Below are 55,404 nucleotides of genomic sequence, written 5' to 3' on the forward strand. Positions count from 1 at the left end.
GCCAGGAGGTCACGGACGGATGGCTCACGTGAACGACGGCCCGCACGGCCGGCGGCCCCCGTGAGCGACGGCGACCCCGTGCCCCCGGGTCCGCCGGCCGGATCCGGGGGCGCGGGGTCGCCGCCCGGTCAGCGGACGACGTCGAAGACGTTCTTCTGCACGCCGTTGGCGTAGGCCTCGTGCTCGACCAGCGTCAGCTTCTGGGCGTCCTTGTCGGACGTGCTGAACAGGCGCTTGCCCGCGCCGAGCAGGAGCGGGAAGACGAGCAGGTGGTAGCGGTCGATGAGGCCGGCGTCCGACAGGGCCTGGTTCAGGGCGGCGCTGCCGTGCACGATGATCGGGCCGCCCTCGGTCTCCTTCAGCGCGGCGACGTCGTCGAGGGAGCGCAGGACGGTGGTCTCGCCCCAGTTCGACACCAGGTCGTCCTCGGTGAGGGTGGTGGAGACGACGTACTTCGGCATCTCCTTGTAGTCGGCGAAGTCCGCCATGTCCGGCCAGACCGGGCTGAACGCCTCGTAGCTGGTCCGGCCCATCAGCATGGCGGTGGCCTCCTGCTGCTCGCGCCCCTTGATGTCGAAGGCCTCGGGGAGGAACTCGACGTTCTTGAAGGTCCAGCCGGAGTTCCGGTAGCCGGGCTCGCCGCCCGGGGCCTCGACGACGCCGTCGAGGGAGACGAAGGCGGTGCTGATCAGCGTGCGCATGGGAGTTCCTCGGTTGTCTCGTGTGTCTGGTGCGTCTCGTGCGTCTCGTGTCCGGTCTTCCGGCGCCCGAAGGTCCGGAGGGCGCGCCACGGGGCGCGCTCGCGGCCGTGGCGCACCGGTCATGATCTCCGACTGCGGATCACCGTGAAACTCATCGGTCGCCGACCGCCCTGTTCCTGAGGCGAATCCGTGGCCGTTTCCCGCAAGTGCGGTGAAGAAACCGGGTGATCCGGCCGTATGTTCCCGCGTTCGCCGGGCACCAGGAGCGGCGGAGGTTGATAACTATGGTTCCCCTGCTTCTCGTTCTCCTGCTGGCCCTGATCCTCTTCGGCGCGGGCTTCGCGCTGAAGGCACTGTGGTGGATCGCCGTCATCGTGCTGGTCGTCTGGCTGCTCGGCTTCGTCATGCGCAGCGCGGACACCGGCGGCCGCAAGGGCCGCTGGTACCGCTGGTGACCCGCTAGAGAACAGCCGACCCCGTGGGCCCCGGGAACACCCGGGGCCCACAGCCATGTCTCCCCCCGGGAACCGCCGCCGAAAAGATCCCTCACCGGACAAATGACATAAGAAGCCCACGGCCGGGCACCAGTCCCCCCAGCCGGGGTCCGGTGCAGCAGTGGAACCTGCGCCTCCAACCACCGGACCCCGGCCCCGGGCGCGCCCGCGCACCGACGGGCCCGGGCGCACGGCGCACCCCCATCCCCGGCCGGCGGCCGCGGCGACGCCCCGCCCCGCGCGTGACAGGTCATCAACAAACGAAGCTCCCGAAATGTGTCAGACGGGGCAGAGGGGCCACTCGTGTCAGGACCGGACGGTTGCGTGCGATGTCCGACGTACCGCCTCCCGTACACGCAGCACATCCGATGAGGAGAAGCCGCCGATGAGTGAGTCCGTACAGACAGGAACGGGGACGACCCGGGAAAAGGCCAAGGCGGAGACCTCGGCGACGGCCGGTCAGGCCAAGCAGGCCGCGAGCCAGGTCGCGGGTACCGCGGCGGAACAGGTGCAGAACGTCGTGGGAGAGGCGCGGCAGCAGGCGGGCACGGTCCTGGACGAGCTCCGCCACCGCGCGATGAACGAGGCCGAGGGGCAGGCCAAGCGGGCCGCGGACACGCTGCGCCAGTGGGCGGGCGACCTCTCCGGCCTGGCCGAGAACGCCCAGGGCGACTCCCCCGCCCGCAGCCTCGCCGCCCAGGCCGCCGGCAGGGGGCACCGGGCGGCCGACTACCTGGACGAGCGGGGCGTGGACGGCCTCGTCTCCGACCTCCAGGGTTTCGCCCGCCGACGGCCGGGCGCCTTCCTCGGGGGCGCCCTGCTGGCCGGACTGGCGGTCGGGCGCCTGGCCCGCGTGGCGGGAGCCGCCCGGTCCGACGGGAACGGGTCGCAGCCGCCCTCCGGAGCACCTGACCAGGGCACACTGAGCGCCCCCGTCTCCCCCGCACTGCCCACCGGTTCCCCGACGGGCGCCGCCCACGGCACCCCCGGCCACGGCACCCCCGGCCACGTACCGCCCGCTCCTCCGGTGCCCCCGGTGCCGCCGACGCCGCCGGTCACCGGTACGCCGCCGGGCGGCACCCCGGGTCGTCCGTACCCGGAGGTGTGAGATGGCTTCGCTCTCCCCCACTCCCGGCCCGGTCGAGCCGCAGGAGCAGGACCGGTCCGTGGGCCAACTGCTGTCCGAGGTGACAGGGGACCTCCAGACGCTCTTCCGTCAGGAGGTCGAGCTGGCCAAGACGGAGATCAGGGAGGAAGCGACCAAGGCGGGCAAGGCCGCCGGAATGTTCGGCGGTGCCGGTTTCGCCGGTTACATGGTCCTGTTGTTCCTGTCGCTGGCCGCCGTGCTCGGCCTGGCCAACGTGATGGACGGGGGCTGGGCCGCCCTGATCGTCACCGCCGTGTGGGCCGTCGTCGCGGCCGTGCTGTACCAGAAGGGCCGCGAACGGATGCGCACCGTCTCCCCGAAGCCCGAGCAAACCGTCGAGACCATGAAGGAGAACGCGGAATGGGCACGTCATCCGACCACATGAGGGCCGAGATCGAGGCCACCCGCGGCCGGCTGTCCGCGGACGTGGACCAGCTCGCCGATCGCACGAGCCCCCGACGGGTGGTACGCCGTCGCAAGGAGCGGATGCGCGGCGCCGTGTCGGGCATCCGCGAGCGGGTCATGGGCACGGCCTCGGACACCGCACACGGTGTGACCGACGCCGCGCACTCCACGGCCACCTCCCTCCAGGAAGGCACCGGACGCGCGGCCGACTCGGTGCGGGAATCCGCCGACCAGGCGGGCCAGGCCGTACGGCAGGCGCCCGAACTGGCCCGCCGTCAGACGCGCGGCAACCCCCTGGCGGCCGGTCTGGTCGCCTTCGGCGTCGGGGTACTGGCGTCCTCCCTGCTGTCCGCCTCCGAGGCCGAGCAGCGGAAGGCGTCCGACCTCATGGAGAGCGAGGCGCTGGAGCCGGTCAAGCAGGCCGCCGCCGAGTCCGCGCAGCACCTCGGGGAAGAAGCCAAGGAAGTGACGCGGAACGCGGCCGCCGAGGTGAAGGACAGCGCCGCGCAAGCCGCCCGCACCACCCAGGACGAGGCGCGCGACCGGGCGGGCCAGGTCACGGAACAGGCGCGCGACTCCGGGAGGCACCTCGCGGACGAGGCCAAGCGGAGTGGACCCGGGTCCGGCTGAGACCCGCCGCGCCGCCGCGCCCGCGGCCGGAACAGGCCGTACGACGCCGGAGCGACGCCGGCCTCCGCGCGAGAGCACCCCGCGTGGCGGCCGGCGGCCGGCGTTCGCCGCCGCGCGGGACGCGCCGGCCGGAAGCGCCTCGTCCCCCGAGGTGCGAAGCCTCCCGTTTCGGGCAATCGCCCTGTGGGACCCAGAAGACCCCGCGGGACCCAGAAGACACGGCCGCCCACGCGAGGAGCGAGGACCTGATGGACCGCGAGGAGATCGAGGCACGACTGCTGGACGGCCTGACGGTCGACGACCGCCGCCCGGAACAGCCGATCCTGCTCGACGAAGCCCGTGAACCGATCACCACCTGGCGGGAGAACTACCCCTACGACCGGAAAGTGACGCGCAAGGACTACGAGCGGCGCAAGCGGGTCCTGCAGATCGAACTGCTCAAGCTGCAGCACTGGATCAAGGACACCGGCGGCCGTCTGGTCGTGGTGTTCGAGGGCCGGGACGCCGCGGGCAAGGGCGGCACGATCCAGCGCTTCGCCGAGCGCCTGAATCCGCGCGGCGCCGACATCGTGGCACTGGAGAAGCCCACGGAGCGCGAGAGGGGGCAGTGGTACTTCCAGCGCTACGTCAGCCGTCTCCCCGGACCGGGGGAGATCGTCTTCTTCGACCGTTCCTGGTACAACCGGGCGGGAGTCGAGCGCGTCATGGGCTTCTGCACGCAGCGGGAGTACGAGCTCTTCCTCGAGCAGTGCCCGCCGTTCGAGAAGATGCTGGTGGACGACGGCATCATCCTGGTGAAGTTCTGGTTCTCCGTCTCGCAGGCGGAGCAGCGGACGCGCTTCGCGATCCGCCAGGTCGATCCGGTCCGCCAGTGGAAACTGTCGCCGACCGACGTCAAGTCGCTCGATCTCTGGGACGACTACACCACGGCCAAGGTGGAGATGTTCCGGGCCACCGACACCGAACACGCCCCCTGGACCGTCGTGAAGAGCAACGACAAGCGGCGTGCCCGCCTCGAAGCCATGCGCAGCCTGCTCCACCGGATCGACTACGCGGCCAAGGACCCCGAGGCGGTCGGCAAGCCCGACCCGTTCGTCGTGGGGGCCGCCGCCACCCTCCTCGAACCCGGTGAGGAGGACACGGTCCTCTCGCCGACCCCGCTGACCGCCCGGACCGAGGGGCCCGGGAACCACCCCGGCACGGAGACCACCGCGCTCCGATGAGGGAGGCCCGGCACGGCGGTCCGGCGGACGGCGTCCACCGGGAGACCGGCGCCGGCGGCGGCCGGTTCCGTACCCTGGTGCGCATGCGCACGCGCCCCACCCTCAGCTGGACGCCCACCGAGGACCTGCCGCCCGGCACCACGGACCCGGAGCCGGTCGTCGAGGCGCTGGACGCCGGCGGTGTGCTGGTCCTCAGCGGGGCGGGCATCTCCACGGAGTCGGGCATCCCCGACTACCGGGGCGCGGGCGGAATCCTGAACCGGCACACCCCGATGACCTACCAGGAGTTCACCGCCGACGCCCGGGCGCGGCGCCGGTACTGGGCGCGCAGCCACCTCGGCTGGCGCACCTTCGGCCGTGCCCGCCCGAACGCCGGGCACCGGGCCGTGGCCGCGTTCGGCCGGCACGGACTGCTCTCGGGTGTGATCACCCAGAACGTCGACGGCCTGCACCAGGCCGCCGGCAGCGGGGACGTCGTGGAACTGCACGGGAGTCTGGCGCGGGTCGTCTGCCTGTCCTGCGGTGCCCTCAGCGCGCGCCGGGAACTCGCCCGGCGGCTGACGGAGGCCAACGCGGGCTTCGCGCCGGTGGCCGCGGGAGTCAACCCGGACGGCGACGCCGACCTCACCGACGAGCAGGTCGGCGACTTCCGCGCGCTGCCCTGCGCGGACTGCGGCGGCATCCTCAAACCGGACGTGGTGTTCTTCGGTGAATCCGTGCCGCCGCGACGGGTGGAGGAGTGCCGTGAACTGGTCCGCGGAGCGAGGTCACTGCTGGTCCTGGGCTCCTCGCTGACGGTCATGTCCGGGCTGCGCTTCGTCCGCCAGGCGGCCGAGGCGGGGAAACCCGTCCACATCGTCAACCTCGACCCGACCCGGGGCGACCGGCACGCGGCGGCCCGGGTGGCGCTCCCGCTGGGAACGGCCCTCACCACCGTGACCGGCCGCCTGGGCATCCCCGTGGAGGACTAGGGTCTGTCCGGCGGACCGTGCGGGGGACGCGGAGTCCGGTCCGGGAAGTTCCTGCGGGTGCGGGGTGCGAGACACCCCTGGGAGACGCCGTACCGGCGTGCGACACTTCCTGCCATGTTCGGCGTCAACGACCTCCCCACCTATCTGGCAGGGCTCGCCCTGATCATCCTGCTGCCCGGCCCCAACTCGCTGTACGTCCTCTCCGTGGCCGCCCGGCGCGGGGTGCGGGCCGGTTACACCGCCGCGGCCGGCGTGTGGTGCGGCGACGCCGTGCTGATGACGCTCTCCGCCGCCGGCGTCGCCTCCCTGCTCCAGGGCAACGCCGTGCTCTTCGGCATCGTGAAGTACGCGGGCGCCGGCTACCTGACCTGGCTGGCCGTCGGAATGCTCCGGGCCGCGTGGGGGATGTGGCGCGGCCGGCGGGAGGAGGCCGCGGCCGGCCCCCGGACCACCGCCGTCGCCGACGAGCGTCCCTTCCGGCGGGCCCTGGTCATCAGCCTCTTCAACCCCAAGGCCATCCTGTTCTTCGTCGCGTTCTTCGTGCAGTTCGTCGACCCGGGCTACGCCTACCCGGCGCTGTCGTTCGTCGTGCTCGGCGTGCTCGCGCAGCTGGCCAGCGTCCTGTACCTGAGCGCGCTGATCTTCAGCGGGACGCGCCTGGCGGCGGCGTTCCGGCGGCGCAGGCGGCTGGCGGCGGGCGCCACGTCGGCCGCGGGGGCGCTGTTCCTCGGGTTCGCCGCCAAACTGTCGCTGGCCGGCGGCTGAGCCGGGGCGCGTCGTGGCCACGGCCGCGTGGTCACGACGCCGGTTCCGCGGGCGCCGTCGTCCGGCCGTCGCCGGCCGGACCGGCCAGGGCCCGGGCGGCCCGGTCGCGGTGTGCGCGGAAACGGCGCAGGTACGACCGTGCCATGGGGCCCGGCGGGACCCCGCGGGCGAAGGCCCGCATGTTGCGTTCGCCCGTGTTGTAGCCCAGGGCGAGGAGTTCGTCGCGGGTGTAACGGCGCACGTGCCGCTCCGGAAGGGCGTGGTCGAGGTCCTTCAGGTGCAGGGCCGCCGCCCGGACGGCGAACGCGGGATCGTCGCGGAGGTCCCGCCAGCGCTCGGACAGGCCGTGCGTCCGCCGCACCCGTTCGAACGTCGCGCGGTGCATGTTGGCCAGGCCGAAGGACGCCCCCGGCTTCCACCACTGCCACAGCCGTTCCAGCAGCGGATGGTGCGGTTTGTACGCCTCGTTGTGCAGGACGGTCATGACCAGGAGGGGCGACACGCCGGCTTCCGCGGCGCAGCGCACCACCTGCGGGGCGTAGTCGGCCGGATCGTACGCCCCGGGCCGCAACGGCGGCTTCCGCACGCCGCCGGGGCCCGCCGACCCGCCCTCTCGCCCGGACACCGTCGCCCGCTCCGCCATGCTCGGCCCCGCCTCTCCCCTGCCGCCCGCCCCACCCGTACGGCAGGACGGTTTCCGTGAGGTGCGCGTGCCCCGGCGCCCCGGCCTCAATCCGGCCCGGGGCCACTGGAGTGCCGCGCCGCCGACAGGGCATCCGGTTGTTCGGGCCGTAGCGGCGGCCCTCTACGTTCGCCTTCACGGTCCAGTGGGAGATTCGGCGTGATACTCGACGACATACCGGCGCCTCGTGCTCATGACGCCGCACCCGACCCGCAGGCGCGCAAGCAGCGCCTGCGCCGTCGCCTGGAGCGGCTGATCGGCGTGGCCGCCACCGAAGGCAACGCCCTGGTGCCCCTGCGCAACGGCGACGAGATCTTCCCCGCGATGCTCGGGGCGATCCGTTCGGCCGAGCACACCATCGACATGATGACCTTCGTGTACTGGCGCGGCCAGATCGCCCACGACTTCGCCGCCGCCCTGGCCGACCGCGCCCGTGAGGGGGTGCGGGTGCGACTGCTGCTCGACGGCTTCGGCGCCAAGGAGATCGAGGGCCGGCTGCTGAACCTGATGAGCGAGGCGGGCGTCCAGGTGGCCTGGTTCCGCAAGCCCGCGTGGCTGTCACCGTTCAAGCAGAACCACCGTTGCCACCGCAAGGCCCTCATCGTCGACGAGCACACCGCCTTCACCGGCGGCGTCGGCATCGCGGAGGAGTGGAGCGGTGACGCCCGCCATCCCGGCGAGTGGCGGGACACCCACGTCCAGGTGCGCGGTCCGGCCGTGGACGGCATCGCGGCCGCGTTCGCGCAGAACTGGGCCGAGTGCCACGACGAACTCTTCGACGACCGCGACCGCTTCACGGCACACCCGCAGGCCGGCTCGTCGGTGGTGCAGGTGGTGCGCGGCTCCGCGAGCATCGGCTGGCAGGACATGCAGACCCTCATCCGGGTCATGCTCACCTCCGCCGAGGAACGCTTCCGGCTGGCCACCGCCTACTTCGCCCCGGACACCTACTTCATCGACCTGCTGTGCGAGACCGCGCGGCGCGGCGTGCACGTCGAGATCCTGCTCCCCGGGCCGCACACCGACCAGCGAGCCTGCCAGCTCGCGGGTCAGCACCACTACACGCGGCTGCTGGAGGCCGGCGTGCACGTCCGCCAGTACCAGCCGACCATGATGCACGCCAAGATCATCACCGTGGACTCGGTGGCCTCCCTCATCGGGTCCACGAACTTCAACCGCCGCTCCATGGACCACGACGAGGAGGTGATGCTCGCCGTCCTGGACGAGGAGTTCACCGCCGCGCTCGACCGCGACTACGACGCGGACCTGCGCGACAGCGTGGAGGTGGACCTCCGCCGGTGGAGACGGCGGGCCGTGCTGCAACGCGTCAAGGAATCCGCGGTCCTGCCGATCCGGCGCTTCCTGTGAGCGTCCCTGGAGAGTGCCCCCGCAGCCGGAGAGCGCGGGGGCACTCTCCCCTTCACGGGGGTGCCGGGTGAACCGGGAGGGGATGAGGGGCGGCGCCGAAGCACGGCGGCAGGCGGCAGGCGGCAGGCGGCAGGCGGCAGGCGGCAGGCGGCAGGAACAGCGGAAACGGGACCCGGATGCCGGGTCCCGTTTCGACTGCTGTGCCCGTGGCCGGGCTTGTGGGGTGGTTCGGGTGGTTCAGCCGGTGGTGAGCATGCCTTCGCGCAGGCGGGTCAGGAGGCGGGAGATCAGGCGGGAGACGTGCATCTGGGAGACGCCGAGGCGTTCGCCTATCTGGGCCTGGGTGAGTTCCTCCACGAACCGCCAGTGGATGATCCGCCGGTCGCGCTCGTCGAGCGCGGCCACCATCGGCGCCAGCGCGTGGAAGTCCTCGACCAGACCGAGCGCGGCGTCCTCGTTGCCGATGAAGTCCGCCAGCGCCGCCTCACCGTCCTCGCTGCCGCTGATCGCCGCGTCCAGCGACGCCGAGGTGTACCCGTTGGACGCCAGCCGCGCCTCGACCACCTCGTCCTCCGGCAGGCACATCAGCTCCGACAGCTCCCTGGTCGTCGGCGTGCGCCCCAGCCGGCTGCGCAGCTCCTCGTTGGCCCGCGCCAGCTGCACCCGCGCCTCCTGCAGCCGCCGCGGCACGTGCACCGCCCAGGAGGTGTCCCGGAAGAACCGCTTGATCTCCCCCACGATGTAGGGCACCGCGAAGGAGGTGAACTCCACCTCGCGCGACAGCTCGAACCGGTCGATCGCCTTGATCAGCCCGATCATGCCGACCTGGACGATGTCCTCCATCTCCTCCGGCCCACGACTGCGGAACCGGCCCGCCGCATAGCGCACCAGCGACATGTTCATCTCGATCAGCGTGTTGCGCGCGTACTGGTACTCCGGCGTGCCCTCCTCCAGCACCGCCAGCCGCCCGAAGAACACCTTCGACAGCTCCCGCGCGTCCCGCGGCGCGACCTTGGAGGGATCGGCGATCTCCGGAACGTCCACCGTCCCAGCGGCCTGCACGGTCGTCGTCATCATGTGCCCCTCCCAGTCCATCCACCGCCGGATCCCCGGCCGTCGTCGCCGGCCCGTCGTGCCCGCAAAACCCCGCCTACCCCCGACCCCCACCACCATTCCTCCGAATTTCCACGGACCGCGACCGGGACGCCCGGACCGGACGCGACGGACCGGCCGGGCGCGACGGACCGGCCGGGCCGCTGCGCGTCGGGCGCCCGGCGGTTAGGGTCGTGGCCGGTCATGGTCGTCGAGGAGGGGGATCTCAGGATGAACGGAACGGTCACGGCGGTCAGCAGCAACGGCGCGTACGCGTTCACCAAGCCGAACAGGGACAGCATCACCCTGCTCGCCGGGCTCGGCGTGGAGGGTGACGTGCACGCCGGCGTGACCGTCAGGCACCGGTCGCGGGTCGCGCAGGACCCCACGCAGCCGAACCTGCGCCAGGTCCACCTCCTCCACGAGGAGCTCTTCGCCGAGGTCGGTGCGGCCGGTTTCACGGTGACGCCCGGTGACCTCGGCGAGAACATCACCACCCGCGGCCTCGATCTGCTCGGTCTGCCGGTGGGCACGCTGCTGCGCATCGGCGAGGCGGTGCTGGAGGTGACCGGCCTGCGCAATCCCTGCCGGCAGATCGACGGTTTCGAGGAGGGGCTGCTCAAGCAGGTCGTCGGCCGCGACGAGACCGGGGCCGTCGTGCGCAGGGCCGGCATCATGAGCGTCGTGAGGGAGGGCGGCGTGGTGCGGCCGGGCGACGTGATCACGGCGGAACTTCCCACCGGACCGCACCGGCCCCTGGACCGGGTCTGACCGGGCGCCTCCACGACATCCACGACATCCGCGGCATCCGCGGCCCCTGTCCGGCCGGACGCGTGGGAGCGGTGGGAGCGGCGGATGCGCGGGGGCGGCGGGCGAGTGGCGGACCGATCGCCGCCCGGTTCGTCCCGATAAGATCGAATTCATGATCAGACCAGTACGGTCCCGGCGCCGCCACCGTGCTCCCCGCGGCGGGCAGCGGCAGGCCGTACTGCTGTCACCGGTCCTCGTCACCGTCCTCATCACCGCCCTGGCCTTCTCCACCCCCCGGGAGATCGCCTTCAGCCGTCTCCTGCCCGCGGCGCCGGCCCTCGCGGCCGCGGTGTGGCCGGTCCTCCCGACGGTCCTGCTGGGGGCGGCATGCCTTCTGATCATGATCGGTCTCAGCTTCGTCCACTCCGATCTGGGGACGCCGTACACGGTCGCCGCGATCGCCGCCGTCACCCTCGCCGCCGCCTACGCGAGCCATCTGCGGCTCCAGCGGGAGGAGGCGCTCTTCCAGGTCCGGCTCGTCGCCGACGCGGCGCAGAAGGTGCTGCTGCGCCCGCTGCCGCGCCTCCTCCACGACATCGAGATCGAGTCGCTGTACCGGGCGGCCCAGGAGCAGGCCCGGATCGGGGGCGACTTCTACGAGGTCGCCGACACCCCGTACGGGGTCCGCCTGCTCATCGGCGACGTGCGGGGCAAGGGCCTGTCGGCGGTGGGGGCGGCCGCGGCGGTGATCAACTGCTTCCGGGAGAACGCGCACGACCAGCCCGACCTGAGGAGCCTCGCCCGCCGCATGCAGCTCACCATGACCCGCTACAGCGCCGCGTTCCCCGTCGACGACGAGCCGGAGCACTTCGCCACCGCCCTGATGGCCGAGATCCCCGGCGGCGGCGGGCAGGTCAGGATCCTCAACTGCGGGCATCCGCCGCCGGTGTTCGTACGCGGCGAGCGGGTCGACGTCCTCGAGCCCACCCTTCCCTCCACGCCCCTCAACCTCTCGGCGCTCCTCGGGGACCACTATCACGTCGACACCGTGCCCTTCTCCCCCGGCGACCGGATGCTGCTCTACACCGACGGCGTCACGGAAACCCGTGACCGCGCGGGCGTGTTCTTCCCGCTGCCGGACTGGGTGCGCCGGCACGAGGCGGCCCGGCCCCGCGAGCTGCTGGACGAACTGCACGCGGACCTGCTCCGCCACGGCGGCGGACTCGACGACGACGTCGCGGCCCTCGCCGTCCGCCGCCGCCCGCACGCCCCGACCGCCGCACGCTGACGCTCGGAGCCGGCTCCGCCCACGCGGCCGACTCGGCGTACGTCATGACCTGCTTCACCGAGTCGACCACCCTGGGCGAGGGCACCGACTGCGGCCTCCATCCCGCCGTCGGCACGGACGCCCTGAACTGGACACCGCTCGACCAGAACAACCCGGTGGCCACGCCCACCGAGGGCGCGCTCGGTCTGCGCGACCCGTTCGTCCTGCGCAAGCAGGACGCCACCTTCCACCGCACGGCGGGGCCGGCGGACGCGGGTTGGACGTCCTTCCGGTCGCACGACCACCCGACCCGCTACCTCCGCCACGCGAACCACGTGCTGCGCATCGGCGTGCCCGCCACGGCCACGGACCGGCAGGACGCGACCTTCCGGGTCGGTCACCGAGCCGCGGGGCACCCGCGAACGCCCGCCCCCGGCCGGTGCCGGGGACGGGCGTGTCGAGCACGGTCCGCTTCACGGGCGGCCGTCGACGGCCGGGGCCGTGGGCGCGCGACGCGTCAGGACGCGACGAAGCGGGCGATCTGGCCGAGCACGACCGTGTCCGCGAGGAACCCGATGTGGGTCTGGCAGAGCACGTTGTTGTTGGTCGCGCCGTCCAGCCGGGTGCTGGTGTACGGCAGGATGATGCCGTCGCACGCCGAGTACCACGTGGCGTACCGGGTGGCGCCGGGCGTCTCGTCGCCCGAGCTGATCTGGGAGATGAACGAGGAGCCCGGGTACATCTGCTGGCACGTCGTGTAGATCAGGCAGGCGCCGGCGAACGTGGTGCCGTGGTTGGCGCCGGCGATCGAGGCGAGGTGGCTGACGCTGGTGTTGCCGCCCAGCACCTTCAGGTAGTACTGGCTGACCAGGCCGCCCATCGAGTGGTTGACGATCGCGACCTTGCTCGCTCCGGTTCGCGCCTTCACGTTGTTCACGAAGGTGGCGAGGCCCTGGGCGTTGGTGATGTTGTTGCCGTAGGAGTTGTACTCGTAGGCGAAGAGGTCGGAGCTGTCCCAGCCGTTGAGCCGGAAGACGCTCATGGCGGCGACCCAGTTGGACGCGTCGCCGGTGTAGCCGTGCACGAAGACGACGGGCGTGCCGGTCGAGAGCGTTCCGGCGGCCGCGTCCGACGAGCGCGCCGTGGTGACGGTGCGGGTCGCTGCGGTCGCGGAGTCGGCCGCGCCGGCCGTCGACGCCGAGGAGAACAGGGTGAGGGCGGCCGTGGCGGCGGCGAGGACGCCGAGAAGCCGGCGTGGGGAACGAGGACGCATGGGGATCTCCTGACACGGGCGTGGGGGGCGGGTGCCTGACCCGACCAGAGTCGTGGGGCGGGGCGCGGGCGCCATCGGCTGAATCACCAGTGGTCCGGTGAGCGCCGTCGGGGTCGCCGACCGGCTCCCGGCCGTCGTCTCCCCCACCGCCGGAGGGCCGCGGGGCGTGGGTACGGCCGCGGGGCGTGGGTATCGTGACGCGCGTCCCGGCCGCACGGCCGTCCCGCCGCCGACGTCAGGATCCACGTGACCGAGACCCGCGCACCCGCACCGCCCCGCCCCCTGCTGCTGGCCGACGGCCGGGACGCCGCGTCGGCCTGGACCCTCGATCCCGGGATGCGGCACCTCAACCACGGCTCGTTCGGGGCGGTCCCCCGCGTGGCGCAGGAGCGGCAGAGCGCGCTGCGGGACGAGATGGAGCGGGCCCCGGTCGTCTGGTTCCCGCGGCTGCCCGGCCGGATCGCCGCCGCCCGGACGGCGCTCGCCGGCCACCTGCGGGTGTCGGCGCGGGACCTGGCGATCGTGCCCAACGCGAGCGCCGGCGCGAGCGTCGTGTACGCCGCCCTCACCGCGCGGCCCGGCGGCGACGTCGTGGTCACCGACCACGGTTACGGCGCCGTCACCATGGGCGCCGCGCGGCTCGCCCGGCGCTGGGGCGGACGGGTGCGCACCGCGCGCGTACCGCTCGACGCCGACGCCCGGCAGGCGTGCGCGGCGGTGCTGTCGGAGGTGGACGAGCGGGTCGCGCTCATCGTCCTGGACCAGATCACCTCGGCCACGGCGCGGCTGCTGCCGGCCGGCCGGGTCGGCGAGGAGGCGGCCCGGCGCGGTGTCCCGCTGCTCGTGGACGGCGCGCACGCCCCCGGTCTCCTCGCCGCGCCCCTGGAGGGTCTGGTCTGCGACGCCTGGGTCGGCAACCTCCACAAGTGGGGGTGCGCGCCACGGGGCACCGCCGCTCTCGTGGCCCGCGGTCCGCTGCGGGAGGAACTGCGTCCGCTGATCGACTCCTGGGGCGCCGCCGAACCCTTCCCGGACCGTTTCGACCAGCAGGGCACGCTCGACGCGACCGGCTGCCTCGCGGCTCCGGCGGCACTGGACTTCGTCGACGGCACCTGGGGCTGGGACGCCGCCCGCGCGTACATGGACGAACTGGCGGAGTACGGAGCCCGGGTGGTGGCGGACGCGTTCGGGGCGTCGGGCGGCCCGGCGGGACCGGTCGACGTCGGGATGCCCGTGCCGGGGATGCGCCTGGTGCGGTTGCCGGAGGGGCTGGGGACCAGCCGGACCGAGGCCGACGCCCTGCGCGACCGGGCGGCCGTGGAGCTGGGTGTCGAGGCCGCCTTCACCAGTTTCGGGGGAACCGGTTACCTGCGCCTGTCCGCCCACGTCTACAACACGCCCGGCGACTACGAGTACTTCGCCGACGCGTGTGTGCCCCTCGTCGAGAAGTGGGCGCGGGAGGCCCGCGGCCGGCGCTGACTCCCGTCGCCGCGGACGGCAGGGATCGCGCCGGCGGCAGGGCGGGGGCAGGTCGGGGGCGGCCGCGTCGCCCGCTCGGGGTCTGCCCGGTCCGCTCCGGCGTGCCGGCGTCCTCGGCCGGCTACCGCGGTCCGCCGTCGTCGGCCGCGCGCCGGGCGGCTTCCCGCGGCTCCGCGTCGCGGGCGTCCGGGGGCGCGGCCGCGGCGGCGCGTTCCGCCCGGACGACGTCGTCGGAGTCCGGGGAGTACACGGCGTCCGCGGCGGCGGTGGCGAGCAGCCGGCCGATGCGCTCCCACTCCGCCAGCTCCGCCCGGCCGCGCTCGTCGTCGGCCGGCGGCTCGTGCCCGGCGTCCCGGCGCGCGAGGAACCGGGCGTCCTCGAGGGCCTGCGCGACGTCCACCGCGGTCATCCCCTCCGCGCGCCGGCGTACCGAGCGCCGGCCGATGCGGGTCTGGTCGGCCATCTCGCGGAACGCGGCCGCGCGGGCGGCGAGGGAGCGGCGGGGAGCGGTCATCGGGGCCTCGTCTTCGTGGAGTGGGGGGAGAGAGCGGCCACCGGCGGACCGCGGTGCGACGGTCCGCCGGACACCGCTGCGGTGGATCCGTATTGTCGCGCGGCCGGATCCGGAACTCCACCGGCCGGACGAACGGGCCGGTGACGCCCCGTCCTTCCCCTTCCGGCGGGGGGGGGGGGGGGGGGGCGCCCCCCCCCCCCCCCGGGCCGGCCCGGGGGGGGGGGGCGGGGGGGGGGGGGGGGGGTTGCGGGGGGGGGGGGGGGGGGCCGGGGGGCGCCGGGGGGGGGGGGGGGGGGGGGGGGGGGGGGGGGGGCCGGGGGGGGGGGGGGGGGGGGGGGCCCCCGCCCGGGGGGCCCGGGGGGGGGGGGGGGGGGGCGGGGGCCCCCCGCCCCCCCCCCCCCACCGCTCCGAGAGCCGGCCTTCCGTCAGTTCAGGTGCTGGATGCGGACGTTGCGGAAGCGGACCTTGTTGCCGTGGTCCTGCAACCGGATCGCCCCCGCCGCGGCGGTCTCCGGCCGGCCCGAGGCGGTGGGGCCGTCGAGGGTGATGTCGTCGTGGACCTTCGTGCCGTTCCACACGACCGTCACCCGCGCGTCGGCGGTCTTGCGGCCCTCGGCGTCGTAGCGGGCGGCACGGAAGACGACGTCGTACGTCTGCCAGGTCTGCGGTGCGGTCGCCGCGTTGGCGTCGGGCGGCTTCCTCAGGTAGATCGCCCCGGCCTCGTCGGTGCCCGGGGAGGTGTCGCCGAAGGAGTCGAGGATCTGCAGTTCGTAGCGGTCCTGGAGGAAGACGCCGCTGTTGCCGCGGTCCTGGCCGGTCACGTCCGGGGGCAGGAGCGGGACGCGGAACTCCAGGTGCAGGGCGAAGTCCTGGTAGGCGTCCTTGGTGCGGAGGTCGCCGCAGCACACCTCCATCGACGCCTCCTCGGCGAGCGGCCAGGCGGTCGGCCGCCCGTCCGTGTGCTGCCACCGGTCCTGCGAGGCGGCGGTGCCGTCGAAGAGGGTGACGGCGGCGCCCTGGGGGTGCACGGTGACGAGGTCGAGGTTGACGTGTCCGGTGTCGCCGGGATCGTACCGGTAGGAGACGGTGTTGGGTCCGGCTCTCAGGGTCAGGCGTTCGGTGCGGGTGGACCAGGTGTCCCAGTCGCCGGTGGAGGGGAGCGGCGTCTGCCGCACCTTCTTCCCGTTGACGTACAGCGAGAGGGACTTGGTGCCCTGGAACGGGTTCGGGCCGTTGGAGTAGCGCAGGTTCACGTCGTGGACGCCGGCCTCGGGGACCGTGACGTCGAAGGTCGTGGCCCCCTCGCCCTCGGTGGCGTAGCGGTCGACGAAGCCGCTGCCGGAGTAGCCGGCGTGGTCGGTGTTGATGCCCGCCCTGCCGGTGAGCCGGGCCTCCTCGGCCTCGTAGAGGGTGGCGGGCGGCGGCTGCTCGCCGGGCATCGCGTTGAGCGTGTACCAGGCCTCGGTGCTCCACAGCGTCTCGCCGGAGGCGGAGGCGAAGGGGCGCGGGGAGCGCACGTGCACCACGTGGCCGGGCTTGAGGCCGTCCAGCAGCAGCCGGACGGTGCGGCCGTCGCGCGAGAGCGTCGCCGAGCGTACGGGGAGCCGCCGTTCGGCGATCTTCGGTCCGCCGTAGTCGGCGGTCGGCGTGTAGCGCCACTGTTCGGCCCGGTAGTGGCCGGCGAGGTTCTCGGCGGTCCCGGCGGACAGCGGCTGGGTGTACGTCAGGTCGAAGCCGCCCGGTACGGCCCGCATGGTGCGGATGTCGAAGGTGTTGCCGCCGTTGGGGGTGAGTTTCTGCAGGCCGAACCTGAGCTTGCCCTCCTGGCCCCAGTTGCCGTCGGCGCCCAGGCCGCCGGCGTAGACCGCCCCGTCGGGGCCCGTGGTGATGCGGTTGACGCCGGCCTCCAGGCCCTGCGTGTAGCGGAAGACGGCGCCCTGGTAGGCGCCCTTGACCTTCTCCAGGTAGGCGCGCTGGAGGCCTCCGTAGGTGACGTCGCCGATGAGCATCTGCCCGGCGAACGGGCCCTTCGTCAGGTGGAGAGGGGTGGAAGGGGAGTTGGCGATCTCGTTCTGCGGCAGCCACAGCACCGGCCGGGTGACGGGAGAGTCCTCGAAGGGGCCGGGGGGCTCGGTGTGGTGGTTGAAGAAGCGGTCCTGCCCGATCTGGACCAGCTTCGACGAGGGCAGCCATCCGCCCTGGTTGTCGGTGGCGAACAGACCGCCTTCCGGGCCCCATCCGATCCCGTTGGGGGTGCGCAGACCGCCCGCGACGGGCCTGATCCGGCCCGTCCTGGCGTTCACCTCGTACGTGGTTCCGCGGCCGGGCGCCGGCTGCGGTGTGGTGGTCGCGCCGCCGAGGTCGATGGCGACGGAGAGGTTCACGTAGAAGTGGCCGTCGCGGTACGGCAGGCCGAACGCGAACTCGTGGAAGTTGCCCCCGTACGGCCAGGTGGCGACCGTGCGGTACTCGTCGGTCACCTCGTCGCCGTCCAGGTCGACCAGCCGGGTCAGTTCGTGCTTCTGCGAGACGTACAGCGCGCCTTCGGCGTACTTGACGCCCATGGGCTCGCGCAGCCCGCTCGCCGCCTTCTTCACGGTGACCTTGTCGCGGCTGGTCGCGCCGGTGACGTGGTCGAGCAGGTACACCTCTCCGGCGGCGTTGCCGCTGCCGCCCCACGTGCTGAGGGCGAGGCGCCCGTCGGGCAGCCAGTCCATGCCGCTGACCTGCGGTTCGAAGCCCTCGGGGCGCAGGTCGGTGAGCGTGAGGTCCGGCCGTACGGAGGTGAGCGGCAGGCCGTCGCCCGGGGAGTCGCCGCTCGCCTCGCACTCCTTGCGTCCCGGTGCCGTCACGCGGACGACACCGGCGTCGGTGCTCAGTGCCTCGGGCGGGACGACGGTGAAGTCGTCGGCACCCGGCGGTTTCCAGGCGAGCCGCAGCTCCTGCCCGCCGTCACGTTCGAAGTGGTCGATCCGCAGGGGGTGCGGCCCGGCGGTGAGGTGGACGGTGCCGTCCTCGGGTTCGGCGCCGTGGAGTCCGTCGTGGTCGATGACGGTGGCGTCGTCGAGGGCCAGCCGTGAGCCGTCGTCGCTGGTGAGCCGGAAGACGTACGACCCCTCGCGCGGGGCGACCAGGTAGCCGGTGGCCTCCGTGACGAAGTGGTCGTCGAACCCTCCGAAGTCGGCGGCCGTGGACCAGTCGACCGTCGGCATGAGCTTGTCGTGGTTGGGGGTCTGGCCCGGTTTGAGGGTGCAGATCCTGTCCAGCGGGGTCTGCACGTCGTACACGCGGAGCGTGACTCCGGGCTCCTGTCGCGGGATGTCGGCGGGTGCGGCGGTGGCACTCGGGGTGCCCAGGGCGCCGCCGGCGAGGACGACCGGTGCCAGCAGCGGAATGAGGTGTCTTCGGGCCCGGGGGAACAGGCGTTGGCGCATTGGTCCTCCTGAACTGGGGACCGGACCGTGCCGGATGTCGCTCCGGTCTACCGCGGTGGGGGGTGCGGGTTCCGCAAGGACTGCGGGTTGCGCCGCAAAGCTAGGGGACTTCCGCTCACCGTGTCCATACTTTGTCATCGATGCGGTCAAAGTCCTGCGCGCCGGCGGCCCCGCGCCGGGCGGCTCGCCCGGAGGGCGGCCGGACGGGCGCGGCTCCACGGGTGTGGAGCCGCTCAACCCGCCTTGCGGGAAAGCCGGTCGGGCGTTCCCCGGGTCGGACGCCGGGCGTCCGCGTCACCCGCTCCGGTGGCGGGCCGGCTCCCGGGGGTCGTGGACGGAGAAGACCTCGACCCGGTCACCGTGGTCGCGGACCGGTTCGCGCGGCCGGGCCCGGGTTCCGAGCCGCAGGTCCCGGTGCGCCTGCGAGCCCGTCCGGACGGGGTCCAGCAGGGGGTGGGGCTCCTTCAGGGCCTCGAGCTCCCGGTGGCGGGAGGAGGTGTCGCCGCGGTGCAGGAGCCACCGGTCGCCGCACCGGGCCCTGAGCCGAGTACGTCCGGCACGGCCCGTACGCCCCGTACGCCCCGTGCGCCCCGTGCGCCCCGTACGAGGATCAGGGCCCGGCACTCCCCCGGCCTTCGGCCCGGGTTCCCGGAACACGCACCCGACGCCGCGGGGCCCGCCCTCCGGGCGGACGGCGGGAAGGCGACGACGAGGCCCGGTCAGCGGGCTCTTCCGGCGTCCGGCTCCGGGGCCGCCCGGTCCTACCGGTCGGCGTCGCGGCTGACCGACACCCGTCCTCCGGTGCTCGTCTCGGGCTTCAGCTCGACCTGCACCTGATGGGTCGTCTGACGGTCCACCGATCCCCCGAGTTCGGCTGTCACCACGCCGATGCGCACTCCGCCCCGGCCCGTTCCCGAGTGGTGGACCTGCACGGTGAACGTCAGGCTCACCTTCTCCACGGTGAAGCCCAGGGCCCGGCCCTGCGCCTCGTCGCGGGCCCGCTCCAGTTCGCCCCGGATCTGGCGGATCACCTCGGTCAACCCCACGAACCCCGGCCCGTCCGTCAACTCGCCACCCCCATCAGCTCGTTGATCCCACGTCGCCCCAGTATGCGACAGGACCGAGCGCTCGTATAGTCGTGGTATGGCGGCCGACGGGGGTGTCGATGATGGTTCGTCACTCGAGACGCCCAGCTGGGCGGTGCGCATCCGGCGGGCGGACCGGAGCATCGCGGGCGCCGGCATCCTGCTGAGCCCGGACCGGGTCCTCACCTGTGCGCACGTGGTCGAGGACCGGAGTGCGCGCTACACCGCGGAGTTCGTCGGAGCGGCGCCCGGCCGCGCCGTGCCCTCGGTGACGGCGTGGGTCGACGGGGACGCGTACGTGCCGAACACCCGCGACGCCGACGGGGATCCCAGCGGCGACGTGGCGCTGCTGCGGCTCGAGCGTCCGAGGCCCGCCGGTGAGGCGACCCTGCTGTACCGGCTCTCCGCGCCCGGCCGCGCGGTGCAGATGTACGGCTTCCCCCACGACCACAACGGCGGCATCTGGTTCCGGGCCGGCATCGTCGGCGGTTGCGGCCGCGACGGGCAGGTCCAGCTGAGCCCGAGGAGCCCCGGCGAGTTCGCCAGCCCGGGGTGCAGCGGCTCGGGCGTGATGGACACCGCGACGGGAAAGGTCATCGGGATGCTCCTCAGCGGGATCGGCGACCGGCACGGGAACCTGTTCTCCTTCATGAGCCCGGCCGAGACCATCGTGCGGCACCTGCCCCGGACCGGCCGGTGGACCCGGGGGAGGACGGCCGTCGACGACCGGCTCAGGTCCACGCGCGAGGACGCCGCGGAGGCCCTGCTCGACGAGCCGTTCGCCCAGCGCCTCGCCGACTGGCTCCAGAACGACGGACGGCAGGTGAAGATCAGCCTGGTGCCGGCCGACGACGCGGTGCGGGCCGCGACCCTGCGCCGCGCCATCACCCTGGCCGACCGGGAGCTGCGCACCGCGGCCTCCGTGAACCGGGCCTCCCTCGACCCGCCCGGCACCGTCCCGTCGGCCGGCGGTCACGACCTGGCGGTGGACGCGGCGGGGCTCACCTCGGCCCGGATCGGAGAGCGGATCGCCGAGCGCATGGGGCTCTGGCAGCATCCGGCCGACCCGGTGGCCGAGCGCATCAGGGCCGCGGACGTCACCCTCACCCTGGTCGTCGTCGGAGTCGACGAGGCCGCCGACCCGCCGGCCCTGCTGGACCTCCTCGGGACGCTGCGGGCCAAGGGCAGCCGCCTGCTGCTGGTCTTCCGCACCGCCGGCGCGACCTACCACCGGGCCCGGCACGACCTCGTCGTCACCCCGGAACGGGAACGCCGCGCACGCCTCGTCGAGCGGCTGGAGGAGATCACCGGCCCCCTGGCGCGGACCCTGAGCCGGCGCACGGCGGCCGTACGCGGCGACGGCGTCCGGCCCGCCGACACCGACCTGGTGAGGGCCCATGCCGCGCTGGCGGCGCTCCGGCGCGCGCGGGACGGCGACACCGGGCCGCACCAGGACCTGGCCCGGTACGAGCGGCTAGCCGACCGGGTGGCCGCGCGGATGACCACGGCCATCGGCACCCTCGACCGGCTCCGCGAGCGGCGGGCGGAACTGGACGGCAGGCTGCGCGGCTACCACGTCCTGCACCTGGACTCCGTGCGGGGCGAGGAGGAGGACCTGGCGCTGGACGCCCTCCGGGTCCGCGCGCACGAGCTGTTGCAGGCCAGGCCGTGCGACGTGCGGGCCGCCGAGGCCGCCGTGGAGGCCTACACCCGCCGCGTCGACCGCGGAGCCCCCCGCGGACCGGACCGCGGACAGGACCGCGGGCAGGACCGCGAGCAGGAACAGGAACAGGGACAAGGAGGTGCCTCCGCGTCATGACATCCCCACCGGCGCCGTGCCCGAGACCCGACTGCGCGGGCGGCGTCATCATGGTGACCGGGTTCTGCGACACCTGTCACCGCCGTCCGCCCGGCAGGGCCGGGACGGCTCCGGCGCGGCCCGCCGCCGCCCCCGGGGCGCCCGCGCGCCCGGCCGCCGATCCGGCCACCGATCCGGCCGCCGACGCGCTCGACAACGACGGCCTGCTGATCCTGCCGTACGTCCCCTCCCCGGACCCGTCCGAGGCGGCGCCCGCCACCGCCAGCCCGCCCACCGGGGGCCGGCGCTGCGGCGTCGACAACTGCGCCGGCACCATCGGCGTCGCCTACGCCGGCGGCCCCGCCCTCACCCACGGCTACTGCCCCCAGTGCGGGCGGGAGTACTCCTTCGAACCGCGGCTGAGGCCCGGCGACCGGGTGGGCGGCCACTACCGGGTGCTCGGCTACCTCGACGTGGGCGGCATCGGCTGGGTCCACCTGGCGGAGGACACCAGGGTGCCGGACCTGCACGTCGTCCTCAAGGGGCTGATCAACACCGGCGACGCCGTCGCCCGGCGGTCGGCCGTCGAGGAGCGCCGCTCGCTCACCACGCTCCACCACCGCGACATCGTGCGCATCGTGACGTACGTGCAGCACCAGGAGCCCGGCGAGCGGGAACCCACCGGTTACCTCGTGATGGAGTACGTCGGCGGCCGCTCGCTCGACTGGATCCGGCGCGCCCCCGAGGAGGAGCTGACCCGCCTGTTCGGCGGCTCCTTCGGGATCGGCCACGTCATCACCTACGGCTGCAAGATCCTCGGCGCCCTGGAGTACTTGCACGCCCGGGGGCTGCTGTACTGCGACATGAAGCCCGACAACGTCATCCACTACGGGCGCGACATCAAGGTCATCGACCTCGGCGCCATCCGGCGGACCGACGACCGCACCTCCAGCCTCGTCTACACGTCGGGGTACGCGCCGGCGAAGCCGGAACGCGACGCGCGGGGCTTCCACATCGACACCGACCTGTACACCGTCGGCAGGACGCTGGAGACCCTCGCCGCCCGCGCCGAGCCGGCCGCCGGGCTGGCCGCCCGCTCGTTCGACGCGCTGATCAGACGCGCCACCCACCCCGAGTGGGCGGCCCGCTTCGGCTCCGCCGCCGAGATGTCCCGCCAGCTGTGGGAGGTGCTGCGCGAGCACCGGGCGCTCAGCGGGCACGAGCCCTACCCGGAACGCTCCACCCGCTTCGCGCCGACCGCGGCGGTCTTCGGCACGGCGCTCGGCACGGTCCCCGCGCCGGCCCACTGGACCGGCGGCCCCGGTCCCGGGGTGCCGGAACTGCCGGTCGGCGCGCCGGATCCCGCGGACACCGCGCGGGCCCTGCCCGTGCCGGTCCCCGACCCGCACGACCCCGCCGCCGTGCTGCTCGGCGGTCTGGTGTCCGGCAGCCCGGAGCGCATCGCGGAACGGGCCGAACGGGACCCGGCGCTCGACACGGTGGAGACCTCGCTGTGGCTGTGCCGGGCCCATCTCGACGCCGGGGACACCGAGCGGGCGGACCACTGGCTCGACCGGGCCGGGCGGCAGAGCGGTGCCTACGACTGGCGGATCTACTGGCACCGGGGCCTGTCGTGGCTGACGAGCGGTCAGGTCCAGCGGGCGGAAGGCGAGTTCGCGGCGGTCTACGCCGCGCTGCCGGGCGAGTCGGCGCCGAAACTGGCCCTCGGCTTCTGCGCGGAGCACCTCGCGGCCGCGGAACGTCAGACCGAGGCCTACTACGAGGCCGTGTGGCGGCGGGACCGCACGCAGGGCAGCGCGGCGTTCGGGCTCGCCCGGCTCCATCTGCGCCGCGGGGACCGGGCCCGGGCCGTCGCGGTCCTCGACGAGGTGCCGACCACCTCACGGCACTACGACGCCGCGCGCGTCGCCGCGGTCCGGGTGCTCACCGGCCGGCTGGACGCCTCCGGGCCCACGGCGGAGCAGCTGGCCGACGCGGACCGGCGGCTGGCCCTGCTCGAGGAGCACCTGTCCGGCAGCGGGACGTGGGACCGGCTGCTCGCCGAGGTCCGCGGCAACGCCTTCGCCTGCCGTCCGCCCGACGGCTGGGGGCCCCGCTTCCCGGCCGGTGACCGGTTCGGTCCGGTGGACACGCCGCGGGCCCTGAGCGCGCTGCTCTCGCGCTCGCTGAAGAGGCTCGCGGACCGGGCGGGTGACGCCGCCGAGCGCGGCGACCTGCTCGACCGGGCGTACGCGGTCCTGCCGCGCGCCGCCGGCCTGCGGGAACTGCTGCACGGATGGCGGCGGACGCCGTGAGGGGGCGAGGGCGTGGGGCGGGAGCGGCGCCGGCCCCCCGCAGGTCCGGGGGCACCCCCTCCGGAAGAGGGACTTCCACGACGCGCACCGGAACCGCGGGCGGCACGCCGACGGGTCCGGACCGGGCCGACGGCCCGCCGACGAGGGCGAGGAGCACCGACACCGTGGACACAGGGGCGGCATCAGCGAACAGGGACCCGGCCGGCACGGCCGCGCCGGGCCCGGGGACGGCGGGGGGCGCCTCGGCCGCCCTCGAGATCAGCCAGTGGAAGTACCTGTCCGGCCGGGCGCGCGAGCCGCAGATGCACGCCATCGTGACCGTCCGGGCGGACGGCACCGGCGCCGGCACCGGTGGCGCCACGGGTCCCGTACTGGCGCAGGTGCTGGCCGTCGACTGCTCCAGTTCGATGGCCTATCCGCAGGAGAAGCTGCGCGCGGCCCACCAGGCCGCCGTGGCGGCGCTGCGGCTGCTCCCCGACGGCACGCCCTTCGCCGTGGTCCGGGGCACCGAGTCGGCGAGCATGGTGTACCCGACGACGGAGACGACGGTCCGGGCGGACGCCCGGCACCGTGCGGAGGCGGAGCGGGCCGTGCACCGCCTGGTCGCGGGCGGCGGCACCTGCATCGGCAGCTGGCTCGACCTGTCGCGCCGGCTGCTGACGGAGGCGGACGCGCCCATCGGACACGTCCTGCTGCTGACCGACGGCAGGAACCAGCACGACGACCTGATGCCGCTGGCGGACGTCCTGGAGGCCTGCGCGGGACGCTTCGTGTGCGACGCCTGGGGCATCGGCGACGGCTGGGACGGCCGGGAGCTGCTGCGCGTCACCGGCCGCCTGCACGGCCGGGCCTCCTCCGTGCAGGACGAGGCGGAGCTCGCGCACGAGTACGAGCGGCTGATGCACCGGCTGCTCGCCAAGAGCCTTCCCGAGCTGGTGGTCTCGGTGACCCCCATGGCCGGGGCCCGGGTGCGCTACCTCAAGCAGGTCTTCCCCACCGAGGGGGAACTCGATCCCGTCGGCACGGACGGCGACGGGACGCGGCGGTTCGTCACGCGGGCGTGGGGCGACGAGACCCGCCGCTACCAGCTGTGCCTGTCCGCCGACCCCACCGGGCGGCCCCGCGGGGAGGACCTCCAGCTCGCGGTGGTGGCCATCGACGTTCCCGGTGGTGACGGGGTGGAGCTGACGCCGCCCCGGCCCTGCCTGGTGCACTGGACCGACGACGTGGCGCTGTCCGGGCACAGCGACGTCCACGTCGAGCACTTCGAGCAGCACCGGCTGCTCGGCGAGGCCGTCGCGGCCGCCACCGACGCCCATCGCGACGGTGAGCGGGAGGCGGCACGGCACCACCTGGGCAGGGCCGTGCGGCTCGCCCACGCCATCGGCGCCGACCAGGCGCTCGCCCGGCTGGAACGGCTCGTGGAGATCGACGACCCCGCGGCGGGGCGGGTCCGGCTGCGGCCCGGCGTGGCGGCCGTCGACTTCGAGCATCTGATCACCGCCAGCAGTCACAGCACGTACGGTCCCGCGTCGGGCACCGCCGACCCGGTGGCCGCCGGCGGGCCGGGCGCGGCGATGCTGCGGTGCCCGGCCTGCGAGGGGGCGGTGCCCGCGGCGGCACGCTTCTGCCCGCTGTGCGGGCACGGGCTCCGGGGGCGGCCGTGAGCACCACCGGGCGGGACCTGACCCGCAGGCTGCGGCTGCTCCTGGTCCTCGGGGCCGTCACCACGCTCGCCCTGTTCGCCGCCTACCGGGGCGTGCACGACGACACGGTGCCGCTGGCGTCGTCGAGCGCTCCGGGGATCCTGGCCGTGGACACCGCGAAGACCGCCCTGCAACGGGCGCAGGCGGCCGTCGACGGGCGCCGGGCGGCGGGTGACACGACCGGTGAGTTCCACACGCAGATGTCGGTCGCCCTGCAGGGCATCGCCGTCGCGGCCTCGGAGGACGTCACCGGCCCGGCGGACCGGCACACCCTGCAGACCGTCACCGGGCTGATCACCGTCTACTCGGCCTGGGTGGAGCGGGCCGGCAAGGAGACGGACCCGTCGCTGCGCGAGGCCTACCTGCACTACGCCGGACAGGGCAGCGACGACATCGTCGACCGCCTCGACGAGCTGCGCGCCGCGCAGGTGCGGGTCGCCCGCGAACAGGCCTCCTTCCCCTGGCCGTTGCGGCTGGGCTGGGGGGCGGTCCTGGTGCTGTGCCTCGCCCTGTGCGCGGCCCTGGTGGAGGCGCAGCGGTTCGCGCGGCTCCGCTTCCGCAGCGCGGTGCACCCGCCCCTGCTCGCCGCCACGGTGCTGTGCGCGGGCGGGGTGACGGTCCTCGGCTGGTGCACCGTACGGGCGCACGCGGCGATGCGCGACTCCCTCGCGGAGCTGCGCACGACCCGGTCCGCGGACGAGATCCCCGAGGCGGGCGCGGACGTGGGGCGGTACCTGGCGGACGCGGGTCTGTGGGCCTCCCTGTCCGTGTGGATCCTGGTGGGAGGAGCGTTGCTGATGGCGCTGACCTGGGTGGGGCTGTGGCCGCGCGTCGCCGAGTACCGGTTCAGGGTGCCGCGATGAGACGCCCTCGGCCCCGCACGCTCGGCGTCGTCTGCGTCTGCCTGGCCCTGCTCGCGGCCGGGGTGGTCACGGGGGTGCGGTGGGCGCGCGGCTGGACGGGCTCGGTGACCGTGCTGGCCAACTGGAGCGGCGCCGAGAAGGACCAGTTCGAGCAGGCCATGCGGCGCTTCGAGGACGAGTACCGCATCGACGTCGTCTACCAGGGCAGCTCCGCGCTGAGCCAGGTGCTGGCCGCCGACCTGGCGGCCGGGACCCAGCCGGACGTGGCCGTGCTGCCCGGCCCGGGCGAGCTGATGGCCTACGCGGCCGAGGGCCGGCTGGAGCCGCTGGACGGGCTGTTCGAGGCCGGCGCCTACGACCGGGTGTGGATGCCGAAGGTGGCGGGCGAGGACGGCCGGGAACGCACCTACTGGCTGCCGGTCAAGACCGGCCTCAAGAGCATGGTCTGGCACGCGGGCGGCCTGTCGGCGGACCGGATCGCCCGGACCGCCGCCGAGCCCGGCGGCTGGTGCCTGGCCATGGGGTCCGGCGCGACCTCCGGCTGGCCGGGCACCGACTGGGTGGAGGACGTCCTGCTCCAGCAGGCCGGCCCGCGGGTCTACGAGCAGTGGGCGACGGGCCGCATCGCGTGGACGGACCCCCGGGTGCGCAGGGCCTGGCGGACGTGGGGCGACATGGTGGGCGCCGGCGACCGGGCCCGCGTCGGCCACATGCTCCAGGACGACTTCGGCCAGGACTGCCCGCGACAGCGCCTGGAGCACCAGGGGTCGTTCCGGGACACCCACTGGAAGCGGGTCGCGGGCGACTTCGTCCACTCCTCCGAGGTGATCCCCGGTGCGGGAGGCGGTTCCGGCCGGTGGGAGGTCTCCGGCGACCTCGCGGCCCTGCTGAACGCGACCGACGAGGCCCGGCAGCTCATCCGCTTCCTGGCCGACCCCGGGACCGCGCTGCCGGACTTCTCGGCCAACCGGAAGGCCGCGGCACCGGACGGTCACCGCGATCCCCTGAAGCGGAAGGTCGGCGCGATCCTGCGCGGCTCCGAGCACCGTCTGTGCTGGGACGCCTCCGACACCATGCCCCCCGCCCTGCGCGACGCCTTCCACCAGGCGGTCCTGCGTTTCCTCGTCGCGCCCGGCCTGCTGGACGCACGACTACGGGACCTGCAGGCCCTGAACGGCGGACCGCGCCCGACACTGCCGGTGTGCGGCACCGGCCCGGCGACGAACTGACGGCGCTGTGGCACGATTTCCCCTCAGCCGCACCGTTCTGGGGGGACATCATGCGCATGCGCGTCTCGGTCGTCGTCGTCGCGGGGCTCCTCGCCCTCACGGCCTGCTCGTCCGGCAAGGAGGACGGCGCGTCCGCGAGCGACTCCGGTCCGGCCGACGCCGAGCGGACCGTGGCCGTCCCCGAGGAGCACGAGGGGGACGACCTGGAGGCCGCCGCGGCCGTCTACACCTCGGCCTACTTCGCGGGCGACGCCGGCACGGCGTACGGCATGCTCTCCGCGCGCTGCCGCGAGAAGACCGGCGCGGACGCGTACGCCGCCCTCGTGAAGCGGGCCAACGCCGACCACGGGCCGGACCACCCGGCGACCGACGTGCGGGCCGAGGTGTCCGGCAAGGCCGGCCGCGTCAGCTACCGGGTCCGGGGCCTGCCCGAGTTCGACCGGCGGGCGCAGCCGTGGGCGCTGGAGGACGGCGGCTGGAAGTACGACGCCTGCTGAGCTCCTCCCGCGCCGCCTTCCCGTCGCGCGTCACCCGGCCCCGGCCCCCGTCCCCGTCGCCGGGCGACCGGGCCGGCCGGTCGGGAACCGGGCTCCCGCCGCCGTGCGACCGGGCGGCGCCGCACGCGTGCGCCACGGCCCCGGGGAGGAGGGCGGGTCCGCCTCCGGGCCCGGGGCCCGGAGGCGTCGTGGCGCGGGGGCGTCGTGGCGCGGGGGCGTCGTGGCGCGGCGCCTGCCGGACGGCGGCTCAGGCGCCGGGGAGCACGCCGGTGCGGGCCACTGCGGAGTACCAGCGGGCACTGGCCTTCGGGATGCGGGTGCCGGTCGGGTAGTCGACGTAGACGGCGCCGAAGCGCTTGCTGTAGCCGTACCCCCACTCGAAGTTGTCGAGCAGCGACCAGAGGAAGTAGCCGCGCACGTCCGCGCCGTCCGCGATGGCCTGGTGGACGGCGGCGAGGTGGCCGCGCAGGTAGGAGATGCGGGCGGGGTCGTTGACGTTGCCGGAGGGGTCGGCGTAGTCGTCGAACGCGGCGCCGTTCTCGGTGATGACCAGCGGCAGTCCGGGGAAGTCCGACGCCAGCCGGCCCAGCAGTTCGTGCAGTCCGCTCGGGTCGACGGCCCAGCCCATGGCGGTGGTCTCGCCCGGGGGCTGGTGGAAGGCGACGTCGTCGGCACCCGGCCAGGGGCTGTGGGCGCTCCTGCCGTGCCCGTCCGAGGTGTGGGTGCCGCTGCCGTCCGCCCGGGAGACCACGGTGGGCGTGTAGTAGTTGACGCCGAGGAAGTCCAGCGGCTGGTGGATCTCCCGCAGGTCGCCGTCGTGGACGAAGGACCAGTCGGTCAGCGGCGCGGTGTCCTTGAGGAGGTCCTCCGGGTAGGCGCCCCGCAGCATCGGTCCGGTGAAGACCCGGTTGGCCAGCGCGTCGATGCGGCGGACGGCGTCGGCGTCGGCGGCGTCGCCGGTGAGCGGGCGCAGGTGGTGGAGGTTGAGCGTGACCGAGCACCGGGCGTCGGCGGGGATCCGGTCGCGCAGTGCCCGGACGGCCAGGCCGTGGGCCAGGTTGAGGTGGTGGGCGGCGCGCAGCGCGTCGACCGGGTCGGTGCGGCCGGGGGCGTGCACGCCGGAGCCGTAGCCGAGGAAGGCGCTGCACCAGGGCTCGTTGAGGGTGGTCCAGGTCTTCACCCGGTCCCCGAGGGCGTCGGCGGCCAGGGCCGCGTACTCGGCGAACCGCTCGGCGGTGGCGCGCTCCGGCCAGCCGCCGGCGTCCTCCAGCTCCTGCGGCAGGTCCCAGTGGTAGAGGGTGGCGACGGGCTGGATGCCTTTGTCCAGCAGCTCGTCGACGAGGCGCCGGTAGAAGTCCAGGCCCTTCTGCGCGGCGGGGCCGCGGCCGGTGGGCTGGATCCGGGGCCAGGCGAGGGAGAAGCGGTAGGCGCCGATGCCGAGGTCGGCCATCAGGGCGACGTCCTCGCGCCAGCGGTGGTAGTGGTCGGTGGCGATGTCACCGGTGTCGCCGTTGCGGACCCGGCCCGGGGTGCGGGCGTAGGTGTCCCAGATGGACGGCGTGCGGCCGTCCTCGGCGGCGGCACCCTCGATCTGGTAGGAGGCGGTCGCCGAGCCCCAGAGGAAACCCTCGGGGAACGTGCGGGGGGCCTCCGGGCCGGGAGCGGTGTGCTGGTGTGCTGCGGTGACCACGTGGGTCCTTTCCGGGTGGATGGGTGAGGGGCGGTGGGAGCCCGGTACGGGACGAGGTCCGCGGCCGGCCGCCGGCGGGAGCCGGGGGCCGGGCGGGGAACGGCCGCCGGGCGGGACCGGGAACCGGGGCCGGGCGAAGGCCGGCCGCCGGACGGGACCGGTGGCCGGCCGCCGGGCCGGGTGCGGGTCAGCCCTTGACGGCGCCCGCCATGATGCCGCTGACGATCTGACGTCCGAAGACGACGAACATCGCCAGCAGCGGCAGCGTGCCGAGGAGCGCGCCCGCCATGATCAGGGACTGGTCCCGGATGTATCCGGCGCTGAGCTGGGTGAGGGCGACCGGGACCGTCGGGTTGGTCATGTCGAGCACCACGAAGGGCCAGAAGAAGTCGTTCCAGGCGTGCACGAACGTGATCATGAACAGGACGGCCATCGCGGGGCGCGCCACGGGCAGCACGATGCTCCAGAAGATCCGCAGGGAGTGCGCGCCGTCCACGCGGGCGGCCTCGACCAGCTCGTCCGGCAGCGCCTCCGACAGGTACTGCCGCATGAAGAAGACGCCGACCGCGCTCACCAGGGTGGGGAAGATGACGGCGGGCAGCTCCTGCGACCAGCCCAGCTCGGACATCATCATGAACAGCGGGACGACGCCGAGTTGCGGCGGCACCATCATGGTGCCGATCACCAGCATGAGGAGCACGTTGCGGCCCTTGAACCGCAGCTTGGCGAAGGCGAAGCCGGCCAGGGTCGCGAACAGGACCGTGGACAGGGCGATGACGCCGGCCACGATCAGGCTGTTGATCATGGCCTTGCCCATCGCCGCCTCGTCCCAGGCGCGGGCGAGGTTGCTGAAGAGGTTCGGGCCGGGGAGGAACGGCGGCGGCGTCTGGCTGACGCGGGTGTTGTCGGTGGAGGCGGCCACCATGGTCCAGTACAGCGGGAAGATCGACACGACGGCCGTGATCGCGAGCAGGACGTAGGCGAGCGGGCCCGCGTGGTGCTGGCGGCCGGCGCGCTGGCCGAACAGCCGCCGGCCGCCGCGGGCGGCGGGCTCCTTCGAGGCGGTCCGGGCCGGAGCGTCCGCCCGGACCGGGAGGCTTTCTGTGGTCATGGGGACTCCTGGTCAGGACGTGCGGGAGCGCAGGCGCTTGATCAGGCGCTGCGTGACGAAGGCGAGGACGAGCAGCAGGAACATCGCCCAGGCGACGGTCGCCGAGCGGCCCATCTGGTAGTTCTTCCAGCCCTCCTCGTACAGCAGCAGCCCCAGCGTCTGGTACTGGTTGTCCGCGCCGCCCGTCACGCCGTTGGGTCCCTGGCCGAAGATCAGCGGTTCGCCGAACAGCTGCGTCGCGCCGATGGTGGACAGCACGATGGTGAAGACGATGGTGGAGCGGATCCCGGGCACGGTGACGTTCGTGAACTGCTTCCAGCGGGAGGCGCCGTCGATGGCGGCGGCCTCGTAGCGGTCGGCCGGGATGGCCTGCATGGCGGCCAGGTACAGCAGCGCGTTGTACCCGGTCCAGCGCCAGATGACGATGGTGGAGATCGCGGCCTGGGCGGGCCACTTGTCGGCCTCCCAGTCGACCGGGTCCAGGCCGACCAGGCCGAGCGACCAGTTGATCATGCCGAAGTCGCGTTCGAACAGCATGGTGAACACGAGGGCGGCGGCGCCGACCGAGGTGGCGTAGGGGACGAGCGAGGCGATGCGGAAGAAGAGCGAGCCGCGCATCCGGTAGTTGAGCAGGTGGGCCAGGCCGAGCGCCATCAGCAGCTGCGGCACCGTGGAGATGACGCCGATGGTGATGGTGTTCGCCGTCGCGTTCCAGAACCGGGAGTCGTTCCAGAGGTCGACGTAGTTGTCGAACGCCACCCACTCCATGACGTCGAGGGTGGCCAGTTCCACCCGGTGCAGGGAGATCCAGGACGTGTAGACGAGGGGGTAGAAGCTGAACGCGGCGAACACGACGAAGAACGGGGCGACGAACGCGTACGGCGCGCCCTTGACGTCCAGCCGGTGCAGCAGCGCGCCGCGCCGGCTGGCGCCGGCCGGTTCGGGCGCCGGTCCCCGGCGCCCCTCGCCGGCCCGGTCCTTGGTGGTGGAGGTGGCCACCGGAGTTCCTTTCTGAGAGCGGAGGGGTGAGCCGGCCGCCCGGGCCCGCCGCCGAGGGGCGGGCGGGCCCGGGTGGCCGGAGGGGCGACGGGTCAGCCGACCGCCTTCTCGATGCGCTCCGCGGTGGTCTTCCAGGCCTCGTCACGCGAGGTGCCCTGCTGCTCGATCAGGGTCAGGCCCTGCGAGAAGGTGTCCTTGATCGTGCCGTCCTTGCGGCCGAGGACCTGCTTGTCCGGGATCTCGCGGGCGGCCTCGCCGAAGATCCGGCCGATGGGGGCGCCGCTGAAGTACTCGGAGGTGACGTTCTGCACGGCGGGCATCTCCAGCGCCTTCTGCGAGGACGGGACGCTGCCCTGCTTCTGGAAGATGTGCGCCTGCTGTTCGGGCGCGGTCAGCCAGGCGACGAGCTTCTTGGCCTCCTCCTTCACCGGGCTCTGCTCGACCACCCCGAGGAAGGAGCCGCCCCAGTTGGCGCCCTTGGGCGCCTTGGCGACGTCCCACTTGCCCTTGTTGGCGGCGCCGGCCTTCTCGCCGATGTGGCCGAGCATCCAGGCCGGGCAGACGGTCGTGGCGAAGGTGCCGTTGGCCAGGCCGGGGTCCCAACCGGGCTGGAACTGGCGGAGCTTGGCGGTCAGGCCGGCCTCCGCGGCGTCGGCGGCGAGGTTCCAGGCCTCCTTGACGGCGGGGTTCTCGTCGTAGATCAGGTCGCCCTTGGCGTTGTAGTACTGCTCGGGGTAGCCGTAGACCATGGCGTTGAACAGGCCGCTCGCCGCGTCCAGGTACGCCACTTTGCCGCCCTTGAAGTCCTTCTTGAAGGTGCGTCCGACCTCGACGTACTTCTTCCAGTCGCCCTGCCAGAGCTTGGCGACCTCCTCGCGGTCGGTGGGCAGGCCGGCCTTCTCGAAGTAGTCCTTGCGGTAGCAGACGGCCATGGGGCCGATGTCGGTGCCCAGTCCGAGCACCTTGCCGTCCGCGGTGGTGATCTGGGACTGCTTCCACGGCAGGAAGTGGTCGGTGCCGGTCGTGCCGGAGAAGTCCGCGAACTTGTCGGCCTGGGTGTCGACGATCTCCTTGGCCCGGCCGATCTCGATGCCCTGGATGTCCTTCAGGCCCTTGCCCCCGGCCAGACGGGTCTGCAGGGCGGTGTAGTACGTCTGCTCGTCACCGGCCACCTCGGCCTTGATGTCGACGTTCGGGTTCTCCTTCTCGTACTGCTCGAGCAGGCCCGTCTCCTTGAAGCCCATCACGCCGTACATGCCCATGGTGATGGTGACCTTGCCGTCCTTCTTGCCACCACCCGTCGCCGAGTCGTCACCGCCTCCACAGCCGACGACGAGCGCGAGCGCGCCGGCGGCCGCGACGACCGCGGCCGCCCGCGTGCGCGGGGTCCTGTGAGTGCTCATGAATGTCCTCCTAGCGACGGCGCTGACGCACCGGAGTGGCGGGTTGTGGGTGGGGGCAGGGCGGCACGACACGTGGTGGGAACGTGCCCACCAGAGGGTGGGCACGTTCCCACCGGCGGATGGAAGACTCGTGGCAGCGAACGGTTATGTCAATGACTTGAAAACAATTCGTTGCCGAACCGGACGCCCGGCGTTCGCTTCACGACTCCTCGGGGGGTCCTTCCGCCACCGTGGCGTCTGCCACAATTGCCGCTGGTCACGTCCGCGGTACCGCCGCGGCAGCCCCGCCCGGAGGAGCAGATGACAGGGAACCGCCAGCCCACGATCAAAACGGTCGCCGCCCGCGCCGGGGTGGGGCGGACCACGGTCTCCCGCGTCATCAACGGCTCGGAGCTCGTCAGCGCGGACGCCCGGGAGCGGGTCCTGGCGGCGATCAAGGAGCTGAACTACATCCCCAACTCCGTGGCCCGGGGCCTGGTGACCAGCCGTACCGACTCGGTGGCGCTGGTGATACCGGAGTCCGAGAGCCGGCTCGGGTCGGAGCCGTTCTTCGCCGCCCTGATCCGGGGCGTGAGCGCGGCGCTCGCCGAGACCCGCACCCAGCTTCAGCTCACGCTCGTCCGCGACCAGTTGGAGCGGGACCAGCTCACCGCGTCGGTGGCGACCCGCCGGGTCGACGGCGTGCTGCTGGTCTCGGTCCACGCGCACGACCGGCTCCCCGGCATCCTGGAGGAGATGGGGCTGCCCACCGTGCTGGCGGGCCGCAGGGACGAGCGGGAGCGGCTCAGCTACGTCGACTCCGACAACGCCGGAGGCGCCGCCGCGGCCGTCGGGCACCTGCTGGACCGGGGCCGCCGCCGCATCGCCACCATCACCGGGACGCTCGACATGGACGTCGGCCGCAGCCGGCTCGCCGGCTGGCGCGACGCCCACCGCGAGGCGGGCGTGCGGGCCGACGAATCCCTGGTCGAGTGCGGCGACTTCACCGAGGAGGGCGGGCGCCGGGCGATGCGTTCGCTTCTTGAACGGGCGCCGGATCTGGACGCCGTCTTCGCCGCCTCGGACCTCATGGCCGTCGGCGCCATGGCCGAACTGCGCCGGCGCGGACGGCAGGTGCCGGGCGACGTCGCCGTCGTCGGGTTCGAGGACTCCGTGCTCGCCCGCCACACCGCCCCGCCGCTGACCACGGTGCGTCAGCCGGTGGAGGAACTGGGCCGGACGATGGCCCGGATCCTGACCGACATCACCCGGCACGGCGCCGGGCGGCAGCAGTTGACGCTGCCGACCGAGCTGGTGGTGCGCGAGTCGTCGTGAGGGGCGTCACCCTCCGCCGGGCGTGCGGCGGGGTCCGCCGGGCCACCTCGCGCCACGGCGGAAGACCTCACGGTGCGGGCCGGGACGGGCGTCGGTGAAGAAAGTGAGGGGGGTGCCCGGAAGCGCGGTGAAGAAACCGGGTGACCCGGCCGTATGTTCCCGCGTTCGCCGGGCACCAGGAGCGGCGGAGGTTGATAACTATGGTTCCCCTGCTTCTCGTTCTCCTGCTGGCCCTGATCCTCTTCGGCGCGGGCTTCGCGCTGAAGGCACTGTGGTGGATCGCCGTCATCGTGCTGGTCGTCTGGCTGCTCGGCTTCGTCATGCGCAGCGCGGACACCGGCGGCCGCAAGGGCCGCTGGTACCGCTGGTGACCCGCTGGTGCTGACCCGCCGCGCGGCAGCCGGCCCGTGGGCTCCGGGACCACCCGGGGCCCACGGTCCTGCTCCGGACGGGAGCCGTCGTCACACCGGTCCGCGGGTGGCGACGCCCCTGCCGGCCGCGTCGGTGGTGTCGGCCGTGGCGGTTGCGTCGGCCGTGGCGGTGGGGTCGCCGGCGTCGGACAGGGCGATGCGGGCCGTGATCCGCTTGCCGACCGGCTCCTGGTGGACCGAGAGGTCCTCGGTGACCGCCTTGACGATCTCCAGGCCGTGCTGGCCGATCCTCGCCGGGTCCGTGGCCCGCGCGGCGGGGACCGTGGGATCGCTGTCCCACACGGCCACCTCCACGCTCCCTGCGATGATCCGCAGTTCCATCAGGACGGGGCCGGGGGCGTACTTGCGGGCATTGGTGACCAGTTCGCTGACCACCAACTGGGTCAGGTCCGTCGCGCGGGCGGACACGGCCAGCCGATGCACGTCGCGGGCCCGTTCGAGGAAGGCGGTGGCGTGGTGGCGGGCCTCGGCGATGCAGCCGTCGTCCCCTCCCAGGGCGAAGCCGGCCCGCAACAAGGGGTCGCCGGGCGCCCTGCGCTCGCCGTCCTCGGCCTCGAATCCCACCAGCATCGCCTCACTCCCCGTCCACCCGAGCGTGGATGTCCCACCAGGTGACTACGTCTGCCCCCGATGCGCCGTCCGGAACAGCCGATCGCGTGCACCCGGCCCGGGCGGTGAGGCAGAATCGTCCACGCGTGGTCCTGACCCGGAGCAAGCGTAAACGCAGTCGAGGAGACGGTGACCGACATCCCGAAAGCAGAACGGCCGGACGGGCTCGTCGTCGAGCAGAGCGTGGTCGACGGTGTACGCGTCGTGGTCGTGCGCGGCGAGATCGACCACGACGTCAAGCACGTGCTGAGCGAAGCCCTGCTGCCGCGGCGCGGGGCGGTGCCGCCGTCCCGGGTCGTGGTGGACCTCAGCGGCGTCACCTTCATGGACTCCAGCGGCATCAACGCCCTCGTCGTCGCCCACCGGGCCGTCCGTGCCGGCGCGGGGTGGCTGCGCATCGCCGGTGCGCAGGCGCCGGTCCTGCACGTCCTGCACATCGTGGGGATCGACGAGGTCATCCCCTGCCACGCCACCGTCGAGCAGGCCCTGAGCAGCCCCTGATCCGCCCGGTCCGGTCCGCCGACGGACAGCGGTCGGCGGGCCGGACCGGGACGGGTACGTCGGAGCGGACCGGGACGGGTACGCCGGCGGCGGCCGGGACCGTTCGGACGGGTCCGGCTCTCCCCCCCCCGTAGGTCCCGTCTGCTTCAGCCGCCCCCGTCGCTGACGTCCAGGTGGGCGTAGCGGGAGGGCGGGCCGAGCTCCGCGGCCGGCTCCTCCCCCTCGGCGTCGGCGATGTCGGCCACGACCACGGACGCGCCTTCGGCGGCGAACAGCCGTGCCGTCGCGGCACCGATGCCCGCGGCTCCCCCGGTGACGATCGCCACCCGCTCGTCAGCGCTCCCGTCATGGCCTCCTGAAGCGATTCGGGCCGGGCGGAGATTCCTCGACGCCGCGCCGGGATGCCGCGGCCCGTGGTGACCGCGCGGCGCGGGTCCGGCCCGCGGAACGCGTCCGGCGCCGGTCCCCTCGGGCACAGGTCGCCCGGGGCCGCCCGACGCCTGCCGGTTCTCCTGCCGTCCGGTGCGACCACGCGGATCTCCCGGCGCACACCGGGGAGACGCGTGGCCCGCCGGCCGCCCCGTCACTGGCTTGCCTGGTGACGATTGAAGGTGAGACCATGGGCTCACTGCCCGCTCCGCCGAAGTTCGTCGACGTACGGGTTACCGGTCCGACCGCACGTGAGCGCCCGCTCGCGAACGAGGAAAGGGAGATCCCGTGATGAGTGACGACCAGCAGAAGGCCTGGCTGGCCGGCGGTTGCTTCTGGGGCATGCAGGACCTGATCCGGAAGCTCCCCGGCGTGGTGAGCACGCGGGTCGGCTACAGCGGCGGCGGCACACCGAACCCGACCTACCGGGATCACGGCAGTCACGCCGAGTCGATCGAGATCGTCTTCGATCCCGCCGCCACCGACTACCGCACCATCCTCGAGTACTTCTTCCAGATCCACGACCCGACCACGAAGAACCGGCAGGGCAACGACATCGGCGCCAGCTACCGCTCCGCCGTCTTCTACCTGGACGACGAGCAGCGGCGCATCGCCGAGGAGACGATCGCCGACGTCGACATGTCGGGCCTGTGGCCGGGGCCGGTCGTGACCGAGGTGGTCCCGGCCGACGAGTTCTGGGAAGCCGAACCCGAGCACCAGGACTACCTGGAGCGCTACCCGGAGGGCTACACCTGCCACTTCCCCCGCCCGAACTGGCGCCTTCCCCGGCGCGACGCGGTCTGAACCCGCTCCGTCAGCCGACCGAGGCCGCCCCACGAGGTGGGGCGGCCTCGTAAGTCCGCGGGGACGGAGCGCGTCGCCGCACGAGCCCCACGTGAGCGCCGACGGGCCGCGGAGGCACGCGCGGTGAAGGGCCCGGAGGGAAGACGGTACGGGCCGCGGAGAGACGCACGGTGCGGGCCGCGACCGTGCTTCCGGTCACATCGCCGCGCACCCGTGCGACGGTGACGCCCGCGCCGGGTACCCCGGGTTCATGACGGAAGTGGTACTGGCGGGTCTGTGGGGGCTGGTGGCGGGTTCGGCGTTGCTGCTCGGGGCGGTGGTGGGGTTCGGCCTGCGGGTACCGCAGAAGGTGATCGCCACGGTCATGGCGTTCGGCGCGGGAGTACTGCTGTCGGCCGTCAGTTCCGAACTGCTCTCGGAGGCGTACGGCGAGGCGGGACTCACCCCTGTCGCGGTCGGGACCCTGGCGGGCGCCGCCGCCTACACCGCGGGCAACGTGTGGCTGGCCGGCCGGGGTGCCCGGCACCGCAAGCGCTCCGGCCACCTGCGGGCGCAGGCCCAGCCCACGGAGGCCCAGCAGAGCGGTTCGGGGCTGGCACTCGCCCTCGGCGCGCTGCTCGACGGCGTCCCGGAGTCCGCGGTCATCGGTGTGGGCCTGCTCGACGGCGGGACGGTCAGTCTGGTGACCGTCGCCGCGGTCTTCATCAGCAACGTCCCCGAGGGACTGTCCAGTTCGGCGGGCATGAAGAAGGCCGGGCGCGGCAGGGCCTACGTCTTCGGGGTGTGGGGCGCGATCGCGGCCGCGAGCACCGTCTCCTCCGTCCTCGGCTACACGGTGGTCGGCCGCTTCTCCCCGACGGTGATCGCCGTGGTGACGGCGGTGGCCGCCGGAGCGATCCTCGCGATGGTCGCCGACACGATGATCCCCGAGGCGTTCGAGGACGCCCACCTGGCCATCGGGCTGATCACCGTGAGCGGCTTCCTCGTCTCCTTCGCCCTCTCCCACGCCTGATCGTCACGGGTCGCCCGACCGCCAAGGGTGGTGCGGGCGCCCGCCGTGCGGGTGCGGCGGGCGGGCCGGGCGGTCAGGCTGGGACCGGGCCGACAACGGCGCTTCCCGCTGGATCGGAGATGGGCTCTCACATGGGCAAGACGCGACTGGGCAGGGCGACCACGAAGACGACGGCGGGCCGCCGGAGCGCGGCCCCGGGCGGAGGCCACCGGCCCCGGGAGCGCGCGAACCCCCCGGTGCCGGCGGTGCCACCGGTACCGGCGGACCCGGTCGGCGGTTCGCCGTCGGTCCCGCGCCGCGCCGAGGCCGCCGGCGCCGAGGGGGTCGCCGCGTGAGAGGGAACGTGAGCCCGCTGCGGGGTCGTACGGCGGTGGTGACGGGAGCGGCACGGGGGCTGGGGGAGGCGATCGCCGTGCGGCTGGCCGACCTCGGCGTCCGGGTGGCGCTGCTGGGCCGCGAGGAGGACACCCTGGCCAGGGTCCGGGAACGGCTGCCGACCGAGTCGCTGTGCTGGGAGGTGGACGTCACCGACGACGCCCGTATGGCGGAGGTGGCCGCCGAGGTGAGGGAGCGGCTGGGGGCGCCGTCCGTGGTGGTCGCGAACGCGGGCCTGGCGGAGGGCGGGCCCTTCGCGCAGTCGGACCCCGCGATCTGGCGCCGGGTGGTGGAGGTGAACCTGGTCGGCAGTGCCGTCACCGCCCGTGCCCATCTGCCTGCCCTGTTCGACACCTGCGGCTACTTCCTCCAGGTGGCGTCGCTCGCCTCCATCGGGGCCGCGCCGATGATGAGCGCCTACTGCGCCTCCAAGGCGGGTGTCGAGTCGTTCTGCCACTCGCTGCGCGCCGAAGTCGCCCACCGGCGCGTGGGCGTGGGCATCGCCTACATCAACTGGACCGACACCGACATGATCCGCGACGTCGACGCGCACGCGGTGCTGCGGGAGCTGCGCGGCCACATGCCCCCGCCGGCCCGCACGGTGTATCCCGCGCCCTTCGTGGCGGAACGGCTGGTGCGCGCCGTCGAGCGGCGCCGCCCCAGCGTCTACGTGCCGTCCTGGCTGCGGGCCACACAGCTCGTCCGGGCGGCCATGCCGCCGGTGGTCACCCTGCTCTCCCGCAGGGAGCTGCCCCGGCTGGCCGCCGCGCACCCCTTCGAGGCGACGGGCCTCCTGGGAGCGGGCGGCCGGGCCGACTCCCCGTCACCGGAACCCTCCGCCTGACGCCGGGCCGACGGGCCGGCAGTACGGCGGACGGGCGAAACGCCGCGACCGACGGGACCGACGGGACCGACGGGACCGACGGGACAGCGGACCGGCACGACCGGTGGGGCGGCGGACCGGCGGGACGAGCGGCGGGGTGGCCGGGGCCCCTGCCCCCGGCCACCCCTGTCCGCGTCGTCGAGCGGCCCGGTGCGGGCCGCGGGCCGTCGTCCCCGGCCCGCGGCGCCGCCCGCCGTCAGCTGCCGGGCATCAGGACGGTGTCGATGATGTACACGTGGGCGTTGGCGGTCTTGACGTTGCCGCAGACCACCTTGGCGGAGTCGTTGACCGTGTACGACTCGTCCGAGCCGGAGGTGGTCAGCTTCGACTTCTCCAGGGTGTCGAAGGAGCCGTTCTCCAGGTCCGCCGGGGCGAGCTTCTGACCGACGACGTGGTAGGTGAGGATCTTCGTCAGGGTGGCCTTGTCGTTGAGGACCTTGTCCAGGTCGGCCTTCGGGATCTTGGCGAAGGCGTCGTTGGTCGGGGCGAACACGGTGATGTTCTGGGCGTTGTTGAGGGTGTCGACGAGGCCGGCCTTCTTCACCGCCGTCACCAGGGTGGACAGGGCGGGGTTGTTGGACGCGGCGGTGGCCACCGGGTCCTTGGCCATGCCGTCGAAGGAGCCGGCGCCGTCCTCCGGCACCGAGGCGCAGGCCGGGCCGAACGGCTCGTCCACGGCGGAGGCGTCCGTCGAACCCTTCATGCCGTCGTCGGACGCCGTCGCCGGGGCAGCCGCCTTGCTGGAGGAGTCCGAGGAGGCGGAGTCGCCGCCGTCGTCGGAGCAGGCGGTCAGGGCCAGGGGCAGGACGGCGGCGGCGGCGACGGTCATGGCGAGGCGGCGGACACGGGTGTTCATCATGGTTCTCTCCTGAGGGATGGATGCAGCGGACGCTGCGTTCATGGGAAAGGTGGCTTGTGTGGTCAGGTGGGGGTCACTCGACGGTGACCACCACGGAGTGCCGGCCGCTGGCGCCGTCGGGGGCGGTGCGGGTGCGGGTGTCGGTCTGCACCGCGCCGGTGCGGTCGGTGGCGCGCACCGTGAGGGTGTGGCCGCCCTTCGTGGCCCGCCAGGGCAGGGACCACTGGCGCCAGGTGTCGAGCGAGTCCTCGGCCGCCAGGCGCGCCTCCTGCCAGGGCCCGTCGTCGACGCGCACCTCGACCTTGTCGATGCCGCGGTGCTGGGCCCAGGCGACCCCGGCGACCATGACGGTGCCGGCCCGGGGGCGGGCGAACGGTTTCGGGGTGTCGATCCGGGACTGCGTCTTGACCGGTGCCCGGCGGGCCCACTTCCGTTTGACCCAGTAGGTGTCGTAGGCGTCGAACGTGGTCAGTTCGATGTCCTCGATCCACTTGCAGGCGGAGACGTAGCCGTACAGGCCGGGCACCACCATGCGGACCGGGAACCCGTGGGCGAAGGGCAGCGGCTCGCCGTTCATCCCGACGGCGAGGAGGGCGTCCCGGCCGTCCATGACGTCCTCCACCGGCGTCCCGAGGGTCATCCCGTCGACCGAACGCGCCACCAGTTGGTCGGCGGGCCCGCCCTTCGAGGGAGGGACGACGCCGCACTCGGCGAGGAGGTCGGCGAGACGCACGCCGGTCCAGCGGGCGTTGCCGGTGTAGGGGCCGCCGACCTCGTTGGACACGCAGGTGAGGGTGATGTCCCGCTCGATCAGCTCGCGCCGCAGCAGGTCGTCGAAGGTGAGCGTGACCGGCCTGGTGACTCCCCTGCCGTGCAGGCGCAGCCGCCAGGACGTGGCGTCCACCTTCGGCACCACCAGGGCGGTGTCCACCCGGTAGAAGTCCTCGTTCGGGGTGACGAAGGGGGTGATCCCGGGGATCGCCAGCCGCGTGCCGCGGGGAAGCGGCGGAGCGGGCGAGCCCGGCGACGGCAGGACGAGGTCCCTGCGGGAGGCGACCGCGTCACGGCCGCTCGACCCGTTCAGCGCCCGGCCGAGGGCGCCCGCGCCGGCCGACGCGACGGCCGCGGCGGAGGCGGCGATCACGAAGCCGCGGCGGTCCCAGTCCGGTGCCCCGGAGGGGTCGTCCCCCGCGGGGGCGCCGTCCGGCAGGTCCGGCGCGGGATCGCGCGGCTCCAGCCGGCCGGCGAGGAAGTACAGCAGTGCCGCTCCGGCGACCGCGCCCGCCGCGGAGGGCAGCGCGTCGGTGAAACCGTCCGAGTCCGGCCGGCCGAGCGCCGCGGCCGTGCCGGCCGCTCCGAGGAGAAGGACTCCGACGGCGCCGAAAACCCGGTGCCGCGGGGCGAGAACACCCAGCACTGCCGCGCAGAGGGCCGATACCGCGAGAATTCCGAGCTGCAGCACCAGTTTGTCGTCGGTGCCGAAGGTGCGGATCGCCCAGTCCTTCACCGCGGCGGGCGTACGGTCGATCGCGGCACCGCCCACGGCGACGACCGGGCCGGCCTGCGGACGCACCCCCACCGAGACCAGCTCGGCCACGGCCAGCGCCGTGCCGCCCGCCAGCACGCCGCTGAGCGCACCGAGCGCCGCGCGCATCGGCGAGCGGGTTTTCCGCGGTTTCTTCTCGTCGTCGGTCACGTGGGGAATCCGGCCCCGACGGCCTCGCGGATGGGTCACTCATCCGATCGAGTGAATATGTTTTTCGGACCGATCCGCAGGCGTCCGGGCAACGGATTCCTGGGTCTCGAGCGCGGAGATCGCGGGCGGGGATCCCGGGTCGGGATCGCGGGCGGGGATCCGGTGCCCGACGCCGTCGCACACGGGCGCCGGCCTTCCCGTGTACGCGGATCGCGCCCCCGGGGGCGACGGGCCGACGCCCGTCGCCCCCGGGCCGGAGGACCCCCGCGAAGGGGGAACGGCGGTCGGGCGGGCCGGCCGGTACCACTCAGTGTCAGCCGGGGTCAGCCGGAATCAGCCGGGGTCAGCCGGTGTGCGGGGCCGCACCGCGGGGTCGGGGGCGGGTGAGGGCGTGGTGGAGCGGGTGCCGACGGCCGGGGCGAGGGCGACGGCCACGGCGGTGAAGGCGAGGACGACGAGCATGGCACTGCGCAGGCCGTAGTGGTCCCCGAGGAAACCGAGGCCGGGAGGGCCGACGAGGAACGCGACGTAACCGATCATCGCGACGAGGCTGACGCGGGCCGCCGCGTCCGGGCCGGAGTCACCGGCCGCCGAGAGCGCGACGGGGAAGCCGAGCGAGGCTCCCATGCCCCAGAGCAGCACGGCGGCACCCGCCAGGAGGGCGGAGTCGGCGAAGGCGACGACGGCGATCCCGAGGGTCGCCGAGACGGCGCTGGCCCGCACGACGGGCGCTCGGCCGACGCGGTCGATGAGGAAGCCTCCGCCGAAGCGGCCGATCGTCATGGCGGCGGCGAACCCCGTGTAGACGGCGGAGCCCAGGGCGGGGTCGACGCCGTGGCCGTCGACCATGAGGAGGGGGAGCCAGTCGTTCGCGGACCCCTCGGCCAGGGCCATCGCCAGGATGACGCCGCCGATCAGGAGCAGCCGCCGGTCCTTCCAGACCTTCGCCCGGGGCGACGCGGTACCGCTGTCGGTCCGCCGGCCGCGGTCCCGGGTCCTGCCCACCCCGCCGGGGACGGCGCGCAGGGCGTGGGCGAGCATGCCGGCCGTGACGGCGACGACGGCCGCCAGGTGCCACTGCACCGGAACGGCGGCCGCGGTGCACAGGATGCCGCACGCGGCTCCCACCACGGTGCCCAGGCTGAAGAAGCCGTGCAGCGTGGGCAGCACCGTCCGGCCCGCCAGCCGTTCGACCTCGGCGCCGTCGACGTTGACCGCGACCTCTCCCCCGCCCATGCCGGCGCCGAAGAGGAACAGACCGGCGGTGACGACGGGAGCGGAGGCGAGCATCGCCCCGCCGCCGACGACCGCCATGCTGAGGACGACCAGCAGCGTCCCCGCGCCCATGACGGGCCGGGTGCCGAACCTGGCCACCAGCGCTCCGGAGCCGAGGATGCCGGTCATGGAGCCGACGGAGAGCCCGAACAGGATGACCCCCATCTGCGCGGTCGACGCGCCGAGGAGGTCCCTGATGTCGGGTGTCCGCGTCACCCAGGAGGAGATCGACAGACCGGGTACGAGAAACAGGAGGAACAGCGCCGTTCTGCGACGGCGCGTGGCCAGGTCCATGGATGAGGTGTTCTTTTCGCGCGAAAGTGGCGGGGCGATGATCACCCTGCGCCGGGTCCGTTCGAACGTACACGCCGGTGGCGGGCCGAGGAAGACGATCACCCGCCGGTGCCGTGACGCCACCGGCGGGGCCGCTTCGTCATCGAGGGGGCAGCACGCAGAACTCGTGGCCGTCCGGGTCGGCCATGAGCACCCGGTCGGTCCGGTCCCGGCCGGTGTCGACGCGCTTCGCCCCGAGGGAGACGAGCCGGTCCACCTCCGCCTGCAGGTCTTCGCCGGCGGGCGGCGCGATGTCGAAGTGGAGCCGGTCCTTCCCCGTCTTCGTCATCAGCGGCGGGCCGCCCCACGTGATCTTGGGGCCGCCGTGCGGGGAGCGGATCGCGGTCTCCTCGTCCTGGTCCCAGACCAGTGGCCAGCCCAGTGCCCGGCTCCAGAAGTACCCGACGGCCTGCGAACCGTCGCACGCGAGCGCTCCGACGAATCCGCAGTCCGCGAGGAAGGCGTTGCCCGGCCCGACGACGCAGAACTCGTTGCCCTCGGGGTCGGCGAGCACCACGTGCCCCTCCTCCGGGCGCTGGCCGATGTCGATGTGCCGGGCGCCGAGCCCGACCGCCTTCGCCACGACCTGCCGCTGGTCCTCGGGGGAGGTGCTCGTCAGGTCGAAGTGCATGGGGTTCTGGCTCGTCTTGCGCTCCCGGGTCGGCAGGAAACGCATCCGGAACCCCGTGTCGTCGCCGGGCAGCAGCTCGATGCCGTCGGGGGAGCCGTCCTCCGCCCCCTCCCAGCCGAGGAAGTCGCCCCAGAAGCGGGCGAGACGGGCGGGGTCGTTCGCGTCGAGGGTGAGCGCGTGCAGGTGGGAAGTCATGGTTCGAGGTCTCCGGTCTGTCGGCTCGGCGCGCCGTCCCGCCGCCCGTTCGGGCGGGGCGGTCCGCCGGCCGTCGGGTCACGGGCTGTCGGTCACAGGCTGCCGAGGAGGTCGTCGAGCGGGGCCGGTACCCGGTCGGGGGCGAGGGCCTCGACCAGGAGGCGGCCGTAGCGGATCTTGCGGCCCTTCTGCGTGCCGAGGAAGCGCCGCAGCTGCCGCTGCCTGGACCGGCCGTGCTGGGCGGGCTGGTGCAGGAAGGTCTGCCAGGCGCGGAGGTCGCCCGCGGCCCGGACGACCTCCTCGGTCCCCGCCGGACCCAGCGCGCGGACGAGTTCGTCCTCCAGGTCCGTCACGCACACGAAGAAGCCCTCGCGCGGCGCCCCCGCCCGCTCCAGGCCGCGGTCGTAGAAGGGCTGTTCGCGTTCGTCGCAGAGTCCGGTCAGGCGCAGGCCGAGGCCGGGCGGGCCGAGGAGGGCGGCGTGGCGGGCGACGCTCATCGCCCCGCCCATGGACACGACGCACACCCCTTCGGCGGCCAGGTCCCGGCCGCGCCGTGCGGCCAGCGCCTCGACGGCGGCGAGGTCGCTCGGCCCTTCGAGCAGCACCGCGGTGCGCACCCCCAGCCGCGCCGCCAGCTCCCTCGCCGGCCCGCCGGGACCACCGGCCGCCCAGGCAGTGACCTCGTCCCGGAACGCCCCCATGTCGGCCATGGAGCGAGTCTGCACCACCACCGGGGCCCCCGGCACGGCATTAAATGCCACGCCCCCGCGTTCGCGACGGGAGGGGACCGCGCGCCCGTACCGGGGCGGGAGGGACGCGGGGCGGCGAAGGGAGCGTCGGCCCGGGCACCCGTACCGGGGGCGGGAGAGACATGCGGCGGCGAGGGGACCGTCGGCCCGCACACCCGTGCCCGTACGGGAGGGGCGCGAAGGAGGAAAGGGCGTCCCGGCCCGAGGACTCCGCATGGCCCGACCCGCCCCGGGTACCGGAAAGGTGAAGCCACGCGACGCCTGGCGCACCCGGCACCGGGCGGTCCGGCCGGGCCACGATGGGGTGAGCCATGCGCGACGACAGCATCCCCGAGGAACTGCTCGTGGCGGCCGCCCAGGAGGCGCTGCGCGATCTCAACCGCACGCCCGACGACCGGACGGTGCTGGACACCCTGGTCGCCTGCGACATCCTGGTCCCGGAGCCGGACGAGTTCGCCGCCCGTCACGCCCCGCGGGACGGCAGGCTCACCCTCCCGGTGATCGACGACCCGCCGCAGCCGCACACGGTTCCCGTCTTCACCTCCGTGGAGCGCATGCTCCACACGCTCCCCGAGGTGCACATCGGGCACCAGGTGCAGCTCGGCCTGCTGGCGGCCAACTGGCCCACCGACGAGGAGCTGGCGCTCGCCATCGACCTCGGCCATCCCGACGGCCTGATCTTCGCCGGCCAGGACGTCCACGTCCTGCTCGTGCCGCCCTGGAGGTGACCGGCCGCTCCCCCGCCCGCCGGTGGACGATCCCGCCCGGTTCTCGTGGCCGCCCCGCACCGGCGGCCGGTACGGACGGTCACCGCCGCTCGTGCGCCCCTCGTACGGAGCCCCTCCCATGTCCGTACGCCACCCCGGCGGTCAGCGGCGCCGCAGGGACGGGTCGAGCAGGGACGGCGGGGTGTCGTGCTTCTCGTGTGCGGCCAGGTCGGTGCCGGGGGCCACGACGGCGTCGATCGCGTCGAGCACGTCGGCGGAGAGCACGGTGTCGGCGGCGGCGAGCTGCGCGTGCAGGTGCTCCAGCGTGCGGGGACCGATGAGCGCGGCGGTCACGGCGGGGTGCGCGGTCACGAAGCCGAGGGCCAGCTGGATCATGGTCAGGCCGGCCCCGTCGGCGATCCCGGCCAGCCGCTCGACGGCGTCGAGCCTGGCCCGGTTGGCGGGGAGGGTGGTGTCGAAGCGCTGCGGCATGAACGCCGAGCGGCTGGTGGTGATCTCCCGGCCCGCGCGGACGGCGCCCGACAGCCAGCCCGAGGCCAGCGGGCTCCACACGAGGACGCCGAGCCCGTACTCCTCGGTCACGGGAAGCACGTGGGTCTCGATCCCCCGCTGGAGGACGGAGTAGCTGGGCTGCTCGGTGACGTAACGGCCGAGGTGGTGTTCGCGGGAGGCCCACTGCGCCTGCACGATGCGGTGGGCGGGGAAGGTGGAGGAGCCGAAGTGGCGGATCTTGCCCGCGCGCCGGAGGTCGGTCAGGGCCGACAGGGTCTCCTCGTCGCTGGTACTGGGGTCCCAGCGGTGGATCTGGTAGAGGTCGACGTGGTCGACCCCGAGGCGGCGCAGGCTGTCGTCGAGCGCGCTGACCAGCCAACGGCGGGAACCGCCCCGGTGGTTGCGCTCCTCCCCCATCGGCATGCCGGCCTTGGTGGCCAGGACGACGTCGTCGCGGCGGCCGGCGAGGGCCTTGCCGATCATCTCCTCCGACTCGCCGCCGCTGTACACGTCGGCGGTGTCGATGACGTTGACGCCGGCCTCGAGCGCGGCGTCGACGATGGCCGTGACCTCGTCCTGGGTGGTGCGTCCGAGCGCGCCGAAGTTCATCGCGCCGAGCGCGAGGGAGCTGACCTGTACGCCGGTTCGGCCCAGGGTGCGGTACTGCATGACCGTGTCTCCTCCGTTGCGGGTGAAGCGTGGCGGGGTGCGTGCGCGGGTGCGCGGCTCGGTGGCCGGCCCGCGCTCTGGCATCATGAACAAAGCGGAACGTTGTTCCGGAAGAGACGATACGGAACGACGTTCCGTTTCGCAAGGCGCGCAGGGAAGGGAGCCGCACGTGGGCGACGGCGACGAGCAGGGGAAGCAGGGGACGCGGGGGAAAGACGGGCACGGGAAGGACCGGGGCGGGAGACAGACGGCGGAGCCCGGGCGCAAGGACGCCCGGCGCAACAAGGAGAGCCTTCTCGACGCGGCCGCCGCCGCCTTCGTCGCCTCGGGCGTGGACGCGCCGGTCCGCGACATCGCGGCCCGGGCCGGCGTCGGGGTGGGCACGATCTACCGCCACTTCCCGACGCGGGCGGACCTCATCATCGCCGTCTACCGGCACCAGATCGAGGCCTGCGCCGAGGCGGGGCCGGCCCTGCTGGCGACCGGCCCGACCCCGCACGCCGCCCTGGGGCGCTGGATCGGCCTGTTCGTCGACTTCCTGGTCACCAAGCACGGCCTCGCCGCCGTGCTCCGGTCCGACGACGCGGGCTTCGAGGCGCTGCACGCCCACTTCCTCGACCGCCTCGTGCCCGTGTGCGCCCGACTGCTCGAAGCCGCGGCCGCCGCCGGGGAGATCCGCTCCGACCTGGACGCCTACGCGCTGCTGCGGGGTGTCGGCAACCTCTGCATCGGAGCGGAGAACGACCCGCGCTACGACGCCCGCCGACTGGTCGAGGTCCTGGTCGCGGGACTGCGCCGACCGGCCTGACCCCGGCCGCCGCGCCGGTCCCGGCCACGGGCCGGCCCGGGCGCGCGGCGGCCGGGCGGCCCCGGCACGAGGGCCGGGGCGGGCACGCCGGCGGAGTGCCGCTCACCCGTTTCCGGGGCCCCGGTCGTCGGGGAGGGCGCGGGGGGCCGCGCCGTCGGCCCTGGCCGCGTCGGCGAGGGCCTCGGCTGCCGCCTCCGCGGCCTGCGCGGCGTCGCTGGCCGCCTGGGCCGCACCGGCGTCCGAGCGCTTCTCTCGCGTGGCCGGCGACTGGGGCAGGACCTCGCTGAACGCCCGTGACACGTCGCTGAGCGCGGAGGTGATCTCGCTGGGGATCACCCAGAAGTTGTTGCCCGGCCCCTGCGCGAGGTGGGGCAGCGTCTGGAGGTACTGGTAGGCGAGGAGCTTGGGGTCGGGATCGTTGCGGTGCACGGCCTGGAACACCTCGTCGATGGCCCGGGACTGCCCTTCGGCCTGGAGGATCGCGGCCGTACGGTTGCCCTCCGCGCGCAGGACGGCGGCCTGCTTGTCGCCCTCGGCGGTGAGGATCTGCGACTGGCGCTGTCCCTCGGCGCCGAGGATCGCGGCCCGCTTGTCCCGCTCGGCCCGCATCTGCTTCTGCATGGCGTCCTTGATGGACTGGGGAGGGTCGATGGCCTTGATCTCCACCCGGTTGACCCGCAAGCCCCATTTGCCGGTGGCCTCGTCCAGCACCCCGCGGAGCTGGCTGTTGATGGTGTCGCGGGAGGTGAGGGTCTTCTCCAGGTCCATGGACCCCACCACGTTGCGCAGGGTGGTGACGGTGAGCTGCTCCACCGCCTGGAGGAAGTTGGCGATCTCGTAGAAGGCCGCGCGCGGATCGGTGACCTGGAAGTACAGCACGGTGTCGATCTCGACGACCAGGTTGTCCTCGGTGATCACCGGCTGCGGTTTGAAGGAGACGACCTGTTCCCGCAGGTCGATCACCGGATACACGCGGTCGACGAAGGGGATCACGAGGCTGAGGCCGGGTTTCAGCGTCCGGTGGTAGCGGCCGAGCCGTTCGACGTTGCGGGCGCGCGCCTGGGGCACGATGCGTACCGCCCGCACCACGGTGAGGACCGCCAGGAGGGCGACGATCAGGCCGGCGATGAGGAACGCCGAAGCTTCCATGGTTCACTCCCGGGGGTAGACGAGTGCGGTGGAGCCGCTGATCTCCATGACGTCCACGGCCGTTCCAGGGGGGATCACCAACGTCTCGTCGTAGGCGCGCGCCGTCCACTCCTCACCCTCGATCCGGACCCTGCCGCCGGCTCCGGTCACCTCGGAGACGACGTAGGCGGACTTCCCGACCAGCGCGTCGACGCCGAACCGCTCCGTCTGGGGCGGCAGCACGTGCCGCAGCGCGACCGGGCGCAGGAAGACCAGGCTGAGCGTGGCGACGACGGTGAACACGAGGAGCTGGAGGGGCGCGGGCAGCCCCAGGGCGGCGGTTCCGGCCGTGATCAGCGCGGCCCCGGCGAGCATGCCCAGTGCGGCGGTGAGTGTGAACATCTCCGCCAGGGCGAGGAATCCCGCGACGCTCACCCAGATCAGCCACGGCTCCACAGGGCCCCCTTCCGAGGACGTGGGCGTGAAGGTGACGCGCCGTCCGTGGTCACCGGTACGGCCCGCCGGTCACCCGGAACGGCACGCGCGAGGAGCGCTCACACGCCTCGCGGCTGCCCGGGCGGCTGCTTCACGTTCTCCTACGGAGAGAGCTCTACCCATCCCGGCCCCGGGGAACCGGGCCCGCCGCGGGCGATCGGCGGACCCGGCCGGTCCGCACCGCGCGCACCGGCCCGACTCCGGCGCCGCGGTCTCCTCCCGAGACGGGTTTTCCGGCGGCCCCGGTGGGACCGGGGCGGGCCGGCGGGCCGACGGCGGCGCGGCGGCCCCCGCCGCAAAGGGGTCAGGTCCGCCGTGAACAGCATGTTCTGCTTGCCGGCGACGGCGGAGAACCGGCCCGTGACGCCGGTCTCGGCACGCACCGCCCACGGGGCGGCGGCCGGGTCGCGGCGCCCGCGCGCGGGCGTCGGCGTCTGCGTCGGCGATGACGAGGCCGGAGGGGGCCTTGACGGCGGTCGTCCTGCCGACGCCGTCGGGGCCGGCAGGACGAGGACCGTGCGCCTCCCGGGACGGCCGGGTCGGTACCGTCGAGGACCGCCCCTCCGGTCTTCGCCCGTGGGCCTCGCGCGGCCCCTCGGCCGCGCCGGCGGCGGGCGGTGCCGGCGTCACGCCCCGCGGTTCGGCGCGGGGCGGACGCGGTGCGCTCCCGGCTCGGCTTCAGCGCGCCGGTACCGGGGCGGGCGGGGCCGGTGCGTCAGAGCGAGGGGCCGGCGTCGCCCGGCTTGAGGCGGCCGCGCCAGGCTCCGGACTCGGCGCCGCGCTCCTCGACGTACTGCTTGAAGCGCTTCATGTCGCCCTTGACGCGCCGGTCGATCGTGCCGAGCACGTCGGCGGCCTTCTCCGCCATCCCGCTCGGCTCGACGTCCATCACCAGCTCCACCCGGGTGTGCGTGTCGTCCAGGCGCTCGAACCGGACCGTGCCCCTCTGTCGGGTGTCGCCGCTGGTGGTGCGCCACGTGATGCGTTCGTCCGCGAGCTGGTCGACGATCTCGGTGTCGAACTCGCGCCGGGTTCCGCCGATCTTGGTCGTCCAGTGGTTGTGGCGGTCGTCGAGCTGCCTGACCTCTTCCACTCCCTCCATGAACCGGGGGAACTCCTCGAACTGCGTCCACTGGTTGTAGGCGGTACGGACGGGGACGTCCACCTCGACCGTTTCCTTGACCGTGCTCATCTGCGCGTTCCCTTCTCATGACGATGCCGGGCTCGGGGCGACGGGTACCCGGGGTCCCGCCGGATACGACTGGGCCGCCGTGTTTTCCGGCTCGCGTCCCGACGCCGGGGAGGAGGACGGATCGTCCTCGCGCGGAGGGCGCCCTCCCGATGCGTAATACTCTTCGCATGACATCAGGTGTTACACCGGGGAGCGGGCCGGTCACCGTACGGCGAGCCGTCGCGAAGGACGCCAAGCGGCTCACGCGGCTCGTGCGCGGCTCGCGGGCCTACGAGGGGCGGTACGCGGCCGTGGTCGCGGACCACCGGGTCGGGCGCGGCTACATCGAGGCCCACCGTGTCTTCGTGGCCGTCGGCGGTCACGGGGACGGGGCGCGTGTCCTCGGTTTCTACTCGCTGCTGCTCGCCCCGCGGGAGCTCGACCTGCTGTTCGTCGCCGACGAGGCGCAGGGCCGCGGCATCGGGCGGCTGCTCGTCACCCACATGCTGGCCGAGGCGCGCGCCGCCGGGCTCGACGGCGTCCGGGTGGTGTCGCATCCGCCGGCCGAGGGCTTCTACCGGAGTGTGGGCGCGGTGCGCACCGGAACCGCGCCCCCGAACCCGCCCGCCGTGGGCTGGGAGCGCCCCGAGTTCGACTTCTTCCTGGTCCCGCCGGGTCCGCCGGCCCCGCCGAACCGCGCTCAGGACGGCTCCGGCGCCGGGCCCTGCGCGGGCGGCGGACGGAACCAGGCGCGTGCCGTGTCGAGCAGTTCGCGTCCGTCCTCGGTTCCGTCGTCCCGCGCGCCGTAGGCGATGAGGGCGCAGCGCTCCCCGTCGACGGCCTCGAAGCGGTGGTCGACGACGGGGTGGGCGGAGCCGGCGGCGGGTTCACCGCTCAGCTCGTCCGCGGTGCACTCGTGCTCGGCCGCCTCGTTCCCGGACGGGTCCGGCACGTCCCGCACGTGGATCTCCCGGTGCCCGTCGAGTTCGCTCGCCGTCGCCCGGGCCGCCGCCACCGAGGCGCTCGGTGAGTCCTCCACGAGCGGGAAGACCTGGACCCCGCGGATGCCGTCGGGAGCGCGGTACCCGACGATGCGCCGGTACGGCGGAACCGGGGCACGAGCCCGGTCCGGACGGTCGCGGTGGCGGGACGGACCGGGCGGGCCGACGGGGGGGGCGACCCCGTCGACGGCGGGGCGAGGGGCGCGGCCCACCGTTCACGGCACGGTGCTTTCCCTGGTGAGCAGGTCGACGACCGCGCGCATGCCGCCCCGGTCGAGGGCGGCCCGTTGCCGGTCGGCGCCGGTCCCCTCCTGGAGGAGGCGGTGGACGAGGGCCGCGACCTGCCGGGTGTCACCGGCGGCGTCGAGGGCGGGGGCGATGTGCCCCAGCAGCCGGCACAGCACGTCGCCGGCGCGGCGCCGGCCGCCGGCCGGATCGATCAGGGTGTCGTCGAGTCCGTGCCGGGCGGCGTGCCACATGGCGGCCTGCAGCAGTTCCGGCGGCGGTGCCTGGTCGGCGGTCGCCTCGGCCAGGGCCGTCGCCACCAGGGCCCGGACGATCCCGGCGAGCATGACGGCGTCGTCCGCGTGGAGCTGGACGTCCGGGCAGCGCACCTCGACCGTGGGATAGCGCTCCGAGAGACGGGCCTGCCAGTACACCTGCCCGGTGTCCGAGATCAGACCGCTCTCCACCAGGCGCTGCAGCCGGCGGTCGTAGTCCGCCGCGTCGCGGAACGAGGGGGCGATGCCGGTGACCGGCCAGCGGCTGAAGATCACCGTGCGCCAGCTGGCGAACCCGGTGTCGTGGCCGTCCCACAGCGGGGAGTTCGCCGACATCGCCGTCAGCACCGGCAGCCAGACCCGGATCCGGTTCAGCACCCGCACGCCCGCCTCCCGGTCGGGCACGGCCACGTGCACGTGCATGCCGTTGACGAACTGCTCCGCCACCAGCTGGGGCGCCTGCGCCACCATGGCGCGGTAACGCGCCTCGTCGGTGACGCCCACGGGCCGGCCGTCGCGCAGCGGCGGCGTCGCCGCGGCCACCATCCGGCAGCCGTGCTCCTCGGCGGCCGCGCCGACGGCGTGCCGCAGGCGCAGCAGGTGCCCCCCGACCTCCTCCAGCGTGCCGCACACGGGAGTCGCCACCTCGACCTGGACCTGGAGCAGTTCGGACTGCAGTTCCTCGCCCCCGGCGAGGCGGGCCAGGTCCGCCGCCAGACGCACCTTCTCGGAGTACGGCACCGGCAGGCCCGTGGCGGGGTCGAGCAGCAGGTATTCCTCTTCCACGCCGATCGTCGTCATCGACCGCCCTCTGTTCCCCTGGGTGACTGCCGTGACCGGGCTCGCGACGCGTTCGTGCCCGTCCGGCGGTGCTGATCGCCCGGGAACGGGATACGGGTCCGGGCCGTCTCCGAATGCCGCGATCGCTTCCACACTAACCCCGCGCAGGTGCCGGGGAGAGCTCGAGCGGAGCGGGGAGGGCGCGAGCGACGTGGGCACACGGACGATGCCGGGCCGGACACGGTCCCCTCCGGCACGGAGGCGGGTCACCGGTGCGCGGCCGGCGCGCCCGGGGCGGCCGCCGCCCGGGTCACCTCGCGAGGTGGCGCTCGATCCAGTCGGCCGCGGCCCGGCGATAGATCCGCCGGCTGTCCGCGCGCAGGAAGTCGTGGCCCTCGTTGCGCAGCGTCAGCAGTTCGGCCGGTACACCGCGTTCGCGGGCCGCGCGCACGAACTGTTCGGACTCGCCGGGCGGCACGTTGGTGTCGTGTTCGCCGTGTACGGCGAGGAACGGCACCCGGAGCGCGTCGACGCCGGTCATCGGGGACAGCGCACGCAGCAGTTCGCGGTCGTGTTCGGGGTGGCCGTACTTGTGCGCCGCCGATTCCGCGATCCACGGCTCGGTACCGGCGTAGAAGGTCGCGAAGTCGGACATCCCGCAGGTCGCGACGCCGGTGCGGAAGAGGTCCGGGTGCCCGACCAGGGAGGCCATCACCAGGTAGCCGCCGTACGAGCGTCCCATCACGGCCAGTCGCCGGGGGTCGGCGAGGCGGGCCACCACGGCATGGGCGGCGCAGTCGGCCACGTCCTGGATCGCGGCGAAGCGTCCCGTGCCGAGGTCGGCGTCGACGAAGGACCGGCCGTGGCCCGAGGAGCCGCGCACGTCGGGGGCGAAGACGTCCAGGCCCCGGCCCAGCAGCTCGTGGTACAGCGGGTTGAACACCGGCCGTTCCTGCTCCTCCGGTCCGCCGTGCAGGTGGATCACGCACGGCGCCGGTTCGCCGGGTCCGCGGCCCGGCGCGCGGTAGTACCAGCCGCTCAGCGACAGTCCGTCGCGTGCCGTCGGCCGCACCGGTACGGGACGCACGGGGGGACGGCCGGGCGGGACGGCGTCCTCGTCCCGCGAGGACCACGGGGTGCGCAGGGCGGCGCCGTCGGCGAGCCACCACACGCCGGGGCGGCGCTGCGACCCGGACAGGGCCAGCACCAGTGCCGCCCGGTCGCCGGCGGGCACGATGCGTGTCACCACCTCGTGCGGCAGCGGCACCGCCCGCGGCGGGCGCGCCAGGGCGTCCCCGGTGCCCGCGGCCGGCGGGACGGCGAGGACCTCCAGCTCGCTGGCGCCGCGCACGTTCCAGGCCAGGATCGCGGTGTGCCCGTCACGGCCGAAGGCCAGCAGTTCCAGTCCGCAGTCCGCGCGCTCGGCGGCGACGACCAGTGCCCGCCGCTCTCCCTCGGCGGAGAGGCGGACGGCGAACAGCGCGGCGAACTCGCGGGCGGCGTCGCTGCGCAGCCACAGCGTCCTGCCGTCCGGCGAGAAGCGGCCGATCCACGGGTCGCCGTCGGCGACCGGCAGCGCGTAGGTGGTCCGCAGGTCGGCGGTGCGGACCACGAGGGCCTCGCGCCGTCCGCGGGGGCCGCGCCGCACCAGTGCGAGCCGTCCGTCCTGGCTGAGGTCGCAGACGCGCAGCGTGGCGGCGGCGCGCTCGACCGCCAGCAGGGTGGGGGCCGCCACCCCCTCGGGGTCGACGAGGTAGGCGGCCAGCCCTCCGCCGGCCGTCCCGTCGGGAGCGCCCGCGCCGTGTGTACCGGGCGCTCCGGCGCCGTGCGTGCCGGGGGCTCCCGCGCCGTGCGGGCCGGGGGCTCCCGCGCCACGGCCCGTCGTGGTGCCGTCGGTTTCGGCGTCCGTGAGCGTCGACGCGGTGGGGACGGTGTCCAGGGCGTGGGAGGGGCCGGCCCGGGGGATCTCGTGCCGCGGCGGCCCGAAGGGCACGTCCTGTCGCAGCGGCTCCGGGGTGCCGGCGCCCTCGTCCCTCTCCCCGGAGTGGGCGGCGGGGCCGGCGTCTCCGTGGCGCGGGCTGCCCAGCAGGACGGCCCGGCCGCCCCGGGATGCCCAGCCGGCGGCCCGCGGGGCGGCGTACGTGCCGGGATCGGCGAGGCCCTCGCGTGCCGGTGCCTCCTCCCGGTCGCCCGTGCCTCGCGCGACGACCGGCTCGGCGACGGTGACGGCCAGCGCCGAGCCGTCGTGCTGCCAGCAGCCGAGGTGCGCCGAGCCGCCCGGCTCGGCACCGGCGAGGATGCGCCGCCCGGTTCCGTCGGGGCGCACGCACAGCACACGGGTGTGTTCGCCGCCCCCGGGGGCCGTGGTGTAGGCGATCCAGCGGCCGTCCGGCGACCAGGCCACCTCCTTGACCGGGTGGGGGTCGGAGTCGAGCAGGTGCACCTCGTGCCCGTCGACCGGTCCCGTCCACAGCTGGGGCACGCCGCCCCGGTCGCAGATGAACGCGACGAACCTGCCGCTCGGGTCGACCGAGGGGTACCAGCAGCCGTGGGACGTCAGCCGTTGCGGGGTGTCCCGCGGCCCGGCGGTGTCGGGCAGGGGCACGAGCGCCGGACCGGTGGAGGGCGGCGCCGGGTCCGCGGTG

At 74.1% G+C, this 55,404-nt stretch carries 51 protein-coding genes and 2 pseudogenes (2 of these 53 running past the window's edge); 28 read left to right on the plus strand and 25 right to left on the minus strand.

Annotated features, from left to right (window positions below; all coding sequences use genetic code 11):
* Positions 1 to 32 carry the 3' end of a DUF1876 domain-containing protein gene (locus tag ACF09K_RS20225; protein ID WP_392245330.1) on the plus strand. The gene continues 259 nt to the left of window position 1, outside the view, so 32 of the gene's 291 nt are visible here — the last part of the coding sequence; the start codon falls outside the window, past its left edge; its stop codon occupies positions 30 to 32.
* Between the two features lie 96 nt (positions 33 to 128).
* Here the strand turns inward: ACF09K_RS20225 and ACF09K_RS20230 are convergent, their stop codons facing one another.
* Positions 129 to 701, minus strand: coding sequence for a dihydrofolate reductase family protein (locus ACF09K_RS20230; RefSeq protein WP_392245331.1), 573 nt, complete (start codon positions 699 to 701; stop codon positions 129 to 131).
* A 284-nt stretch (positions 702 to 985) separates the two neighbouring features.
* Here ACF09K_RS20230 and ACF09K_RS20235 point away from each other — a divergent pair, with 284 nt between their 5' ends.
* From ACF09K_RS20235 to leuE, 7 genes are all read left to right on the plus strand, one after another.
* The gene (locus ACF09K_RS20235) at positions 986 to 1,156 is read left to right on the plus strand and encodes a DUF5670 family protein (protein WP_030933194.1); all 171 of its coding nucleotides are present in this window, start codon (positions 986 to 988) and stop codon (positions 1,154 to 1,156) included.
* 424 nt (positions 1,157 to 1,580) lie between these two features.
* Positions 1,581 to 2,303: a hypothetical protein gene (locus ACF09K_RS20240; protein WP_392245333.1), complete on the plus strand. Its 723-nt coding sequence runs from the start codon at positions 1,581 to 1,583 to the stop codon at positions 2,301 to 2,303.
* Between the two features lies 1 nt (position 2,304).
* Positions 2,305 to 2,727, plus strand: a complete 423-nt coding sequence (locus tag ACF09K_RS20245; protein WP_392245334.1) for a phage holin family protein — start codon at positions 2,305 to 2,307, stop codon at positions 2,725 to 2,727.
* Positions 2,703 to 3,377: a DUF3618 domain-containing protein gene (locus tag ACF09K_RS20250; RefSeq protein ID WP_392245335.1), complete on the plus strand. Its 675-nt coding sequence runs from the start codon at positions 2,703 to 2,705 to the stop codon at positions 3,375 to 3,377. Before ACF09K_RS20245 ends, ACF09K_RS20250 begins: the two co-directional genes overlap by 25 nt.
* A gap of 248 nt (positions 3,378 to 3,625) precedes the next feature.
* Complete coding sequence (gene ppk2 / locus ACF09K_RS20255; RefSeq protein ID WP_392245336.1) at positions 3,626 to 4,600, plus strand: polyphosphate kinase 2; 975 nt, start codon at positions 3,626 to 3,628, stop codon at positions 4,598 to 4,600.
* An 83-nt stretch (positions 4,601 to 4,683) separates the two neighbouring features.
* Entirely contained in the window at positions 4,684 to 5,571 is an 888-nt protein-coding gene (locus tag ACF09K_RS20260) for an NAD-dependent protein deacetylase (RefSeq protein WP_392245337.1), read from the plus strand.
* Between the two features lie 114 nt (positions 5,572 to 5,685).
* Positions 5,686 to 6,336, plus strand: coding sequence for a leucine efflux protein LeuE (leuE, locus tag ACF09K_RS20265; protein ID WP_392245338.1), 651 nt, complete (start codon positions 5,686 to 5,688; stop codon positions 6,334 to 6,336).
* 31 nt (positions 6,337 to 6,367) lie between these two features.
* Here leuE and ACF09K_RS20270 read toward each other — a convergent pair whose 3' ends face one another.
* On the minus strand, positions 6,368 to 6,961 hold the full coding sequence (locus ACF09K_RS20270; protein WP_392245339.1) for a lytic transglycosylase domain-containing protein: 594 nt from the start codon (positions 6,959 to 6,961) through the stop codon (positions 6,368 to 6,370).
* Between the two features lie 216 nt (positions 6,962 to 7,177).
* Here ACF09K_RS20270 and ACF09K_RS20275 point away from each other — a divergent pair, with 216 nt between their 5' ends.
* Complete coding sequence (locus ACF09K_RS20275) at positions 7,178 to 8,386, plus strand: phosphatidylserine/phosphatidylglycerophosphate/cardiolipin synthase family protein (protein WP_392245340.1); 1,209 nt, start codon at positions 7,178 to 7,180, stop codon at positions 8,384 to 8,386.
* Between the two features lie 237 nt (positions 8,387 to 8,623).
* On the opposite strand, the gene ACF09K_RS20280 is transcribed toward ACF09K_RS20275, so the two are convergent.
* Positions 8,624 to 9,463 (minus strand): RNA polymerase sigma factor SigF, encoded by an 840-nt coding sequence (locus ACF09K_RS20280; RefSeq protein ID WP_392245341.1) that lies wholly within the window; start codon positions 9,461 to 9,463, stop codon positions 8,624 to 8,626.
* Positions 9,464 to 9,709: 246 nt separating this feature from the next.
* On the opposite strand from ACF09K_RS20280, the gene ACF09K_RS20285 reads away from it, so the two are divergent.
* From ACF09K_RS20285 to ACF09K_RS20295, 3 genes and pseudogenes are all read left to right on the plus strand, one after another.
* Complete coding sequence (locus ACF09K_RS20285; protein WP_392245342.1) at positions 9,710 to 10,249, plus strand: MOSC domain-containing protein; 540 nt, start codon at positions 9,710 to 9,712, stop codon at positions 10,247 to 10,249.
* Between the two features lie 151 nt (positions 10,250 to 10,400).
* Positions 10,401 to 11,516 (plus strand): PP2C family protein-serine/threonine phosphatase, encoded by a 1,116-nt coding sequence (locus ACF09K_RS20290; protein WP_392245343.1) that lies wholly within the window; start codon positions 10,401 to 10,403, stop codon positions 11,514 to 11,516.
* 155 nt (positions 11,517 to 11,671) lie between these two features.
* Positions 11,672 to 11,878: pseudogene (locus ACF09K_RS20295) on the plus strand (AbfB domain-containing protein); the annotation flags it as partial.
* Positions 11,879 to 12,012: 134 nt separating this feature from the next.
* On the opposite strand, the gene ACF09K_RS20300 reads toward ACF09K_RS20295, so the two are convergent.
* Positions 12,013 to 12,768, minus strand: coding sequence for an esterase/lipase family protein (locus tag ACF09K_RS20300; protein ID WP_392245344.1), 756 nt, complete (start codon positions 12,766 to 12,768; stop codon positions 12,013 to 12,015).
* A gap of 246 nt (positions 12,769 to 13,014) precedes the next feature.
* On the opposite strand from ACF09K_RS20300, the gene ACF09K_RS20305 reads away from it, so the two are divergent.
* A complete protein-coding gene (locus ACF09K_RS20305) occupies positions 13,015 to 14,247 on the plus strand; it encodes an aminotransferase class V-fold PLP-dependent enzyme (RefSeq protein ID WP_392245346.1) in 1,233 nt (410 codons plus the stop codon).
* A gap of 121 nt (positions 14,248 to 14,368) precedes the next feature.
* Here ACF09K_RS20305 and ACF09K_RS20310 read toward each other — a convergent pair whose 3' ends face one another.
* The 3 genes from ACF09K_RS20310 to ACF09K_RS20320 all read right to left on the minus strand — a co-directional run bounded on the left by ACF09K_RS20310 (position 14,369) and on the right by ACF09K_RS20320 (position 19,241).
* Positions 14,369 to 14,761 (minus strand): hypothetical protein, encoded by a 393-nt coding sequence (locus ACF09K_RS20310; RefSeq protein WP_392245347.1) that lies wholly within the window; start codon positions 14,759 to 14,761, stop codon positions 14,369 to 14,371.
* Between the two features lie 425 nt (positions 14,762 to 15,186).
* On the minus strand, positions 15,187 to 18,195 hold the full coding sequence (locus ACF09K_RS20315; RefSeq protein ID WP_392245349.1) for a family 16 glycoside hydrolase: 3,009 nt from the start codon (positions 18,193 to 18,195) through the stop codon (positions 15,187 to 15,189).
* A 761-nt stretch (positions 18,196 to 18,956) separates the two neighbouring features.
* On the minus strand, positions 18,957 to 19,241 hold the full coding sequence (locus ACF09K_RS20320; RefSeq protein WP_392245351.1) for a trypco2 family protein: 285 nt from the start codon (positions 19,239 to 19,241) through the stop codon (positions 18,957 to 18,959).
* A 97-nt stretch (positions 19,242 to 19,338) separates the two neighbouring features.
* Between ACF09K_RS20320 and ACF09K_RS20325 the strand changes: the two genes are divergently transcribed.
* The 6 genes from ACF09K_RS20325 to ACF09K_RS20350 all read left to right on the plus strand — a co-directional run bounded on the left by ACF09K_RS20325 (position 19,339) and on the right by ACF09K_RS20350 (position 27,688).
* Positions 19,339 to 21,099 (plus strand): trypsin-like serine peptidase, encoded by a 1,761-nt coding sequence (locus ACF09K_RS20325; protein ID WP_392245352.1) that lies wholly within the window; start codon positions 19,339 to 19,341, stop codon positions 21,097 to 21,099.
* Complete coding sequence (locus ACF09K_RS20330; RefSeq protein ID WP_392245353.1) at positions 21,096 to 23,393, plus strand: tetratricopeptide repeat protein; 2,298 nt, start codon at positions 21,096 to 21,098, stop codon at positions 23,391 to 23,393. The genes ACF09K_RS20325 and ACF09K_RS20330 overlap by 4 nt, the downstream gene beginning before the upstream one ends.
* A 164-nt stretch (positions 23,394 to 23,557) precedes the next feature.
* The gene (locus tag ACF09K_RS20335; RefSeq protein ID WP_392245355.1) at positions 23,558 to 25,060 is read left to right on the plus strand and encodes a VWA domain-containing protein; all 1,503 of its coding nucleotides are present in this window, start codon (positions 23,558 to 23,560) and stop codon (positions 25,058 to 25,060) included.
* On the plus strand, positions 25,057 to 25,962 hold the full coding sequence (locus ACF09K_RS20340) for a hypothetical protein (protein ID WP_392245356.1): 906 nt from the start codon (positions 25,057 to 25,059) through the stop codon (positions 25,960 to 25,962). Before ACF09K_RS20335 ends, ACF09K_RS20340 begins: the two co-directional genes overlap by 4 nt.
* Positions 25,959 to 27,191, plus strand: a complete 1,233-nt coding sequence (locus ACF09K_RS20345; RefSeq protein WP_392245358.1) for an ABC transporter substrate-binding protein — start codon at positions 25,959 to 25,961, stop codon at positions 27,189 to 27,191. Before ACF09K_RS20340 ends, ACF09K_RS20345 begins: the two co-directional genes overlap by 4 nt.
* Entirely contained in the window at positions 27,164 to 27,688 is a 525-nt protein-coding gene (locus ACF09K_RS20350; RefSeq protein ID WP_392245360.1) for a hypothetical protein, read from the plus strand. The genes ACF09K_RS20345 and ACF09K_RS20350 overlap by 28 nt, the downstream gene beginning before the upstream one ends.
* Positions 27,689 to 27,935: 247 nt before the next feature.
* On the opposite strand, the gene ACF09K_RS20355 is transcribed toward ACF09K_RS20350, so the two are convergent.
* The 4 genes from ACF09K_RS20355 to ACF09K_RS20370 form a co-directional block, all read right to left on the minus strand.
* On the minus strand, positions 27,936 to 29,378 hold the full coding sequence (locus tag ACF09K_RS20355) for a GH1 family beta-glucosidase (protein ID WP_392245362.1): 1,443 nt from the start codon (positions 29,376 to 29,378) through the stop codon (positions 27,936 to 27,938).
* A 187-nt stretch (positions 29,379 to 29,565) separates the two neighbouring features.
* Positions 29,566 to 30,489 carry a carbohydrate ABC transporter permease gene (locus tag ACF09K_RS20360; RefSeq protein ID WP_392245364.1) on the minus strand — a complete coding sequence of 308 codons (924 nt, stop codon included), beginning with the start codon at positions 30,487 to 30,489 and terminating at the stop codon, positions 29,566 to 29,568.
* A gap of 12 nt (positions 30,490 to 30,501) precedes the next feature.
* On the minus strand, positions 30,502 to 31,488 hold the full coding sequence (locus ACF09K_RS20365) for a carbohydrate ABC transporter permease (RefSeq protein ID WP_392245366.1): 987 nt from the start codon (positions 31,486 to 31,488) through the stop codon (positions 30,502 to 30,504).
* 92 nt (positions 31,489 to 31,580) lie between these two features.
* On the minus strand, positions 31,581 to 32,891 hold the full coding sequence (locus ACF09K_RS20370; protein ID WP_392245368.1) for an ABC transporter substrate-binding protein: 1,311 nt from the start codon (positions 32,889 to 32,891) through the stop codon (positions 31,581 to 31,583).
* Positions 32,892 to 33,191: 300 nt separating this feature from the next.
* Between ACF09K_RS20370 and ACF09K_RS20375 the strand changes: the two genes are divergently transcribed.
* Both ACF09K_RS20375 and ACF09K_RS20380 read left to right on the plus strand, forming a co-directional pair.
* Positions 33,192 to 34,205: a LacI family DNA-binding transcriptional regulator gene (locus ACF09K_RS20375; protein WP_392245370.1), complete on the plus strand. Its 1,014-nt coding sequence runs from the start codon at positions 33,192 to 33,194 to the stop codon at positions 34,203 to 34,205.
* Between the two features lie 200 nt (positions 34,206 to 34,405).
* Positions 34,406 to 34,576, plus strand: coding sequence for a DUF5670 family protein (locus ACF09K_RS20380; protein ID WP_030933194.1), 171 nt, complete (start codon positions 34,406 to 34,408; stop codon positions 34,574 to 34,576).
* 90 nt (positions 34,577 to 34,666) lie between these two features.
* Here the strand turns inward: ACF09K_RS20380 and ACF09K_RS20385 are convergent, their stop codons facing one another.
* Positions 34,667 to 35,206, minus strand: coding sequence for an ATP-binding protein (locus ACF09K_RS20385; RefSeq protein WP_392245372.1), 540 nt, complete (start codon positions 35,204 to 35,206; stop codon positions 34,667 to 34,669).
* A 168-nt stretch (positions 35,207 to 35,374) separates the two neighbouring features.
* Here ACF09K_RS20385 and ACF09K_RS20390 point away from each other — a divergent pair, with 168 nt between their 5' ends.
* Positions 35,375 to 35,746 (plus strand): STAS domain-containing protein, encoded by a 372-nt coding sequence (locus ACF09K_RS20390; RefSeq protein ID WP_392245373.1) that lies wholly within the window; start codon positions 35,375 to 35,377, stop codon positions 35,744 to 35,746.
* 146 nt (positions 35,747 to 35,892) lie between these two features.
* Here the strand turns inward: ACF09K_RS20390 and ACF09K_RS20395 are convergent, their stop codons facing one another.
* Positions 35,893 to 36,072 (minus strand): SDR family NAD(P)-dependent oxidoreductase, encoded by a 180-nt coding sequence (locus tag ACF09K_RS20395; protein WP_392245374.1) that lies wholly within the window; start codon positions 36,070 to 36,072, stop codon positions 35,893 to 35,895.
* 394 nt (positions 36,073 to 36,466) lie between these two features.
* On the opposite strand from ACF09K_RS20395, the gene msrA reads away from it, so the two are divergent.
* From msrA to ACF09K_RS20410, 3 genes are all read left to right on the plus strand, one after another.
* Complete coding sequence (msrA, locus tag ACF09K_RS20400) at positions 36,467 to 36,979, plus strand: peptide-methionine (S)-S-oxide reductase MsrA (protein ID WP_392245376.1); 513 nt, start codon at positions 36,467 to 36,469, stop codon at positions 36,977 to 36,979.
* Between the two features lie 250 nt (positions 36,980 to 37,229).
* The gene (locus tag ACF09K_RS20405) at positions 37,230 to 37,991 is read left to right on the plus strand and encodes a ZIP family metal transporter (protein WP_392245377.1); all 762 of its coding nucleotides are present in this window, start codon (positions 37,230 to 37,232) and stop codon (positions 37,989 to 37,991) included.
* Between the two features lie 331 nt (positions 37,992 to 38,322).
* Entirely contained in the window at positions 38,323 to 39,210 is an 888-nt protein-coding gene (locus ACF09K_RS20410; protein ID WP_392245378.1) for an SDR family oxidoreductase, read from the plus strand.
* A 235-nt stretch (positions 39,211 to 39,445) separates the two neighbouring features.
* On the opposite strand, the gene ACF09K_RS20415 is transcribed toward ACF09K_RS20410, so the two are convergent.
* The 5 genes from ACF09K_RS20415 to ACF09K_RS20435 form a co-directional block, all read right to left on the minus strand.
* Positions 39,446 to 40,105: a fasciclin domain-containing protein gene (locus ACF09K_RS20415; protein WP_392245549.1), complete on the minus strand. Its 660-nt coding sequence runs from the start codon at positions 40,103 to 40,105 to the stop codon at positions 39,446 to 39,448.
* A gap of 76 nt (positions 40,106 to 40,181) precedes the next feature.
* A complete protein-coding gene (locus ACF09K_RS20420; RefSeq protein WP_392245550.1) occupies positions 40,182 to 41,762 on the minus strand; it encodes a sulfite oxidase in 1,581 nt (526 codons plus the stop codon).
* 375 nt (positions 41,763 to 42,137) lie between these two features.
* Positions 42,138 to 43,373 carry an MFS transporter gene (locus ACF09K_RS20425; protein ID WP_392245380.1) on the minus strand — a complete coding sequence of 412 codons (1,236 nt, stop codon included), beginning with the start codon at positions 43,371 to 43,373 and terminating at the stop codon, positions 42,138 to 42,140.
* 139 nt (positions 43,374 to 43,512) lie between these two features.
* A complete protein-coding gene (locus tag ACF09K_RS20430; RefSeq protein ID WP_392245381.1) occupies positions 43,513 to 44,238 on the minus strand; it encodes a VOC family protein in 726 nt (241 codons plus the stop codon).
* Between the two features lie 92 nt (positions 44,239 to 44,330).
* Positions 44,331 to 44,948: a TOPRIM nucleotidyl transferase/hydrolase domain-containing protein gene (locus ACF09K_RS20435; protein ID WP_392245382.1), complete on the minus strand. Its 618-nt coding sequence runs from the start codon at positions 44,946 to 44,948 to the stop codon at positions 44,331 to 44,333.
* 350 nt (positions 44,949 to 45,298) lie between these two features.
* Between ACF09K_RS20435 and ACF09K_RS20440 the strand changes: the two genes are divergently transcribed.
* On the plus strand, positions 45,299 to 45,715 hold the full coding sequence (locus ACF09K_RS20440; RefSeq protein WP_392245383.1) for an SseB family protein: 417 nt from the start codon (positions 45,299 to 45,301) through the stop codon (positions 45,713 to 45,715).
* A 141-nt stretch (positions 45,716 to 45,856) separates the two neighbouring features.
* Here ACF09K_RS20440 and ACF09K_RS20445 read toward each other — a convergent pair whose 3' ends face one another.
* Complete coding sequence (locus tag ACF09K_RS20445) at positions 45,857 to 46,876, minus strand: aldo/keto reductase (RefSeq protein WP_392245385.1); 1,020 nt, start codon at positions 46,874 to 46,876, stop codon at positions 45,857 to 45,859.
* A gap of 169 nt (positions 46,877 to 47,045) precedes the next feature.
* Between ACF09K_RS20445 and ACF09K_RS20450 the strand changes: the two genes are divergently transcribed.
* On the plus strand, positions 47,046 to 47,684 hold the full coding sequence (locus tag ACF09K_RS20450) for a TetR/AcrR family transcriptional regulator (RefSeq protein ID WP_392245386.1): 639 nt from the start codon (positions 47,046 to 47,048) through the stop codon (positions 47,682 to 47,684).
* Positions 47,685 to 47,786: 102 nt separating this feature from the next.
* Here ACF09K_RS20450 and ACF09K_RS20455 read toward each other — a convergent pair whose 3' ends face one another.
* From ACF09K_RS20455 to ACF09K_RS20465, 3 genes are all read right to left on the minus strand, one after another.
* Positions 47,787 to 48,833: an SPFH domain-containing protein gene (locus ACF09K_RS20455; RefSeq protein ID WP_392245388.1), complete on the minus strand. Its 1,047-nt coding sequence runs from the start codon at positions 48,831 to 48,833 to the stop codon at positions 47,787 to 47,789.
* Between the two features lie 3 nt (positions 48,834 to 48,836).
* Positions 48,837 to 49,268: an NfeD family protein gene (locus tag ACF09K_RS20460; protein ID WP_392245390.1), complete on the minus strand. Its 432-nt coding sequence runs from the start codon at positions 49,266 to 49,268 to the stop codon at positions 48,837 to 48,839.
* Between the two features lie 754 nt (positions 49,269 to 50,022).
* Complete coding sequence (locus tag ACF09K_RS20465) at positions 50,023 to 50,499, minus strand: SRPBCC family protein (RefSeq protein WP_392245391.1); 477 nt, start codon at positions 50,497 to 50,499, stop codon at positions 50,023 to 50,025.
* A gap of 149 nt (positions 50,500 to 50,648) precedes the next feature.
* Between ACF09K_RS20465 and ACF09K_RS20470 the strand changes: the two are divergent.
* Positions 50,649 to 51,149 (plus strand): annotated as a pseudogene (locus ACF09K_RS20470) (GNAT family N-acetyltransferase); the annotation flags it as partial.
* Between the two features lie 29 nt (positions 51,150 to 51,178).
* On the opposite strand, the gene ACF09K_RS20475 reads toward ACF09K_RS20470, so the two are convergent.
* The 3 genes from ACF09K_RS20475 to ACF09K_RS20485 all read right to left on the minus strand — a co-directional run.
* Positions 51,179 to 51,691: a hypothetical protein gene (locus tag ACF09K_RS20475; RefSeq protein ID WP_392245393.1), complete on the minus strand. Its 513-nt coding sequence runs from the start codon at positions 51,689 to 51,691 to the stop codon at positions 51,179 to 51,181.
* Positions 51,692 to 51,694: 3 nt separating this feature from the next.
* Positions 51,695 to 52,780, minus strand: coding sequence for a glutamate--cysteine ligase (locus ACF09K_RS20480; RefSeq protein ID WP_392245395.1), 1,086 nt, complete (start codon positions 52,778 to 52,780; stop codon positions 51,695 to 51,697).
* Positions 52,781 to 53,069: 289 nt separating this feature from the next.
* Positions 53,070 to 55,404, minus strand: partial view of a prolyl oligopeptidase family serine peptidase gene (locus ACF09K_RS20485; protein WP_392245396.1) — the 3' portion only. It continues 29 nt past the right edge of the window; 2,335 of the gene's 2,364 nt are visible here — the last part of the coding sequence; the start codon falls outside the window, past its right edge; its stop codon occupies positions 53,070 to 53,072.

It is taken from the genome of Streptomyces sp. NPDC014882 (assembly GCF_043081325.1).
Lineage (GTDB): Bacteria > Actinomycetota > Actinomycetes > Streptomycetales > Streptomycetaceae > Streptomyces.

What these genes read in the sequence shown, in the direction of transcription:
- ACF09K_RS20290 (WP_392245343.1), top strand. Translation starts at nt 10,401, where the DNA reads ATGATCAGACCAGTACGGTCCCGGCGCCGCCACCGTGCTCCCCGCGGC.
- ACF09K_RS20375 (WP_392245370.1), top strand. Translation starts at nt 33,192, where the DNA reads ATGACAGGGAACCGCCAGCCCACGATCAAAACGGTCGCCGCCCGCGCC.
- ACF09K_RS20330 (WP_392245353.1), top strand. Translation starts at nt 21,096, where the DNA reads ATGACATCCCCACCGGCGCCGTGCCCGAGACCCGACTGCGCGGGCGGC.
- ACF09K_RS20440 (WP_392245383.1), top strand. Translation starts at nt 45,299, where the DNA reads ATGCGCGACGACAGCATCCCCGAGGAACTGCTCGTGGCGGCCGCCCAG.
- ACF09K_RS20315 (WP_392245349.1), bottom strand. Translation starts at nt 18,195, where the DNA reads ATGCGCCAACGCCTGTTCCCCCGGGCCCGAAGACACCTCATTCCGCTG.
- ACF09K_RS20310 (WP_392245347.1), bottom strand. Translation starts at nt 14,761, where the DNA reads ATGACCGCTCCCCGCCGCTCCCTCGCCGCCCGCGCGGCCGCGTTCCGC.
- ppk2 (WP_392245336.1), top strand. Translation starts at nt 3,626, where the DNA reads ATGGACCGCGAGGAGATCGAGGCACGACTGCTGGACGGCCTGACGGTC.
- ACF09K_RS20430 (WP_392245381.1), bottom strand. Translation starts at nt 44,238, where the DNA reads ATGACTTCCCACCTGCACGCGCTCACCCTCGACGCGAACGACCCCGCC.
- ACF09K_RS20445 (WP_392245385.1), bottom strand. Translation starts at nt 46,876, where the DNA reads ATGCAGTACCGCACCCTGGGCCGAACCGGCGTACAGGTCAGCTCCCTC.
- ACF09K_RS20435 (WP_392245382.1), bottom strand. Translation starts at nt 44,948, where the DNA reads ATGGCCGACATGGGGGCGTTCCGGGACGAGGTCACTGCCTGGGCGGCC.
- ACF09K_RS20385 (WP_392245372.1), bottom strand. Translation starts at nt 35,206, where the DNA reads ATGCTGGTGGGATTCGAGGCCGAGGACGGCGAGCGCAGGGCGCCCGGC.
- ACF09K_RS20370 (WP_392245368.1), bottom strand. Translation starts at nt 32,891, where the DNA reads ATGAGCACTCACAGGACCCCGCGCACGCGGGCGGCCGCGGTCGTCGCG.
- ACF09K_RS20415 (WP_392245549.1), bottom strand. Translation starts at nt 40,105, where the DNA reads ATGAACACCCGTGTCCGCCGCCTCGCCATGACCGTCGCCGCCGCCGCC.
- ACF09K_RS20235 (WP_030933194.1), top strand. Translation starts at nt 986, where the DNA reads ATGGTTCCCCTGCTTCTCGTTCTCCTGCTGGCCCTGATCCTCTTCGGC.
- ACF09K_RS20300 (WP_392245344.1), bottom strand. Translation starts at nt 12,768, where the DNA reads ATGCGTCCTCGTTCCCCACGCCGGCTTCTCGGCGTCCTCGCCGCCGCC.
- ACF09K_RS20250 (WP_392245335.1), top strand. Translation starts at nt 2,703, where the DNA reads ATGGGCACGTCATCCGACCACATGAGGGCCGAGATCGAGGCCACCCGC.
- ACF09K_RS20405 (WP_392245377.1), top strand. Translation starts at nt 37,230, where the DNA reads ATGACGGAAGTGGTACTGGCGGGTCTGTGGGGGCTGGTGGCGGGTTCG.
- ACF09K_RS20230 (WP_392245331.1), bottom strand. Translation starts at nt 701, where the DNA reads ATGCGCACGCTGATCAGCACCGCCTTCGTCTCCCTCGACGGCGTCGTC.
- ACF09K_RS20360 (WP_392245364.1), bottom strand. Translation starts at nt 30,489, where the DNA reads ATGACCACAGAAAGCCTCCCGGTCCGGGCGGACGCTCCGGCCCGGACC.
- ACF09K_RS20345 (WP_392245358.1), top strand. Translation starts at nt 25,959, where the DNA reads ATGAGACGCCCTCGGCCCCGCACGCTCGGCGTCGTCTGCGTCTGCCTG.
- ACF09K_RS20325 (WP_392245352.1), top strand. Translation starts at nt 19,339, where the DNA reads ATGGCGGCCGACGGGGGTGTCGATGATGGTTCGTCACTCGAGACGCCC.
- ACF09K_RS20465 (WP_392245391.1), bottom strand. Translation starts at nt 50,499, where the DNA reads ATGAGCACGGTCAAGGAAACGGTCGAGGTGGACGTCCCCGTCCGTACC.
- ACF09K_RS20285 (WP_392245342.1), top strand. Translation starts at nt 9,710, where the DNA reads ATGAACGGAACGGTCACGGCGGTCAGCAGCAACGGCGCGTACGCGTTC.
- ACF09K_RS20380 (WP_030933194.1), top strand. Translation starts at nt 34,406, where the DNA reads ATGGTTCCCCTGCTTCTCGTTCTCCTGCTGGCCCTGATCCTCTTCGGC.
- ACF09K_RS20420 (WP_392245550.1), bottom strand. Translation starts at nt 41,762, where the DNA reads ATGCGCGCGGCGCTCGGTGCGCTCAGCGGCGTGCTGGCGGGCGGCACG.
- ACF09K_RS20245 (WP_392245334.1), top strand. Translation starts at nt 2,305, where the DNA reads ATGGCTTCGCTCTCCCCCACTCCCGGCCCGGTCGAGCCGCAGGAGCAG.
- ACF09K_RS20455 (WP_392245388.1), bottom strand. Translation starts at nt 48,833, where the DNA reads ATGGAAGCTTCGGCGTTCCTCATCGCCGGCCTGATCGTCGCCCTCCTG.
- msrA (WP_392245376.1), top strand. Translation starts at nt 36,467, where the DNA reads ATGAGTGACGACCAGCAGAAGGCCTGGCTGGCCGGCGGTTGCTTCTGG.
- ACF09K_RS20260 (WP_392245337.1), top strand. Translation starts at nt 4,684, where the DNA reads ATGCGCACGCGCCCCACCCTCAGCTGGACGCCCACCGAGGACCTGCCG.
- ACF09K_RS20425 (WP_392245380.1), bottom strand. Translation starts at nt 43,373, where the DNA reads ATGGACCTGGCCACGCGCCGTCGCAGAACGGCGCTGTTCCTCCTGTTT.
- leuE (WP_392245338.1), top strand. Translation starts at nt 5,686, where the DNA reads ATGTTCGGCGTCAACGACCTCCCCACCTATCTGGCAGGGCTCGCCCTG.
- ACF09K_RS20280 (WP_392245341.1), bottom strand. Translation starts at nt 9,463, where the DNA reads ATGATGACGACGACCGTGCAGGCCGCTGGGACGGTGGACGTTCCGGAG.
- ACF09K_RS20240 (WP_392245333.1), top strand. Translation starts at nt 1,581, where the DNA reads ATGAGTGAGTCCGTACAGACAGGAACGGGGACGACCCGGGAAAAGGCC.
- ACF09K_RS20480 (WP_392245395.1), bottom strand. Translation starts at nt 52,780, where the DNA reads ATGACGACGATCGGCGTGGAAGAGGAATACCTGCTGCTCGACCCCGCC.